At 33.2% G+C, this 43,963-nt stretch carries 39 protein-coding genes (1 of these 39 running past the window's edge); 36 read left to right on the top strand and 3 right to left on the bottom strand.

Features of this window, described 5'->3' with window-relative positions:
• The first annotated feature begins 776 nt into the window (after positions 1–776).
• The 32 genes from ltrA to IC221_RS16525 all read left to right on the top strand — a co-directional run bounded on the left by ltrA (position 777) and on the right by IC221_RS16525 (position 32,747).
• Positions 777–2,153 (top strand): group II intron reverse transcriptase/maturase, encoded by a 1,377-nt coding sequence (gene ltrA, locus IC221_RS16680; RefSeq protein ID WP_188170060.1) that lies wholly within the window; start codon positions 777–779, stop codon positions 2,151–2,153.
• A gap of 146 nt (positions 2,154–2,299) precedes the next feature.
• Positions 2,300–2,875, top strand: coding sequence for a hypothetical protein (locus tag IC221_RS16675; RefSeq protein WP_188170059.1), 576 nt, complete (start codon positions 2,300–2,302; stop codon positions 2,873–2,875).
• Positions 2,876–3,195: 320 nt separating this feature from the next.
• Positions 3,196–3,531 carry a hypothetical protein gene (locus IC221_RS16670; protein ID WP_188170058.1) on the top strand — a complete coding sequence of 112 codons (336 nt, stop codon included), beginning with the start codon at positions 3,196–3,198 and terminating at the stop codon, positions 3,529–3,531.
• A gap of 385 nt (positions 3,532–3,916) precedes the next feature.
• Positions 3,917–4,999, top strand: a complete 1,083-nt coding sequence (locus tag IC221_RS16665) for a hypothetical protein (protein WP_223241411.1) — start codon at positions 3,917–3,919, stop codon at positions 4,997–4,999.
• A gap of 122 nt (positions 5,000–5,121) precedes the next feature.
• Positions 5,122–5,532, top strand: coding sequence for a hypothetical protein (locus tag IC221_RS16660; RefSeq protein WP_188170057.1), 411 nt, complete (start codon positions 5,122–5,124; stop codon positions 5,530–5,532).
• Positions 5,533–5,814: 282 nt separating this feature from the next.
• Positions 5,815–6,561, top strand: coding sequence for a hypothetical protein (locus IC221_RS16655; protein WP_188170056.1), 747 nt, complete (start codon positions 5,815–5,817; stop codon positions 6,559–6,561).
• Positions 6,554–7,561: a helix-turn-helix transcriptional regulator gene (locus IC221_RS16650; RefSeq protein ID WP_188170055.1), complete on the top strand. Its 1,008-nt coding sequence runs from the start codon at positions 6,554–6,556 to the stop codon at positions 7,559–7,561. The genes IC221_RS16655 and IC221_RS16650 overlap by 8 nt, the downstream gene beginning before the upstream one ends.
• A gap of 970 nt (positions 7,562–8,531) precedes the next feature.
• Positions 8,532–8,975, top strand: a complete 444-nt coding sequence (locus IC221_RS16645; RefSeq protein WP_188170054.1) for an AAA family ATPase — start codon at positions 8,532–8,534, stop codon at positions 8,973–8,975.
• Entirely contained in the window at positions 8,965–9,729 is a 765-nt protein-coding gene (locus IC221_RS16640; RefSeq protein WP_188170053.1) for a tRNA(His) guanylyltransferase Thg1 family protein, read from the top strand. The genes IC221_RS16645 and IC221_RS16640 overlap by 11 nt, the downstream gene beginning before the upstream one ends.
• Positions 9,730–9,986: 257 nt before the next feature.
• On the top strand, positions 9,987–10,745 hold the full coding sequence (locus IC221_RS16635) for a response regulator transcription factor (protein WP_223241410.1): 759 nt from the start codon (positions 9,987–9,989) through the stop codon (positions 10,743–10,745).
• Between the two features lie 247 nt (positions 10,746–10,992).
• Positions 10,993–11,667: a hypothetical protein gene (locus IC221_RS16630; protein WP_188170052.1), complete on the top strand. Its 675-nt coding sequence runs from the start codon at positions 10,993–10,995 to the stop codon at positions 11,665–11,667.
• Positions 11,668–11,671: 4 nt separating this feature from the next.
• Positions 11,672–12,946 carry a hypothetical protein gene (locus IC221_RS16625; RefSeq protein ID WP_188170051.1) on the top strand — a complete coding sequence of 425 codons (1,275 nt, stop codon included), beginning with the start codon at positions 11,672–11,674 and terminating at the stop codon, positions 12,944–12,946.
• A 1,206-nt stretch (positions 12,947–14,152) separates the two neighbouring features.
• On the top strand, positions 14,153–14,656 hold the full coding sequence (locus tag IC221_RS16620) for a nuclear transport factor 2 family protein (RefSeq protein WP_188170050.1): 504 nt from the start codon (positions 14,153–14,155) through the stop codon (positions 14,654–14,656).
• Positions 14,657–14,660: 4 nt separating this feature from the next.
• Positions 14,661–15,185, top strand: coding sequence for a nuclear transport factor 2 family protein (locus tag IC221_RS16615; protein WP_223241409.1), 525 nt, complete (start codon positions 14,661–14,663; stop codon positions 15,183–15,185).
• Positions 15,186–15,421: 236 nt separating this feature from the next.
• Positions 15,422–16,030: a hypothetical protein gene (locus IC221_RS16610; protein ID WP_188170049.1), complete on the top strand. Its 609-nt coding sequence runs from the start codon at positions 15,422–15,424 to the stop codon at positions 16,028–16,030.
• A 59-nt stretch (positions 16,031–16,089) separates the two neighbouring features.
• The gene (locus IC221_RS16605) at positions 16,090–18,444 is read left to right on the top strand and encodes a DUF3160 domain-containing protein (protein ID WP_188170048.1); all 2,355 of its coding nucleotides are present in this window, start codon (positions 16,090–16,092) and stop codon (positions 18,442–18,444) included.
• Entirely contained in the window at positions 18,428–20,101 is a 1,674-nt protein-coding gene (locus tag IC221_RS16600) for a CapA family protein (RefSeq protein ID WP_188170047.1), read from the top strand. The genes IC221_RS16605 and IC221_RS16600 overlap by 17 nt, the downstream gene beginning before the upstream one ends.
• 35 nt (positions 20,102–20,136) lie before the next feature.
• Positions 20,137–20,811 (top strand): hypothetical protein, encoded by a 675-nt coding sequence (locus IC221_RS16595; RefSeq protein ID WP_188170046.1) that lies wholly within the window; start codon positions 20,137–20,139, stop codon positions 20,809–20,811.
• Between the two features lie 159 nt (positions 20,812–20,970).
• The gene (locus IC221_RS16590) at positions 20,971–21,711 is read left to right on the top strand and encodes a carbon-nitrogen hydrolase family protein (RefSeq protein ID WP_188170045.1); all 741 of its coding nucleotides are present in this window, start codon (positions 20,971–20,973) and stop codon (positions 21,709–21,711) included.
• Positions 21,712–21,820: 109 nt separating this feature from the next.
• Entirely contained in the window at positions 21,821–23,353 is a 1,533-nt protein-coding gene (locus IC221_RS16585) for a glycosyltransferase family 39 protein (RefSeq protein ID WP_188170044.1), read from the top strand.
• Between the two features lie 92 nt (positions 23,354–23,445).
• Positions 23,446–24,432, top strand: coding sequence for a calcium/sodium antiporter (locus IC221_RS16580; protein WP_188170043.1), 987 nt, complete (start codon positions 23,446–23,448; stop codon positions 24,430–24,432).
• A gap of 98 nt (positions 24,433–24,530) precedes the next feature.
• Positions 24,531–25,931: a pyridoxal-dependent decarboxylase gene (locus IC221_RS16575; protein WP_188170042.1), complete on the top strand. Its 1,401-nt coding sequence runs from the start codon at positions 24,531–24,533 to the stop codon at positions 25,929–25,931.
• Positions 25,932–25,961: 30 nt separating this feature from the next.
• On the top strand, positions 25,962–26,360 hold the full coding sequence (locus IC221_RS16570) for a hypothetical protein (RefSeq protein ID WP_188170041.1): 399 nt from the start codon (positions 25,962–25,964) through the stop codon (positions 26,358–26,360).
• A 21-nt stretch (positions 26,361–26,381) separates the two neighbouring features.
• Positions 26,382–27,311, top strand: a complete 930-nt coding sequence (locus IC221_RS16565) for a GyrI-like domain-containing protein (RefSeq protein WP_188170040.1) — start codon at positions 26,382–26,384, stop codon at positions 27,309–27,311.
• A gap of 181 nt (positions 27,312–27,492) precedes the next feature.
• On the top strand, positions 27,493–27,747 hold the full coding sequence (locus tag IC221_RS16560; RefSeq protein ID WP_188170039.1) for a hypothetical protein: 255 nt from the start codon (positions 27,493–27,495) through the stop codon (positions 27,745–27,747).
• Between the two features lie 31 nt (positions 27,748–27,778).
• Positions 27,779–28,588 carry a serine hydrolase gene (locus tag IC221_RS16555; protein WP_223241408.1) on the top strand — a complete coding sequence of 270 codons (810 nt, stop codon included), beginning with the start codon at positions 27,779–27,781 and terminating at the stop codon, positions 28,586–28,588.
• 107 nt (positions 28,589–28,695) lie between these two features.
• Positions 28,696–29,187: a hypothetical protein gene (locus IC221_RS16550; RefSeq protein WP_188170038.1), complete on the top strand. Its 492-nt coding sequence runs from the start codon at positions 28,696–28,698 to the stop codon at positions 29,185–29,187.
• 203 nt (positions 29,188–29,390) lie between these two features.
• Positions 29,391–30,140: a murein L,D-transpeptidase family protein gene (locus IC221_RS16545; protein ID WP_188170037.1), complete on the top strand. Its 750-nt coding sequence runs from the start codon at positions 29,391–29,393 to the stop codon at positions 30,138–30,140.
• Positions 30,141–30,228: 88 nt separating this feature from the next.
• Positions 30,229–30,591, top strand: coding sequence for a hypothetical protein (locus IC221_RS16540; protein ID WP_188170036.1), 363 nt, complete (start codon positions 30,229–30,231; stop codon positions 30,589–30,591).
• Positions 30,592–31,045: 454 nt separating this feature from the next.
• Complete coding sequence (locus IC221_RS16535; RefSeq protein WP_188170035.1) at positions 31,046–31,540, top strand: hypothetical protein; 495 nt, start codon at positions 31,046–31,048, stop codon at positions 31,538–31,540.
• 211 nt (positions 31,541–31,751) lie between these two features.
• Positions 31,752–32,315 carry a hypothetical protein gene (locus IC221_RS16530; RefSeq protein WP_188170034.1) on the top strand — a complete coding sequence of 188 codons (564 nt, stop codon included), beginning with the start codon at positions 31,752–31,754 and terminating at the stop codon, positions 32,313–32,315.
• 24 nt (positions 32,316–32,339) lie between these two features.
• Entirely contained in the window at positions 32,340–32,747 is a 408-nt protein-coding gene (locus IC221_RS16525; RefSeq protein WP_188170033.1) for a hypothetical protein, read from the top strand.
• Between the two features lie 12 nt (positions 32,748–32,759).
• On the opposite strand, the gene IC221_RS16520 is transcribed toward IC221_RS16525, so the two are convergent.
• On the bottom strand, positions 32,760–33,935 hold the full coding sequence (locus IC221_RS16520) for a helix-turn-helix domain-containing protein (protein ID WP_188170032.1): 1,176 nt from the start codon (positions 33,933–33,935) through the stop codon (positions 32,760–32,762).
• Positions 33,936–34,181: 246 nt separating this feature from the next.
• Between IC221_RS16520 and IC221_RS16515 the strand changes: the two genes are divergently transcribed.
• From IC221_RS16515 to IC221_RS16500, 4 genes are all read left to right on the top strand, one after another.
• Positions 34,182–37,796 (top strand): glycosyl hydrolase 115 family protein, encoded by a 3,615-nt coding sequence (locus IC221_RS16515; RefSeq protein WP_188170031.1) that lies wholly within the window; start codon positions 34,182–34,184, stop codon positions 37,794–37,796.
• A gap of 499 nt (positions 37,797–38,295) precedes the next feature.
• Positions 38,296–39,261 (top strand): TonB-dependent receptor, encoded by a 966-nt coding sequence (locus IC221_RS16510; protein ID WP_188170030.1) that lies wholly within the window; start codon positions 38,296–38,298, stop codon positions 39,259–39,261.
• Entirely contained in the window at positions 39,258–40,388 is a 1,131-nt protein-coding gene (locus tag IC221_RS16505) for a TonB-dependent receptor (protein WP_188170029.1), read from the top strand. Before IC221_RS16510 ends, IC221_RS16505 begins: the two co-directional genes overlap by 4 nt.
• A gap of 299 nt (positions 40,389–40,687) precedes the next feature.
• Positions 40,688–43,111, top strand: a complete 2,424-nt coding sequence (locus IC221_RS16500; protein WP_188170028.1) for a right-handed parallel beta-helix repeat-containing protein — start codon at positions 40,688–40,690, stop codon at positions 43,109–43,111.
• A gap of 71 nt (positions 43,112–43,182) precedes the next feature.
• Here IC221_RS16500 and IC221_RS16495 read toward each other — a convergent pair whose 3' ends face one another.
• Both IC221_RS16495 and IC221_RS16490 read right to left on the bottom strand, forming a co-directional pair.
• Positions 43,183–43,614: a response regulator gene (locus IC221_RS16495; RefSeq protein ID WP_188170027.1), complete on the bottom strand. Its 432-nt coding sequence runs from the start codon at positions 43,612–43,614 to the stop codon at positions 43,183–43,185.
• A protein-coding gene (locus tag IC221_RS16490; RefSeq protein WP_188170026.1) for an ATP-binding protein crosses the window boundary here: on the bottom strand, positions 43,611–43,963 show its end. It continues 799 nt past the right edge of the window; only the last 353 of its 1,152 coding nucleotides appear in the window; the start codon falls outside the window, past its right edge — the gene reads right to left on this strand; it ends in the stop codon at positions 43,611–43,613. The genes IC221_RS16495 and IC221_RS16490 overlap by 4 nt, the downstream gene beginning before the upstream one ends.

Genomic DNA, 43,963 nt, shown 5'->3' with positions numbered 1-43,963 from the left:
TGTGTTTCGAATTACAGCGTGGTTCCCACGTTCGGACTTCGTAATGATGTGCTTACTCATCCTACCGACTATGCCTCATATGTCGTTCCTGTCTGTCAGTACCAACTTTTGCCGTTTGACTTACTTCAGTGCATTCCTCACGGAAAACCACCTTGTCACGTACTAATGCTTCGGGATCGTACTCCGCGCATAAGGGACTTGCACCCTCTAGAAGATTGAACTATATTTAGACAAATATAGATCGTGCCCATTTTGGGCACACACACTATGTAAAATGCATTTAAAACGCATTTTACACTAAACGTTAGTGTGCCACGATGCTGTGGCTTTCCAGTAGGTGCAAATCCTACCTAAGTAATTTACTGTTCACTTAGAAGAGTTACTGACAGTGATCGCCGTGAGGTGGATAGCTGAAGCTCAGTGATCTCAAATAACCAAGCCGTAATACGCAAGTGTGAACCCATAGTAGCTTCGAAAAGGCAGGCGTAGATGGGGAGAGTTTTGACGGTCTCGAACCCTGTTACATTGTATGAATAAACAGTAATGTGAAGTACAATGATCTACCGGAGTCATAGGGATGGCGTGGTTATAGATGGAAAGTGACGGAACGTGGGAGATCTGTTATTTCAAAGGTTGGCCCCCTTAAACAAGCTGATATAAGTATAGCGAAATTCAGCCTGGTAATAACAGAAGTCGGAGGAGCTCATAGTACTGTCTGACTCTAAGGACAACATAACCTTAGATTAGGGAAGGGGCTCTACTTTAGAAACGCTTATATGAAAGACAGAACGACCTATATTGACACCGCTCTATTAGTAAGTCCATCTTCTACAAAGACAGATGAACAAGTTCGTGTCTTTCAAAGGAAGCTATACATTCGAGCCAAGCAAGATCAAGGTTTTAAAGCCTATAGCCTGAGTGATAAAATGAGCTTAGGTTACGTGTTAGTCGAATCTTACCGTCGTGTAAAACAAAACTATTCCCATGGCAGAGGTGTCGATAATATGTCATTTGCCGACATAGAAAAGTATGGAGTATCGAAGTTTCTAAAAGAACTACAACACGAACTCCAAACAAAAACTTATCGATGCCAAGCTGTTCGTCAAGTAGAAATACCAAAAGAGAAGAAGGGAGAATTTCGCCTCTTAGGCATCCCGACGATAAAAGATAGAGTCGCTCAAATGGCAGTAAAGATGCTAATAGAACCTTTATGGGAAGCGGACTTTATTGATACCTCTTATGGATTTCGTCCTAAACGAGGAGCTCAAGACACTGTGAAACAGATCAAACAGAACCTATACGAAGGATACCACTTTGTCTATGATGCGGATTTATCAAAATACTTTGACACGATCCCTCATGATAAGTTATTTGTACTGTTGAAAGAGCGAATTAGCGATAATGGAATACTTAATATTATTAAGCAATGGCTCTGTGCTCCCAAACAGTTAAAGAATGGGAAACGAATACAGTCCAAAATGGGTACACCCCAAGGAGGAGTGATTAGCCCCTTGCTTTCTAATATTTATTTACATGCTTTTGACCGTATTGTCAATAATCCACGAGGCAAGTTTGCCAAAGCCAACATCCGAATAGTTCGCTACGCAGATGATTTTGTATTGATGGGTAACTACTACTATAGTAGAGAAATCCTGAAATATATTGACTCAATTATGCGTAGGATGGGTCTTACGATCAACAAGACCAAGACCTCAATTCTTCATGTACACAAGAAGAGTCTATTCTTTCTGGGCTTTGAATTTCGTTATGTTCGTTCCAAGTTTTCATGGAATACCAAGAAATATACGAACATTCGTCCTAGTATTAAATCAAGAAGTAAACTATTTGCCAATATCCGTGAGCTACTACGCAAACGTCGTCATTGGAAAATAGGACCCTTGATTTACAAACTAAACTCAGTACTGTATGGCTGGTTGAACTACTTTTCTATCAGCAAAGTCACCCATATTTGGGAGACAGCCAAGATTATTGTCAAACAAGTTGATTATAAACTTTTCAAGTGGCTCAAAAGCAAAGGACGTAAAGCGCATAAGGTGCTTCGCCAGCGCCCTTATCATTTCTTTGTTAAAAGCAAAGGTCTGTTAGACTTGGAAAAGTATGCCCGCTTGAAAACCCTTGCGAAAGCTCAATGAAGAATTCTATCGGTAAGCCGTATGAGGGAAAACTTCACGTACGGTTTGATGAAGGGGGTTCTGATAGTTTTCTCAAAATGATTACATTTATAATTATTTAAATTGAGAGAGCTATCAGGCTCTACTATGGCATTGACAAAAAACGAATGAATAAAGTATTAGCATTAATTCTGATTCTGATAATCGCACCAATTCTTGGCGGAGTTTATGGAATTGTTCATGACCAGATAACGTATTCGATTTCTGAAGAATACTACACCAAATTTAAGTTCATTCAATTTGGACTACAAAACTGGGGAATGGGACAGAATGTTGGAACTGAAAAATCACCAGAAATCATATTACCAAACCCTAGATTTGGAGCGGCTATTATTGGGACTTTAGCGACTTGGTGGGTCGGTTTAATAATTGGAATATTCCTAGGACTAATCGGGTTGATTCATCGAAATGGAAAAGAAATGCTTAAAGCCACATTAAAATCAATAGTCTTGACAATGGGAATAGCACTTTTGACAGGTTTAATCGGGCTTCTTTATGGAGAATTATTCCTAGTGGGAAATCCTCCGAATTGGTATTTGCCTGACAACCTTATTGAAAAAGGAACCTTCATTATGGTTGGTTCAATGCACAATTTTAGCTATCTAGGTGGATTGATAGGGTTAATATGTGGTATAATATTTAGCATTAGAGAAAAAAGAAAATATAAAAACATCATACAATAATTAGGTCTTAATTTTTGGGTCTGAAGAGCATAACGTTAGTAGTAAAATTGGAAGGTTATTGCATATAAGCAATCCCGCCACAGATTTAAAAAAATTAAAAGGCTTGTGGCTATTTAGTAGACGGAACGTAAGCTCTTTAAAAAATGCTTTTTAGCCAAGTCGCTGTATTGCATAAGCCCAACCCTTTTTAATAAGGAAACAAAAAGTATATAAAATTGAATTCAATAATAATTTCTATATTATTTTTAGGAATATCATTACATTGTTACGCTCAAAAAAGTGACTTTGAATGTAAGGTGGAATATGACTCTATATTCAAAATGAAAACTATTGTTGGTGGTTACAATAACACCCCAATTAATGGAAAAGTTTATCTAGTCAAAGAGATTAGTAAATTATTAAAGATTGATGAAGAGTTAGTAAGGAAAAAAGTATATGGAGATATTAAAATTTATTTTATCCTTCTTATAAACCATAAAGGTATAGTTGAAAGAACAATAATACTTGAAGAAGCAAGCAAAGGAATTGATCTAATAAAAAATAAAAATGAGCTATTAACTTTTATGAAAAAAGAACAATGGAAAGTTAATTCATGCGGAGAAAATAATTATCATACAACGTTATTATTTCCAATTAATTTTCGCTTAAGTTATTAATCGTTTTTGAAAACTTTCACACGTTATATTAAGGAAGACAATAATCATAGCTCAGTTTGGTCTTCAAACTCAAAAATTAAGTCCTAGTTGAACAATGGCGGTGAATTTTTATGCACTCAGCTATATGAAATTAGGGAGGACTTTTCGATTACTCGGGAAGTCTTTTTTCATTGAGTCCTTGTGAATGAAACCGTGGCATAATATTCATTGGCGTTTGTCCACAGTAGGTGTAAATCAATGGATTATAAATCAATGAAAACTATACTTGTGATCGATAGAAATGGGCACTGAAAGTTTACTGAAATTGATTACTTTTAAATGATTAATCGGAGTGAGCTAACAGGCTTTACTTTATTGCCAGTGCTAAAATACAATCTGAAAGAAAATGAACAATGAAAAGATGAATAGTAAGACTTCATTATTAATAATTAAAATCGTCCTTTTTATGCAAATCAAAGCATTTGCACAGTATAACAATCCTGCAAACAGGTATGATAAAGCATACGAACAGTATTTAGATGCTACTTGCCCTTTACAAAAAGATAGTATCAAGCATTTTGTATATTTTTCCAGAGATAGAGAATTAATTCACAATCATCCATTACTAGATAACAAAAGGTTAGTAGGTGCTCAGATTATGTATTCATGGAGACAGTTAGAACCTAAAAAGGGAACATACAATTTTTCTATTATTTATGAAGATTATGCTTATTTAACTTCACATGGTAAAAAGCTTTTTATCCAATTACAAGATGTGTCATTTAGTGCTACTTACAAAGCTGTTCCTGATTATTTATTGACTGAAGAATATGATGATGGATGTATTGCTTTGAATGAGGAAGATGGCTGGGCAGCCAAAAGGTGGAATCGTAAAGTACAAAATCGTTGGATACAATTACTTCATGCATTAGGGAAGGAATTTAATGGAAAAATAGAAGGAATAAATTTTCAGGAAACAGCTGCGGGTACAAATAATACAAAAGATAGTTCATTTTCACCAGAACGCTACGTTAAATGTATAAAAGAAAATATGAAAGCCCTAAAACAAGCTTTTCCAAACTCAGTCACAATGCAGTATGCTAATTTTATGCCTGGAGAGTGGCTGCCATGGGATGATAAGGGGTATTTACGAGCAATATATCAATATGGGAACGAAATAGGTGTAGGTTTGGGTGGGCCAGATTTAATGGTTCAAAGAAAAGGACAACTTAACCATTTAATTGCAATGATGCATGAGTACGAATATAAAGTTCCATTGGGAATAGCTATTCAAGATGGGAATTATATTGGAAAAACAGGTGCAGACAAAGATTATAACGAACATAAGGATAAAGGATTAAATCAGCAGGAGAATATTGTTCCTTTATTACATGCTTTTGCAAAAGATTTTCTTAATGTAAACTATATGTTTTGGGTTAATCAAGAGCCATATTTTAGAGAGAATGTAATTCCTTGTATGAATAATTAGAGTTGAAAAAAGCACTTGGTATAACAATGTATTTGTCTTTATTGCTTGCAAAAGCTCTCAACACAATATAATACAAGGCGTTGTGAGAAATAATACTAAATCAACACCAAACTAAAAAGCTTATGAGATATATACTTTTATTATGGCTTAGTTTCATAAATCTAAGTTTTAATAATGTGAAATGTATAAAGGATATTTCAGAGAATATTATTGAGAAAGATTCAATTGAAATAACTAATCTGGCATTTTCTTCTAATTCAGAAACTACAAATGATCCTACTGGCATTGCAATTCAATTTATTAATGATTATGTGGAAAACTGTAATAGCAAAGAAAAGGTTGAAATCACGAATTGGGTAAATAACTATCCCGAAGTAAGTCTTAGATTTAAGGAAGAACTTAAACAGCTCATTTTGGAAGCCGAACAAAATGATCCTGAAATAGGACTTGGTTTTGATCCGATATTTGATGCCAAGATTACCCAGAAGAGGGTTTTAAGCTCTTTAGTTTTGACTCAACAACAAATTACTTAACAGTGGAAGGTATTCATTGGGAAGGATTTTACGTTACCATGAAAATCAAGAAGTATAATGATAATTGGAGAGTTGAAGGTTGTGGAATTATAAACATTCCAAAATCAAAACAAGCAAAACGGTAAAAACACTTCAAGAATTGCTAAAACCCTAAAAATCACCCATAAATACACTCTTTCATACTTCCTTCATACCTTTTTCCTACCCTAATAATACCCTAATTTTTGAATGCTCAAGTTAATTTTACGCTCAAATCAATTATTAAACATTAAATTTATCGATATGGGAAAAAGCATAATTTTTTTATTTGTATTACTCCTAAGCAATACCTTTGGATTTTGTCAAGTCGAAAAAGATTCGTTGCTAGAGAGCTATATCTATCCTCCTAATTCTTATAATAATTATGATGGTCTCACACCCAAAGAAAGTTGGGATATTCATAAAGCAGCCTACATCAAGCAATTGAAAGCAAAAGGGGGCACAAGTGAAGAATACGATAAAAGTCTTCTTGATTATGAAAAACAGAAAAAGGAATTTTTAACCTTAGTTGAGGAACGGAATAGAATTGCAGAAGTTCAGAGAGAGAAAGATGCAGAACTTAGAAAGAAACATGCTATACAAAGACACTTAGCCGAAGAACGAAGAAAAAAATCACAAGCATGGAGAGAAAACGCTAAAGAAATTTTAATTAAAAATATTACACTCACTCATCAAACAGATGATAGTGAATCAATGGCTTTTAAAGTTACTTCTAAAATGACTTTGTATATAGGCATCAGAGCACACATCAAATCGGGATCTACGCTTATCGAAATTTACAATCCTAAAGGAGTTAAAGAAGGGGAACTATCCCTAAAATATCAATCCGATGCCAATCAAAAAGTAAAGGAATATACTTCAGGAGCTCTTGATAAGACCATTTCAAATACAGAAGTTGGGGAGTGGCAAATAAAAATTTCATCCCAAAAATCGAATGGCAATATTGCTATGTCTGTTGCTCAATCTATAAAACCTACGGTGGATGAATAAAATTATAAAAAATACAATAGCTATTCTCTTTATCGTCTTGTGTTGTCAAATCAATGCACTTTCTGATAATGTTGGTCAAATATCTGGCAAATTGATATTAGATGATACTTGGGACAGGAAAATATATGTGTCTTATCTCAAAACATTTGAAAAAGAATATGCTGTTTCGAATGACATCATCATTACAAGTGCTGCTATTGATAGTCTAGGTAATTTCAAAATTGATTTGGCCAACATACCCTCTCAATGGTCCTTTTTTCGTTTGCATATTGTTAAGAAAGGGGTTTCGCCAAATTCACTCGTCATTGGTAGTTTAGATGAAAATTTTATACTCTTCGTCGGCAAAAGAGATTCTGAAATAAAATTGTTTAATACCGGTGAAAGACCAGTTTTCTCGGGTACAAGAATTGAAGGAGCTGACTATATGAAGACATTTAACTATATCAAGAAATTAGCGAATTACCCCAATTCAATTGATTATGAAAATTCAATCATTGAAAAGGAATTTATAAAAGAGGTAGTGTCAGAAAAGTTGAAAGCAGTTGCAGATACTTGTAGTAATCCTTTGGTATCTCTTTATGCCATTTATCAGACCGATTTTCAAGTAGACTATTTAATTCACCCTAAATTTTATGATGATTATTTGTCAAAATGGAAAAACGAAAACAGCTCTTATTTTATTTCTTTCCGGCAAAAATTTCCAATCAAAGAGTATGTTCTTATTGATAAAATAAGTGAGAAATACCTCATTTTTTTTGTGAGTGTTATTTGCTTTCTCTCTGTTGGGATTTTAATTTACTTTAAACGTAAGCATCAAAATATCAAACAGCTAAGTGTTCAAGAGCGAAAAATATTTGACTTATTAAGAAATGGCTTAAGCAATAAAGAAATATCAGCCGAATGTAATATTGAGCTAACTACTGTAAAATCGCATGTCGGTAGTATTTACTCTAAACTAAAAATTAAATCCAGAAAAGAAGCGATGAATATTAAATTCTAAATGAATAGAATTGAAAATATAAAATGGACTCCAGTAATTTGTAACAATGAAAATGTTATAACTTAGAATCGTTTTGTACTATTAGTATATAATAGATAAACTTGAAAATCGGAACTCATAAGATGTGGGTAATAAGGTGCGTAGATGATAGTTGTCGTGTAACATAATCCATAGGCGACATCATGCTAACTTAATACGGTGTAAACTAAATTATCGTTAATTATAGTATTCAGAAATCAGGAGATTTCTGATGATCTAAAGGACACGAATGACGCTTACACTTAACATTCTCGCCAGTGAGCTTTCTACCATTTTAGTTTGGTAGTACTTCCCCTGGCATTGAAGGGAAAAGCGTTAAGAATTTCATGAATTGAGCCGTTAAAAATGATTTTGTTGTTTGAGCAAAGCGAGTTTAAAATCATTGAGGCGAAAGGAATGAAATTTAGCTTTTGACTTCTAAGCCTAGATTTTTTGCTTCGTTTTTCATCAATGGAAAAATGAAGAAGAAGGTAGCTTGTAAGTAGAGCCTATAAATGTTTGTAGTAAGGTTAATTAATATTACTCCTTTTATGAAGGAAAAATGGTAGTGTATTGTGGTTCGCGAGGACGTTGCAATGCAACGTCCCTACAGAACTGCATTTTAGAAAATTATTATAAAACCTTTGTCTTTTAACATGTAATCAGACCATCATTTAGTAGTATCTCCCTCGGCCTTGCAGGGAAAAGCGTCAAGAATTTCATGTATTGAGCCGTTAAAAATGATTTTGTTGTTTGAGCGCAGCGAGTTTAAAATCATTTAGGTGAGAGAAATGGAATTTAGCTTTTGACTTCAAAGCCTTGAATTTTTTGCTTCGTTTTTGTTTCAAGACAAAAATGAAGAAGAAGGAAGTTTGAAAGTTGATCCTATAAATGCTGGCAGAAAGGTTGATTGAAAGTTGACGATAATTTAGTTTACAATGTACTTAATAATATGGAATTAATAATTTTTACTGGAATACAGGGTTCAGGAAAATCAACACTTTACAAACAAGAATTTTTCAACTCTCATATTAGAGTTAGTATTGATTTATTGAATACCAGAAATAAAGAAAATAAACTTCTTGATTTCTGTTTTCAAACTCAATCCAAGATTGTAATTGATAATACTAACCCAAGTCAAGAGGAGCGAGCCAAATACATTGAACTAGGAAAGCAATTTAAGTATAAAATTGTAAGCTACTTTTTTGAAAGTAATTATGAAGAATGTCTCGAACGAAATAATCTTAGATCTGGTAAAGAACGAATTCCTGAAGTTGGGCTTAAATCATTCTTGAAGAAACTGTTACTACCAACATTCGCAGAAGGGTTTGATGAAATTTATTACATTACGCAAGAACAAACAAAATTTGTAAAAAAACTTTTAGATGAAATTTGACGACTTAGATAGAAAACTACGTGTTTTTGAAACTGCCTATGATTTTTCAGTTCCTCCTAACAATTACATGGTTGCAAGAATTGATGGGCGGGGTTTTACTAGATTGACCAAAGAAGTACATAGTTTTGAACGACCTTTTGATGTAAAGTTTCGAGACTTAATGGTTGAAACGGTGAAGCATTTAATGACTTGTGGTTTTCATGTAATTTATGCATACACAGAGAGTGATGAGATTTCTCTTCTTTTTGATATTAATGAAAATGCTTTTTCAAGAAAGAGCCGTAAATACACCTCTATTCTTGCAGGGGAAGCAAGTGCAAAGTTCTCATTACTATTAGGTGCACTAGGGACATTTGACTGTAGATTATCAATTCTTCCTAGAGTACAAGATGTTGTTGATTACTTCAGATGGAGACACGAAGATGCACACAGAAATGCTTTAAATGCCCATTGTTATTGGATGCTTAGGAATCAGGGAGAAACTCCGACTCTTGCATCAAAGGCTATTGAAAAGAAGTCTACAAAATTCAAAAATGAACTCTTGTTTCAGAACGGTATCAACTTTAATGATCTACCAAGTTGGCAAAAACGAGGCATAGGTTTTTACTGGACTACTGAAGAAAAAACGGGTTGGAATCCGAAGTTGAATAGGGAAGAAGTGACAAAAAGAAAGGTGATTGAGACAGAATTTGAACTTGAATTAGGACAGGCATATTCTAACTTTGTTGCAGATAAAATAAAAAGAGATGAATAGTCTCTGATACGCTGAGTAATTAAATGAATTTTACATCTAACTTATAATTGTTTTATTTGTAATAGTATCAAAACCTGCTTTTCTCATCATTAGTCCATGACCTAAGTTGTGGGCTAATGATGAAGTCATAAACAGTGATAACATCTATTGAAATTCAACAGAAAAAAATGCTTCAATTTGAATATACTTTACTAATTATTACCTACACTGCATTGACAATTTCTTTGTTTCTACAAGTATTGTGTTACAATAAGAAAATGGAGAATCGGGAGACAATTGGTTTTACAGTTTCGCTAATATTACTATTGATTTCAATAAGTGTTTCACCGTTTTTTTCAGAGAAAGAAACGACAACATTGTCTACCTTATTGTGTATGATTTTAGTGGCTTGCACCACATTTTTAGACACATTGAGTCAACAAAAACATTCAATCCCAAGCCTATTCAAAAAAATACAGATCGGAATTTCAGTCCTTTTGTCTGTTGTTGTGATAGTTTCTAAACTATTGGGTGCAATGATGTTTGCTCAATGGGCAGTTGTAGTGTTTTTAATTCTATCAGTAGTCATATCGATGTGGCTTCAAAGACAAACAAAACCCATCCAACAGTTTCAGCATTTGGAGAAATCAAACAGGATTTTCGCTTTAACTTTTCTAATTTTGATACCTATTTATCTGATTTTCCATTATGCTTTTGAAAAGGAGTACCAGCAGTTCCAAATAGGATTTCTATTGTACATTGCTTTTTCAGCATTGGCTGTTCGTAAAATTTATGACGATTTGCAAAGGCTATCTTTAATTAAAAATGATATAACACCCAACAAACAACATTTCAAGAATTATGCACTTACAGTGAGAGAACAAGAAATAGCTACTCTACTTCAAATGGGGGTAACTTATCAAAACATTGCGGATCAACTTTACATTTCTCTTCCTACAGTAAAAACACACGCCAGTAATATTTATAAAAAATGCGGTGTAAAAACCCGAAATGAGTTGTCAAACTTACTTAGATAGTAGGGTTTACTAACGAATGGTTTTATTTGTTGCGATTATAAATATGCTTTGGACACTTATTAGATCATGGATTAAGTGTGAGCTAATGAGGGAAGAATAAATCACTCTATTTTAATTTAAATCCTTAATAGGTTGAATATCAATACTCATACTTTTGTATGATATACCTTTATTGGGTATAAATCATACTTTTATCCGATTGTGTCTCTCTTATATTACCAATAGTTTTGCTTCAAAAATTTAGGTTATGAAGTACAAATTATTACTCATCGCACTTATTGGAATTTTTTCCATTCATGCAAATGCTCAAGATGCAGCATTGCAATCTACTATGTCTGAGAGCACACTTTTGATCAAAAACGATGCTTCAGCATTTTATCACACTCTGAAGGATTCAGCTCAAAGTAGAACTATTCAGTTCTTTATTGCCTATGACTTTGGAGAGGCGGCCTTTAATCAGTTCAAATCTCTGGGAGGTGAAGTAGGTGTAAGGTTTAAAAATGATCACCTATTAAGACTGGCTTACACTCATCTTTATTTATCAGAAGTCCATCTATCCTCTGATTTTGCAAAAGCAGTAGACGGCGAAAATGTAAAAGGAAAGCAATTGGGGTTCGAGTTATTCTATGACTTTCCTGTTCTTTTCAAAGGTCTTTCCCTAGCACCTTCAATGGGGTACTATGATAATGAATATACGCATACCGTCTCTCATGAAAAGCTTAGGAAATCATCCTTTACCATCGGAGGTGCTATCAGTTTTACAGAAACAGACTTATTCAAGGTGAAAGGCTTTTATTATAGAGTCTCTGTTCCAATCAGGATCAATCTTGATCCTATTATAGAAACAAAGCTTGAAGACACCACCATCAAGAGTAATCAAATCGACAATAATATTTGGTTTTTTGTAGGCTTTCAATTTTAATAAAATGTATAAGAAGATAGTAATCATCGTTATCGTTTTTTTGTGGGCCTTCAATGTACAAGCTCAACAAGCTAATAAGCAAAGGTTGGATTTTGCACGAATGTACCTAGAAACAGGAGGGAACTTTTTTCCATCTTTTACCGGAAAACAATTGATAAATGGGGAGGTAACTCCAATTGATTATGCTGCTACGTTTAACCCCTACATTACTTGGGGAGGGTTCCACTTTTGGGATCACGCCGAATTTTATGTGACCTTTCCATTGGGTCAGATCAATCTGGACGGAAATGAAGCTCAACATAAAATGCAAAACTACGTAGCAACAGGAGCAAGAATATACCCTTGGCGTATGAAGAAAGGGAAATTACGACCTTATTTTGGGTTGAATTGGGGAGCTTTATCGCTTGAACAGATTCCGCAAACGGAGGAAAATCACACTTTGATTGCTAAAGACTTTATGCTGAATTTTGATGCAGGTTTGATGTACAGTTATAAAAAAATTGCATTCAGGTTGGCCGTCAATTATTTCCCGAATAATAAATGGCAATATCCACTTAGTAAAACTGAAATGACAGAAATTAAAACGCCGTCCTATTCTGTTCAGTTTGGTCTTCTTTATGCCTTTGATGCCACAAAAAACACGACTCAGGAAAATGTTGATAAATGGAATAGTTACCCAAGTGTTTCAAAACTTTCATATGAGGATACATCATTTGGGAACTTCTTTATTGGAGCAGGTCTTTCTCAATCATTTTCACTCTCTAATTCAGAATACAATGCTAATGCATTTCCTTATTTGCAGCAAAAGTTGACTTCATCTAGCTATTTAGATTTTGCCTTAGGGTATCACTTTAATAGAATAGACTTCTTCACGGCTTTATCGTACAGAAACCCCACTTATACAACAGAAGGATTTGGTACTAAACAAAGCATCAACAAGAATTCATTAGCAATTGAGTTTAATAAATTTTTGATCGACTTCTCTGGTTTTGCCCCTTATATAGGTTTTAATCTGGCTTATGATAATATTCAATATGAAGAAGATGTCAATGGGGTGAAACGTACATTGAACTTTTCATCTTTTGAACCCGGTTTAACTTTTGGTTGGGACATTGTACCTGGAAAAACGAATGAAGCTTTTATTCTCAGAACAAATTTAAGATGGTATCCTTACTCCAACTTTAAAATAGATGGAGTGGCATTTGATTTTAGTCAGCTAGAATATAACTTAATCCAATTGGTATTTTACCCTGAAAGACTTAAGGTGAGGAAGTTGTAATACACAAATGTAAGCCTTTACAGTGTTATTCATAAAGCACTCCCGAATGTCGAATAAAGGTTTCATTACAAAGAGTTGAAGAAGAATGATAGTTAACTGAAATTGATTACATTTATAGTTGTTAATTTTAGTGGGCTATCATGCTCTTCATAACAGGGAACCTTAATAAGGTTGTTGTGTAAATTTAAAACTGAACTAAGCTACTCAAATTATTAACATGGAAATCACTGATGTAATTGATTTTTGGAAAAAAATTAATGTGAAATTAAACCAGGGTGTTGATCTTTCAGAGAGAACCAAATTGGAAAAACACCTTAACTTTAAATTCCCTGATACAATTCTTCTTAGAAATTAATGGGTTTAAAGATTTTGATTGGAATGAGCACATGTTTTCAATTTATCCATTAGAGCGAATCAAGAAAGAATATGACGAACAAACAGATAAAGACTTTATACCTTTTTGTGATTACCTCGTGAACAGCCATCAAATTGGATTGTATAAGAAAAATAAAAGGATTTTTTAAAAAATGAAAATTCATCTGAATACTTAAATGACAAAGTAGCAGATGATTTTAAAGCATCTGTGATTGAAATTCTGCTTAATTCTGAAAAAATCTACTAACAAGAACTTTTTATGAAACTTAATACATTGTAAACTAAGTTTTCGTTAATTAATACAACTCCTTTTATGAAGGATTAATGGTAGTGTGTTGTGGTTCGCGAGGACGTTGCAATGCAACGTCCCTACAGAACTGCATTTTAGAAAATTATTATAAAACCTTTGTCTTTTAACATGTAATCAGACCATCATTTAGTAGTATCTCCCTCGGCCTTGAAGGGAAAAGCGTTCAGAATTCCATGTATTGAGCCGTTAGAAATGATTTTGTTGTTTGAGCGCAGCGAGTTTAAAATCATTTAGGCGAGAGAAATGGAATTTAGCTTTTGACTTCAAAGCCTTGACTTTTTTGCTTCGTTTTTGTGTTAAGACAAAAATGAAGAAGAAGAAAGTTTGAAAGTTGATCCTATAAATGCTTGTAGAAAGGTCGATTAAAAGTTGACGATAATTTAGTTTACAGTGTACGTAATAGCATTTATGATAAAGGAAAAATACCTAACCTTTGAAATTTATACTTCTTACTTTGATTCTGTAAATCCATTCGCATTAAAAGTTCTGAGATTTGTATTGTAATAATTAAATATGCTAAAATGAAAAAAATTACAGTACTACTACTCATCAGTATTCTTTCAATATCAGCAAATGCACAACGTATTGAAAAGATCAACGAAACAGTTTCGAAATTATTTATTGCAACAGATAACAAAGAATGGGGTCAAGTGGAAAATATTTTCGCTCCTAAAGTTGAACTAGATTATTCGAGTATGAATGGTAATCCTGCAGTGGAATTAAGCTCTGAGCAAATTACTACTAGTTGGAAAACTATTTTGCCAGGTTTTACACACACGCATCATCAAATAGGAAACTTCATTACCTCAGTAAATGGGAAAACAGCCCAAGTTCTCTGTTATGGTACTGCTACTCATTTCCTCGAAGATGAGGCAGGTAATATTTGGACGGTTGTTGGTTCATACGATTTTGAATTAAAACATTTGGACAATCAGTGGAGGATCTCCAAGATGAAATTCAACTATAAATACCAGGATGGAAATACCAACCTTCCTGCAAAAGCTATTGAGAACGTAAAGCAGTAATACAATGAAATATTTAATGATTCGATTAATAGCCGTGTTTTTATTCTTCTCATGCCAAAATGAAAAAGGAGTAAAGAACTGGTCGGACACGTCTTCATTGACAACATTTATAGCAAAGAGAAATAAAGCAAATACCCTTGATTTTTTTAGAGCTTTAGAAGCGGAAAATGCAGAGCAAGTGGCAGCATTATTCAGTAACGATGCCAAACATATCAATCCATATCACTCAGGAATTTTTCCAAAGGGAGCTAACAGTAAAGAAGGAATAAAATCATACTGGGAACCTGTTTTTCCAAACTTCGATGGAATGACTTTCCACATTAAGGAAATCTATTCAATGGGTGATGGAAATAGGGTATTTGTAAAATATAAGGGTTATATAAATTTAAAGGATAATGCTGGAGTGTACAGTAATGATTACTATTCAACCTTTAAGTTCAATGATGAAGGAAAAATAACGGAATATGTAGAAATTTTTAACCCAATTGTAGCAGCCAAAGGTTTTGGCTTACTTGATAAAGTAAAGTAAAAGTGAAAGTAATAATTTTAATAAATAGTGTAGGGTACTTATAAATTGATTAAAGAACTATCTATTTAGAATTTACGAAGTAATTAATCCCGAAGAATAATATTCTTTGGGATTTTATTTTTATTTTGGGGTTTATTACTGCTTGTAGGAGTATTGTATTCCAAAATACATATAGCTTATATACCAAGCCGTTGAGAACTGTAAGCAAACTTTGTCAAATAAAGCAGAACTTCAAAATGAAATATTTAGTTGTTTTTTCTCTTTTCTTTCTTTTTACTTCATGTGATAATAAACAAAAACAATCCAAGCCCCATGAAGAACAAAAAGAGAAAAAGATAAGTAAAACACCGGTTAAAGTATCTGACAGTACACCGAAACAAAATACCTCTGTTGAATCGAATCAACCTGTGAAAATTAAAGAAACGGAGTATAGTAATATCAAGCAATTATCCTATGCAGAAATTTCAAATTCAGATTCCGTAATAGTTTCCAACACTATTATCATTAATGAAAAATGTGCTCTTGATATATTTCCTTCTTCCAAGTGGATAAAAACAGAACAAGAAAGAATGGAGGAAGATGACTGGATGACAGTTGTTGATGATAATATTTATTACATAGATTTAGCGAGACAAGTACTATTGAAAAATAAAATTTCACATGAAAATCTATCAAGAAAAAAACGGTATGTTAAGTTTATGAAAGAAGATGAAATTGTCTCCATTATTGATCTTGAGAAAATGGATAATGCTTGGGGAATAATCCTTTATAATGGGCACGATACTCCTTTTTTATGGAGTGGAACAGAAATAGAAGAGGATATAAAAGTAGTGTATAATCAATAAAGATTGTTGAATTTAGTTAAACTAAATAAGGCATTGAAGCGATTTTAATTTCAAAGAATATGAGAATAACTAAACTAATACTTTTACTACTTACGATATACAATTTATCTCAAGCTCAAATTATTAATCCACCTGAAAAAAAACTAACACAAGCAGAGATAGAAAACAAGTCTGTAAGTGAATTATGGTTGCTGAGAAATTCAATCTTTGCAAAGCATGGTAGAACTTTCAAAACCTATGAGCTACATGCTTTGCTAATGAAACAATCTTGGTATAAGCCCAATGAGAATTTTAAGCAGTCGGATTTATCGGAGGATGATTTATATAATATTGAATTGCTTGTGAACCAAGAAAACAAACTCCGTGAAAATGATTATCAGACCAATGGACAGGCAAAACAAGTTAATTTTGAGAATGTATATAATACTTTTCAATACCCCGAATTAAATAGTTTTGAGATCGATAAATTAAGTAAAAATGGATTTGTCGTTTTTCCTACAAGTCAAGATCAACTTTTCCATATTTACGAAAATAACGATTACTTAGGTATACCTAGTTTTATTTCTGTTGATGCCGTTTTACAGTTATATCATTTGTATTTTGATATGACCCTTCGAAGTATTGAAACAAAATATCTGTCGAAGAAAATAGAGATATTATTGGATCGACTTATCAATGAATTGGAGGTGTTGCGAGAAGAAACATCAAACCAAAATATTAAAGAATCAATTGATTTAAATCTTGCATTTTTAGGCATAAGCCAATACTTCATGAAAGGTGGAGAAGTAGAGATGAAAGGTAATTTGAAGGATATTGCGGCTCAAGAAATAGAGAAATGTAATGATCAAGCAGGTTATCAGTTTTCAGAACTACTTGGAAGAGCGTTTGATTATAGTCAATTTATCCCAAGAGGTCATTATACTAGAAGTGAAGAGTTGAAAAGATATTTTCTAGCAATGATGTGGCTTGGGAATGCAGGGCTAGAAGTATCAAATGAGAAAAATATTTTAAGTAGTGTTTTAATCACAAATTTACTTTATACCAAAACTTATCAAGGAGAACCATTGATTGAACTTTGGAAAGATATATACGAACCAACGGTATTCTATGTTGGATTATCCGATGATACAGGGCCTGTAGAAATCAAAGAAGCTATAGATTTTGTTTTTCCGAACGTAACTTCTGTTGAAGAGCTCGACGACACATATAACCTATTGAAATTAGCTGAAAGATTACCTTCTGAAAGAATATCAGGTCACGGGAGATTTGGAGAGCAAAAGAAACAATTTCGATTAATGGGACAACGTTTTATTCCAGACTCAGAAATTTTCGACCGTTTGACTAGTTCGGAAAGAATGATGCCCAATAGTTTAGATATTATGGCAGGGTTTGGAAATGAGAAAGCCATCAACTTGATGATGAATGATTATAAATCATCTTGGGATAAGTACCCAAAATATAAACAGAAACTAGATCAAATAATAGAAGAAACGAATGTGAGGACAAAAGAAGATTGGACACAAAACCTTTATTATTATTGGATTTACAATCTTATGGCACTTCATGATATTAAATATCAGACCGATTTGCCTTTCTTTATGACAACTGACGGATGGGATGTAAAAACTTTAAATACTTCTTTGGCGAGTTGGGCAGAGTTAAGACATAATACAATTTTATATGCAAAGCAAAGTGGTGCAGCAGAATGTGGTGGCGAAGGAGATGAGGTGAAAGTTTGGGTACCAGAACCTCCCAAAGGATATGTTGAACCTAATATTGAATTTTATAACCGAATGTTATCCTTGATGAATTTTACAAAAGAAGAATTATTAAAGAGAGGTATGTTAGAGGGTAGACTTAGTTATATTGGGAGTGAATTTATAGACCTACTCACATTTTTGAAATCGGTATCAGAGAAAGAAATAAACAAGGAAAAATTAAGCTTAGAAGAATATGATCAAATTCAGAAATTAGGATCTTTACTTGACAATTTGACTTTGAGAGTATTATCAGAAGACGCCTATGAATGGTGGCAAGTAGAAGGTCCTGATAAAAATATGTCTGTCATTGCTGATGTTCATACGGCAGATGATTCTTGTTTAGAAGTGGGGGTTGGGAAAGCACATGCGATGTACGTAATTGTTGAGATAGAAGGGAAGTTAAAGTTAACAAGAGGAGCCATCTTCTCTTTTTATGAATTTCCATGGCCAAGTTCAGATAGGTTAACGGACGAGAAATGGCAGAGAATGTTGGAAAATGGCAATGCTCCTGAACAACCCGAGTGGATAAATTATAAATCAAATCAGGAGTATGAGAAACGTTTATCTCCTTTGTATAAACCCAATATTGAAGAGGTTCCAGACTCATCAACGGATCCAGGATGGAAAATAATTTATTATGATACAGGTTGTTAAGATATATCTTCTGATTGCTTTTTTGGGGATCGGTATTACGAATGTATATGCACAGGTGAGTTTCTGTGCTGTTGGAGATGTATTATTAGATAGAGACGTCAAAAAGGTGATCAAGGCTAACGGTATACAATTTCCATTTAATAATGTAGAGGCATTAATAAATGGAAAAGATTTAGCTTTTTTCAATATGGAATGCCCCTTGGCTAATGCTAGTGATGGTTATCCAATAAATAAAAGGTATTCGTTTCGTGCAGAACCAGAATATATACAAGGGTTAAAATTTGCAGGTTTTAATATCGCTTCAGTGGCAAATAATCATACCATTGATTTAGGGAAAGAAGGTTTTCTAAAAACAATTGAAAATTTAAACGCAGGTTCAATATATACTATTGGTGGCGGTAAAAATCAAGAAGAAGCTTTTCGACCTTTACTCCTTGAAAAAAATGGAGAAACATTCGCATTTTTTGGAATGCTAGAATTTCTATTAGAGGGGACAATTTTCAACGAAAATAAACCATATCCTGCCTACGGTCAAATCGATAGGTTATGTAATGAAATAAAAAAGATAAATTCAGATATTGATCACATTATTATTTCATTTCACTGGGGGCAAGAAAGTGCAGTAATTCCAACTTCTAAGCAAATAGAGTATGCTCACAAAGTGATTGATGCTGGAGCCGATTTAGTTTTAGGACATCATCCACATGTTTTGCAAAGTATTGAAACTTATAAAGGTAAGTTGATACTTTATAGTTTAGGTAATTTTGTATTTGACAATAGTGCGAAGCTACAAAAGGAGAGTGTCATTTTTAATTGTCAATTCCAAAATGGACAAATATTGAATCCAGAACTCATACCAATTTATATCGATAATTGCCAACCAAAAATTGCTTCAAAAGGGATTAAAAAGGATATTTTAAACCATTTAAATAAAGTTTCGAATCAGTTTAATACTACTTTTACCTTAAAAGGTAATTCTATAAAAATTGATTATCAATTTGAAAAACCAATAAAGGAGTTGGATACTTCAAGTCACCGTTTTTCTATATTTAAAGATAAGATTGTGACCTACAATTCATTTAATGAAGCAATTCAATATTCCTTACCTGATTCTGATTTCATATTAGTTGATGCAGATGTGTTTACCACCGAAAAGGGAATATATATTTACTCCATCGTTCAGAATACTATCAATCATAAATCAAGAATTGCCATATTTCCTTTTTCCGTTGAAAAAAATGAATTTTTAAAACCTTCATTGGATAGTCATGAGAGTTTTAACCCATGGAAAATTAAGGTTTTCGATGTTGACAAGGATGGTAATCCCGAAGTTATAGTCGGTGTAAATAAATCGACTAGATATTATTCAGAGAAAGAAAATAGGGTATTTGTATTCAATACTGATAATGACTATTTCTATCCAAAATGGCTAGGCTCAAAAATTGGAAACCCAATAGTAGACTTTAAGGTTTGTAGTAAGACCAACAGGTTAATAGTATTGGAAAGATCGAAAGTGAAGAATACGAATATGGTTGTAAGTTACAAATGGAATGGATTTGGTTTTGACAATGATAAAATTTTAAACGAGTTTGGAAGTGATACTGATTTGAATATCAATTTTAAATTATCAGATTATGACTTTAAAACTATTTTATAAAAGCAAGAGATTTAAATTAAAAAATACGTAAAACAATGAGAAGCCTTCTAATACTATTTATATCACTGATATTGTACACTAATAATGTCATTGGGCAAATAGCCATGATCCAAGATAAAGATGGTTATACAAATGTTAGAAGTAAACCACAATCGGACTCTGACGTCATATATAAATTGTATGAGGATGAAATATTTTGGTTTGGAGAAGAATACTATGATGAATCGAAGACTTGGGTTCCTGTTTATATCACCTTTAATAAGTTTTCTATTGGTTCAATGATGCATAATTACTTCAAAGGATACATTCATAAGTCAAGATTAAACCCTTTAGAAGAAAATCTCACAAAGGACTCAAATGTTAATTTAGAGTATGAAATTGTTCCATTTAATACTGAAAAAAGATTCATAAGAAGCAATGAGAATGGAGTAGTTTATCAAATAGATGGCTTAAATTTCTTTGGAACAGATGGAGAGTTACCTAAAACTGAGGTCAAGAGTGTGAAGGTGGAAATTGACGGGAAAAGAATTGTTATTCCTGAAATTTTATATCAAGATTTGTACAATTGTAATAACAGAATTAATATCTTCAAAAAAGAAGATCTTTGTTTTTTTGAAAATACAAATAGTGATGGAGCAGGGGGATATCAAATTATTTGGGTATTTAAATCGGGAAAGTTAATTCAGCGTCTAGTTGGATCTATTTATTAGGCAAAAAATAAATTGATTTAAAATTAAGCCTCCCATTTTTGAAGCTTTAAATATTGATTTGGACATCATATAATATTAGGTAAGTTTTATATTATGAACTTCGATTTATAATTTAGAGTATTGATTATCATAACAACCATTTCAAAACTAAATCGAATAATGAAAATAGCTTCCGCCCAAATAAATTCAACTGTAGGAGAGATAAGTCACAATTTAGAAGAGCATTATCAAATGATTGATTTAGCATCCCAACATGATGTTGATCTTATCATTTTTCCAGAAATGTCGCTGACAGGCTATTGTAGAGAAGAGGCCGCGGATTTGATAATGACTGAGCACTCAAAAGAACTTGACTTATTAAAACAGAAATCAACTCAAGAAAATATAATTATCGTTGTCGGGGCTCCAGTGAGTCTAGGAAATAAAATCTATATTGGATCTTTTATTTTACAACCAAGCGGCCAAGTTAAAATTTATACAAAACAATTTCTTCATGAGGGTGAAGATCTTTTCTATCAATCTTCTTTCGAACATAATCCTCAACTAGAAGTGCAGAACGAAAAAATTTCTTTTGCAATTTGTGCCGATATTGAAAATGAATTACATCCTCAAAATGCATTCGAATTGAAGAGTTCATTGTATTTACCAAGTATTTTCTATTCTAAAAATGGAATAAGAGGAGGCTTGGAAAAACTAGCAAAATATGCTGAAACCTTTTCATTGAATATTTTAATGTCCAATTTCAGTGGAGAACTTTGGAATGTAGAAGCAGGAGGGGAAAGCTGCTTTATTAACAATAAAGGGGAATTATTGGAAAAGTTGCCTACTGACGAACGGGGTCTTTTAGTTATAGAAAAAGATGGTGATGAATGGAGGAGTGAACCGTTATTTATTCAATAGTTTTCAAACAAATTCATCAATATTATCTTTGAGGTAAATACACCTCCAAAAGAAAACTAACAGGGCAGATCAAGCTGTAATTTACTATTTAAACTTCAATCGAATTAAAATGAAAAAGAACGAAATACTAATATTACTCGGATTCATTCTACTGAAATTCTTTTTTCAATCTTTCTTAATTGACTCAATCTATGATTTACAGCGGGACGAATTCCTGCATCTAGATCAAGCGAATCATTTAGCATTGGGATTTACATCAGTTCCACCTGTTACATCGTGGATTTCCTCCATTATTCAGATTTTCGGAAATGGAGAGTTTTGGGTGAAGTTTTTCCCAACTTTGTTTGGAGCTTTAACAGTGGTTGTGGTTTGGCTGGCTATAGATGAGCTAAAAGGAAGTTTATATGCTAAAGTTTTAGGAGCAACTTGTATACTTTTTTCTTGCTTACTAAGGCTAAATACTTTGTATCAACCCAACTCGTTTGATGTGCTCAGTTGGACGGTCGTGTTTTTCTTATTCATTAAATACATCAATACCGATCAAAGGAAATGGATCTATTGGATGGCTGTTGCTTTCGCATTTGGCTTCTTAAATAAATACAATATACTCTTTTTGGTGCTTGGAGTAATTCCAGCTGTATTGATTACAAAAAGTAGAGATATACTTCTTCGTAAGGAAGTTTATATTGCTATGGGGATTACCCTTATTATCATTTCACCAAATATTTATTGGCAGTTTACAAATGGCTTTCCTGTATTTCATCATATGCAGGAATTAGCGAGCTCACAATTAGTAAATGTCGAGAGAATCTCATTCCTCAAGAGTCAATTATTTTTCTTTACGGGTTCATTTTTTGTCATATTAGGTGCTTTGATCGGACTATTATTTTCAAAGCGTTTGAGTAAGTTCAAATTCTTATTCTGGTCATTAATTTTCACATTAACCCTCTACACCTACCTAAGAGCAAAAGATTATTATGCCATTGGTTTATATCCAATCTATATTGCAATTGGAGCTGTTTATCTGTCTCATTTGTTGGAAAATAAACTTGGAAAAATTATAAAACCGATACTTGTTGTTTTACCAATCCTCATTATTATTTTAAGCTTTGATTTCGCATTTCCAAATCAAAAACCTGAATACATTATTGAACATAAAGAGGAATACGAATCGTTGGGTTTATTACGTTGGGAAGACGGTAAAAACCATCACATTCCTCAAGATTATGCAGATATGTTAGGATGGAGCGAATTAGCCTCTAAGGTGGATAAGGCTTACAAAAAGATCAATAGTCCTGATCAAGTTTTGGTGTTATGTGACAATTATGGTCAAGCAGGAGCTATTAACTATTACACTCAAAATGCAATAAAAGCGGTTTCCTTCGATGCGGATTATGTGAATTGGTTTGATTTGGAAAAGGAGTATACCCATTTAATTCGAGTGAAAAATCGAAGAGAAAAACAAAACGAATTAAAAGAGACTAGTCCTTACTTTGAGACTTCCATGGAATATGATTCTATCACTAATCCTTATGCACGAGAATTTGGAACCACAATATTCATTTTTGAAAGTTCGAAAATAGATATCAATTCAAGGATAAAGGAAGAGTTGAATAATATAAAAAATAACAAGGAAGGTTAGGTTTTATTTTCAATAATCAGCATTCGGGAATAAACAATTTATTTTCTTTTACGATTAAGGATGTAGATAAACACCTTACTCAATAAAATGTTATGATTATTCCTGTTTTTCTAGTGTTTGCTGGGTTTGTAGCTTTGATTTTTGGCGCAAACTGGCTTGTAGATGGATCTTCGGCTTTAGCGAAGAAATACAATGTTTCTGATTTAGTGATAGGACTCACGATAGTGGCGTTTGGTACATCGGCACCAGAATTAGTTGTCAATAGTATCGCCTCTATTCAGGGGCACTCTGATATTGTATTGGGAAACATAATTGGGAGTAATAATTTTAACCTATTTATCATTCTTGGTATTTCTGGTTTAATATATCCCATCAAAGTTCAAACCTCTACCGCTTGGAAAGAGATACCAATTTCATTATTTATTTCCATCTTATTATTACTGCTATTGAATGATTTTGTATTTGAAGGGATTACTTCTTCGAGCAGAATGGATGGAATGATCATGTTGGTTTTGTTTTTCTTTTTCCTGTATTATGTTTTCAAACAAATAAAACAGGAACCGCAAGGAATTGAGAATACGGAACAAAAGTCAGCTTTTAAAATTTTGACCCTAATCATTGTAGGAATTGGTGGTTTAGTCTTAGGAGGACAGTTGGTAGTGGTCAACAGTATAAAGATTGCGAATATTTTAGGGGTGAGTGAAAAAATAATCGGTTTGACAATTGTCGCAGCCGGAACTTCACTTCCTGAATTGGTAACCTCTGTTGTCGCAGCAACGAAGAAGAACAGTGATATTGCAATTGGAAACGTAATTGGATCTAATATTTTCAACATTCTTCTGATATTATCTCTAAGTAGTATTCTACATCCTATCAATTACAACTCTAAATTCAATCTTGACCTTTTTATTTTAATTGGAGGGACGATCTTTTTATTGTCTTCAATGTGGACTGGGGAAAGAAAGAAATTAGATCGATGGGAGGCAGGTGTTTTATTTATGTTATACCATTTATCTTGTTATGCAAGAAGTATAATGTTAGCGATAAAAATTGAATCAAGTTTTCTAATAAGGAATTAACGCATTTTCTTTGACGGTCTGATATAAAATTTATTTCAGACCGTTTGCTTCATACTTTGTTTTTTATCTTACTTTTAAGTGAAAAACAAAGAATAAAAATGAACAAACAGCTAAAAGAAGACCTCCAAAATCTTGAAGTATTACTTGAAGAAGCTAAAAATCAAGGGATTGATTATTTACACAATATAGCAGAAAGACAAACGTCTATTCAGACACTAAAAGAAAGTGTATCTTCTCTTCGTTCGGGAGGTATAGGCGGCCTAGGAGCACTACAGTTATTCAATGAGAAATTTGAACGTCTGATAGTAGGTGCTTCAGGTCCTCGTTATTTAGGGTATGTGGTCGGAGGTACTACACCTGCATCAATAATAGGAGATTGGTTAGCTACAATTTATGATCAGAATCCTCAAACTACCCAAGCTCAAGGCGATGTTTCTATAGTCATCGAGAAACAAACCATACATCTACTTTTGGACTTATTTGGTTTACCTCATAATTATCTAGGAGGATTTGTAACCGGTGCTACGATGTCAAACTTTACATGCCTTGCTGTCGCCCGTCAGTGGTTTGGACGAAACTTTAATAAAGATTATGCTAAAAATGGTATTTCTGAGAAGATAAATATACTGAGTGCCGTGCCTCACTCTTCTGCCATTAAAGCGCTTTCCATGTTGGGTATAGGAAGTAATAATGTAATTATGGTGGATGTGGAAGAGGGAGAAAGGGAAGCCATTCATCTACAAAGTTTAGAACAACAAATTATAAAACTAAATGGGCAAGCATTCATCCTTATTTCAAGTGCAGGTACGGTAAATACAGCTGACTTTGATGATTTTGAAGCAATCTCAAAGCTGAAAGAAAAATATAATTTCTGGTGGCATATTGATGGTGCTTTTGGTGCATTTGCAGCTTGTTCTCCTCAACATAGACACCTATTAAAAGGTTGGGAAGGTGCAGACAGTATTACTATAGATTGTCATAAATGGCTGAATGTTCCCTATGATAGTGCCGTCGTTTTTGTGAAGGAAAAACATAAAGTATTGCAATTAGAAACTTTTCAAAACTCAAATGCTCCCTATCTAGGAGATCCAAATGCAGATATCAATTATTTGAATTTTTTACCTGAAAACTCTAGACGATTAAGAGCATTACCTGCTTGGTTTTCACTTGTGGCATATGGAAAAGAAGGGTACAAGGACATTGTGGAAAACGCCATTCAAATGGCACGGATGTTAGGTGATTTTATTGAAAGAAATGAAAGTTTTGAATTATTGGCACCAGTAAATCTAAATAATGTGTGCTTTACTTTGAAGGATACAGCAAATGTTTCAAACTTTTTGACTACCTTAAATAACGCTGCAAAAGTATTTATGACACCGACAGTATTTAAAGGAAAACAGGCCATAAGAGCTTCTTTTGTGAATTGGCGTACCAATGAGTCTGATCTTGAGATGGTAATGGATGAAATGAGGAAAGTAGTGATAAATCTAGACACATAAAATATCAACCCCCTTAATTTAACTTTTTAAATGAAGAAAAATATAATCTTAAAATTAGGCTTGCTCATAATGGTTGTTGTACAATTATTAATGATCTACTTGGTCTTCTTAGAGTTAGGTTCTGAAAGAATCGTGAAACAATCAGTACGACTTTTTATTCATATTGCCATTTTTGCTTTATTAATTGATAAAGAGAGGAAAGCTTCAATATTTCCTAGAATTATATTATCAATATATTACCTATTTATGTTAGGTTCTGTAATTTCTTCTCTTGAAGTGGGTTGGAGTCAATCTCTGCTTATAACCTATTATTGCATTTTGATTACAATAATCAATTTTGATGAATGGATTGAACGTAAACTACATTTACTTGTAATGAGAGTGAGTAATAATAAAACATTCCAAAATCAACCTGTTGATACAGACTAAACTTAATAAAACAAACCCATCATGCTTAATACAGATAATCAAATACAGGTTGAATATAAAAACCGTATTGATCGTGTTTTTGAATTTATCAGTGAAAATCTTGATACAGACTTATCTCTAAATAAGGTGGCTGAAGTTGCTTGTTTTTCTCCTTTTCATTTTCATCGGATCTTTAAATTTATCACTGGAGAGACTTTGAATGAATACGTAACAAGACAAAGGATTGAAAAGTCGGCTTTGGATTTACTGCATCAAAATGAAGCCATTACAACGATTGCTTATAAGTATGGTTTTAATGATAACTCCTCTTATTCCAGGACTTTTAAGAAGTATTTTGGTGTTAGCCCAGCTGGTTTTAAAAAAGAGAACCCTTATCGACATAGCAAGATTCGTCAACTGAAAAGCAAGATTGGACAAGAGTATCCGGATTACTCCAAATACATTTGCATCATTGATCATCTAAAAAAATGGATAATTATGAATGCAAAAATCGAAATTAAAGAAACGCAACCGTTCAATGCGGCAGGGGTTACGCATATAGGTGTGGAAGGAATTGAAAATGCCTTTGAAAAATTGATAAAGTGGGCTATTCCAAAGGGGATATTCAATAACCCTAAAGCAAAAATGGGTAGAATGTTTTTTGATAGTTTCAAAGTAACTGCCCCAGATAAGGTACGTATGAGTGCTTTTGTGATTACAGAGAAACCGTTTGAGAAAGAAGGAGAGGTTAGCCCTTTACAGTTGAACAAAACGAAATGTATTGTTGCTCGTTTTGAAATTACGCAAGATGAGTTTGAGAAATCTTGGACCAGCCTCTTTTTGTGGATGAATGAAAATGGTTATAAAAAGAGTGCCGAAAACCCCTATGAAATATATCACAATGACTTTAGGGAACATCCAGAACAAAAGTTCATTGTAGATTTTCATATTCCTATTCAATGGAAAAAGTAATAATGCGTTTTACTGATAGAAAAAGACTAGGTTTATAGTGTAGCTATTATCGTAAGGTTATTGTATTACAACGACCTTGCGAGTACCTTAAAAAATCTCATCTATTTTATTTTTGAAAGCAATTCAGTAGGTTCGTATTTTAACATCGAAATAACACCTATTCAACAACAAACTTACACAAATGATAAAGTGTCTTTCAATTCTATTATTCACCATTGTTCTCTTAGGAAAATCTTATGCACAAGAAATCGACAAAAGTATTTTTATAAAAACAGATCAATACTTAGCAAAAACCATAGATAGTTTAAAAATTGTCGGTTTGAATTATTTGGTTCTCATAGATAATGAAGCGGTATATAAAAAGGCATTCGGTGCTGCTCATGCTCAGCTTAGTGTACCTATGACAATAGATAAATCCTTTCCCGTCTATTTCTAAATTATTTAGTTCAGTAGTATTACATCAATTATTGGATATTCATCATAGAAATGTCAATGAAACTGTAGAGGCTTTTCTACCTAACAGGGACGACCTTCCCAAATCATGGAAACAATTGACACTTGCCCAATTACTCTCACATACCTCTGGTATTCCTGATCAAATTGATTATCAAATTTACTTAGCACCAGAAAGTGAACAATCAGTGATTGAGGCTTTAAAGGATAAACCTTTCAGTGCTCAGCCAGGTGAGGAATCAAAATATAATGCGACAGGTTATTTACTGATTCGAGCAATTATTGAAAAATTAGCGGATCAAGACTTTGAGTCTTATATGAAGGAGATGTTTTTTGATAAATATAACCTTGCTTCGGCCCAATATGGTGGATTTAAAAAAGTGATTTCAAATAGAGTAACTTGTTATCAAAATAGAGGTGGAAGACTAGAAATGTTTCCATTGAATTACTCTTCGCCAATGTATGCAGGTGCAGGTTTGAATATTACGATTGATGATTTGTCAAAATGGTTTCAAATTCTTCAAAATGGATCTATTTTGAGTCAAAAGAAACTGCAAGAAATTTGGACACCTGTTCAATTAAACAATGGTGAAGAAAGCGGTTTTGGATTAGGATGGGAATCCTACAGGTTACAAGAAGGCTATCGAATGGTCGGACATGGAGGAGCTGGAATATCATCTTTTCGTCACTATTGGAATGAAAATCGAAATCAAAATGTAACCGTTATTGTATTGACAAACGGAGCCTATGATTGGAAAATCAGACCGAATCAAATTAATTCTGAAATTGCTAGCATAATTCTTGAAAATGTAAAGAGTAAATAATTTTCAACTTGGAGCACTGAAATACAATGAATATTTAAATCTTATTGATATACTCAGGTTACTAACGTATAAATGTTAAATAAAAAGCAAATTAAAAAATTACAATAATGACAAGAACAAAAAACGCTATCATATCAGGAATAGCTTTCACAGTACTATATGGAGGCTTTATGTTTTATCAATATGGAACCCAACACGCTCTGATTTCAGGACCAATAGCAGGTGTCATTTTTGGGCTATTGATGTATTTTTTCGTGAAGTCAAAAACAGTGAATGAGCAGACTAAACTTGAAGGTATTGATGAGAAGGCTATCATTCATTCAGGAGATGCAAATCATTTCAAAGGCGTTGAAGCTGTGGGTGGTCGACTTTACCTTTTAAAAGAAAAGCTTCTATTCAAGTCACATCATTTTAATGTCCAAAACCATCAAACAACAGTAGATTTTAATCAAATTCAAGAAGTAAATTATTTTAATACATTGGGGTTTATTCCTAATGGTTTGTCTATTAAACTACATACTGGGCATATTGAAAAGTTTGTGGTGAATAACAGAAAGACATGGAAAAAGGAACTAGATAATTTATTGGTTGTTAAGTAAAGAGATTGTAAACTAAGTTTTCAACCATTTTTAGTTTTTAGAAATCAGGAGATTTCTGATGATATCTAGGACACGAATGCCGCTATCACTTAACATTCGCACCAGTGGAATGACTACACTTTTAGAATACCATTTCCAACAATTGATCCCTTCCATTTTGGAATTAAATAAAAAATGTATTTAACATCTATAAGCAAACAACAATGATTAGTAAAACCTCACTTTTAATCGTCATTCTTTCTCTCACTCATTTTCTGTCAGATTCTTTTAAGGAGAGTCAGTTAAAATACACGAGAGTTCGACAGGCCTACAAGGATAAAGAAAACAGTATGCTTACACTTCTTAAAAGTAAAACATTGGATAAGAATTCATTGAAAATTTATATTCGAGCTTTTAAAAAAGAAGGTATCATTGAATTGTGGGGGAAGGATAAGAATCACTCAAAATACAGTTTGATAAAGTCTTATGACGTATGTAGTTCTTCGGGAGAAATAGGCCCTAAACGTCAGCAAGGTGATTTACAAGTGCCTGAAGGATATTATCATATTGATCGTTTTAATCCCTACAGCAATTTTTATTTATCATTAGGCATTAATTATCCCAATAGATCAGATGAGATCCTAGGTGTGAAAAATAAACTTGGAGGTGATATTTTTATTCACGGAAATTGTGTGACAATCGGATGCTTACCCATAACGGACGATCAAATTAAAGAATTATATATCTTTTGTATTGAAGCTAAAAATAGTGGTCAATCAACCATTCCTGTTACAATCTTTCCTGCTAAGCTTACTGATGAAAATTATAAACAATTGATTGATCAATACAAAGGGAGTAGTGATAAAGTTGGATTGTGGGAAGACCTCAAAAAAGGGTATGATATTTTTAATAAATCGAAATCTCTACCTTCGATTGCATTTTTAAGTTCTGGAAGGCATAAAGTATATGAATAAACTACCCTTGATATCGTTTTTCATTTTTATAATCTTTTCATGCTCTAATAAGCAAAAAATACAAAGTCATTTCTTAGAGATCAAACAGTTGAATTCTCTTTTACTAACCCATCAAAGTCAATGGTTAGACACGCTAAGTCTTGAACTTCTTTCGGAACGTGTAGAGAATAGTAAGAATCTTATTCAAAATTTGAGCTCAAATGTAAATCTTACTGATATTGAATATTACCAAAATATTCAGACTCAGAAAGAGATTCAAGGGAGAGGCTTAGTATATTATTTTGGAGATAAAAATTCTCAAAGAGAAAGCTACTCTATTTTGATTTTTGGTGAGGATAAAGAGACATTAAGTGTTCTTCAATATTATGAACAATTTCGTAATTGTGGTAAAAAAGAGCATATAAATGATAATTGGCTATTTGTTTTGATAGAGCCTGATTGTATGAACTAAAATCGAATAGAATTTTCTAGAAATGAGATAAATTCTGCCTTTGAGAATAAGGATTTAATCTTTAATTTGCTCTTCGAAAAGCATTCTGACTCTCTTTTTACAAAAGCAAATAACAATTTGTAGTACTGATTGTGTAATTAGAGAAAAAACTGAAAGTTTTTCAGGGAAGTGCTAATTCAAAAATAGAACTAGCATTAAATTAATTTGTCTTAGTACTCAAGTATTAATACTCTTTTAAATCAAACAAGCTATTTTAAATAACGGGCATGACCAACTTCGCTCTATCTACAATCTTCGCTTTATTCATCTAAATCTATGTTATAAATCAAGTGTAAGTTATAATCTTTAAAGTGAGATTGTAAGATACTAAAACATGAAAACTCATGATGGAGTAGTGTGCACTCTTAATTGGTTCAAGTTTAAAGGCGTAATACAGCCCCCTTAATCTTCAAAAATGAAAAGTTTACTTTTAACAATTACTCTTATTCTAACAGCATTGACGTTTAGTCATGCGCAACGCATTGAAGCCGAAAAAAAGTTTGGCGGTTACAAATTCACTCAAAATGGGGAATATGTAACAATGAAGGTACTTGTGCAAACAATGGAGTCCAATAAAGAAGCCTATTTACTTATGAAACAAGCAAGGTCAAATAATATTCTGGCAGGAATTCTTGGCGGAGCTGGTGGATTTATGGTAGGTTGGACTTTAGGTGGTGCAGTAGGTGGGGGAGAACCTACTTGGGCATTAGCTGGAGTGGGTGCAGGTCTTATTGTGACCTCTATTCCTATCGCAACAAGTGCCAATAAAAAAGCAAAAAAAGCTGTAGACTTGTATAACGCCGATTTTGACTCCACACCAAGGCTTGAAAAAACATCTCAATACAAGTTTAAACCTGAGTTTGAAATTAAGTCAAAAGGAACTGGTATTGCATTGTCAATGGCATTCTAATTGATATTTAAAGGTCAAGGCTTAGTTTCAATCAGTACAAATTAAGCCTTGATTTTATAATATATGTTGAGAAATTAGACAGAAGAACCTAAATTTTATAACTTTTCAAAAAGTTTCTATTTAAAGCAAAACAAGCAAATTATTGTGTTATAAAGCTTCATTCCTTTCGGGAATTATGTAAGCTTTGACAGATTTTTAAAAACTCATTAAAGTGAAATTAAATATTGTAACATATAGAAGAAGTAGATGGATCAATTTCTTATTCATCTCCTCTATAGCATTATATTTTGTAGGTATTTTGATTGCATTATTTGTTTTCAAAATCGATTTAATGGACGAGTTCTTTTCAGAAGATAAAGTGTTTTTTTCCTTTACATTTATCTATTTCATTTTTTTAAATATTCTGCGTATTCTAAATACAAAAAAGGTTTTCTTCTTGGGAAAAGTGATGATAACCAAAGACCACCTTTCCATTCAATATTTAGATAAAGAGTATCACTTTAATTTATACGAACTGGAAAGTTTCAAAATAATCATCTTGGGTCATTTCGGTCAGACAGAATTTGGTGGAGATAAGCCAGTAGCAGGTGAATTGGGAAGTTCTGCAAGCCATCAATTTAGAGGTTGTGAAAACACCATACGAATTAAAACACTTGAGGGAGATAGATTGAAATATAATTTTTATTTATCGAATGCGAAGGAGTCTGAAGTATTAAAAGAACAGATACAAGAGATGGAAGGAATTCCCCAATTTAAAAGTCGTGTGATTAGATAACCGTTTAGATGAATGAAAGAAAATATGACGAAACAAGAGGCTAAAAGGTTACTGATGCTTCATAGTTTTATGAGTGAAAATATAAATCACCCTAAAATGGAAAATGGATTTATTGGTTCATTACGTCCTTTTTCAGGGAAGCTGAATGAAAATAACTTTCATGAAGTTGTCAAAGCAATAAAAACACTATCTGAAGAAATTAGGAGTGAAAAGATAGATAGAGAAATTATGGCTGCCATTTGGAACATATGCCATCTTACAAAAAGTTGGGGTACTGATGATGAAGGATTACTTCAGCGAAATAATTTAATTAGTAAAGAACAAATATTGATTTTAGAAAATTGGGTAGAAAAGATTTCATATATCACAATGATGTTATTAAATGGTTGTGATATTTCAACTGCATTCGAATTTTATGATAATGAAGTCTAGTAGGCTATAAATCTATTTTTTATCCAATAAAATAAACTCCATATCATAAGATTTTCTTTTCCAACCTGTCACTTTGAATAACGCTAAAAAGTTTTGCTCTTTGGAAAGTTGATAACGTTCGTAAAATGCTGCCACTGAATCGGAGTTTGTGAAATAATTCAGTGTACTGATAATTCCACAATCTTGATCAGATAGGAAAAATCGTAATTCATTTCCCGCTGGCATTTCTATTTTTGCCACTACTGTATAGTCGATTATTTTACCCTCTTTGGTGACATAATCATTGTATAAAACATCTTCATTTGTAATACGATCTCTTCTGTTCAATCGTTGACTTTTAAAAGAATATTGAGGGAAGTTTTCCTTCAGAATCTTTTTTAAGACACCCATTGATTTTGATTGTCCAAAATAGACAAGGTTTTCATTTTCAATTTGACTGATACTCCACTCTGAAACTTGAATAATATCAAAAGGGTATTCATATTGACTCCAAAATTGTGTAATTGTTTTGCTGCAATAGGGAGCACCCCAGTTGAAATAGTGATGACGACTAGCTTGAAAGTCAGCCATTGCTTCTTTGTCAGGATTTTGATCAATAAAGGTTTGAAGATCTTCTTCGGAATTAATTTCATAGTCACGTACGATTCCTTTTCTTCCTGTTTGAATTGGTCCTTCAATAGTAAAATAATCCCCAAAAATGACGGTTGTAGGTAACTCATTTTGCATTAGTGTAATCCAGAAATCACCAGCTTTTTCTTGAATACCAATTAGAAGAAGAATTCCGAATAGGAAAACACCGCCTGCACTAAGTAGCACCTTATTTTTTGATGATTTTTCCGCTTTAGGTTTTTGATAGCGCTCAAATTTCACGCGGTACTGTCCTTTGGTGATATTAAAGATAATTTCATCAGGTGAAGCGGCACTGCTGTAATATTCTTCCAGCTTTTTACGCAAATGATAAATGTAGACTCTCACCTTATTGTCAGATTTTATGGGATCATAGTTTACCCCAAAAAATTCAGTACCTATAGTTACCTCCTTGATGTCATCTCCATTTAAAGTTGACTCCACTAAAAACTTTAAAAGTCTTAGATTAATCTTTGATCTAGAAAAGGCTTTGTTTGCTTCCAGTTTATCAAGTTGAGTAAGGATTTCATCCCTCGTAAATTCCTCTCTTTTCAATTTCATTTGCTTGTATTTGATCTCGAAAATAAACAACTATTTCTAATTCACCAAATTAAGCCTTTGCTCTTAATGTTAGATTGATGTATTGTTAATGTATTGATATATAGTGTTTTGAGGTAAATTTTTAACGGTTAAAAAACGTAATTCTTGCTTTAAATATTGTTTGTGTCTAAGGTCTTAACATAATTTTGCTCATAAGCTTTCATGATTGACGAGACAATTTTTTTTGATGTAAAAAAGGTAATGAATATGGCGAAAATACTCAATGCATTTATTGGTGTAATGTTACTGATGGTGTTAAGTATCGATTCTGTAGGGCAAACAACTTTCCAATTATTTGAAGGTGGAAAAGTGGCAGAGATTTATGTTTCAGAAAATGCAGCACCTCAAATACTCCGTGCTGTAAAGGATTTGCAAAATGATATTGAAATGGTGACGGGGCTTCATCCCAAAGTGATTCATTCCTTAAAGAATGCAGGAGAGCAGGTGATTATTATTGGCACAACAGAGGATAAAAATATTCAACAATTACAAAAGAAAAAACAACTTCAAGAAGCTTCCAAAATGAAGCAAATGAGAGAGTCGTTTCTTTTGAAGCCCCTCATTTATTCAAAAGTTAAAAAGAATGCTTTGGTAGTGGTGGGTAGTGATGCTTTGGGTGCTGTATATGGTATTTATGAGCTATCAGAGCGTATTGGCGTTTCTCCACTTTATTGGTGGTGTGATGTGATTCCAAAAAAGAAAGATAAAGTCATTTTAAAAGATGTATTGGTATTGCCACACGAGCCTTCTGTAAAGTTTAGAGGTATTTTTATTAATGATGAGGAAGCACTTACGCAATGGAGTGAAAATACATCAAAGGATAAGCTTCATGGCAATCCAAGTCCAGAGGTGTACCAAAGAGTTTTTGAACTTTTATTACGTTTAAAAGCCAATACGATATGGCCAGGAATGATGAAAAGGAGTAGTTACTTTTTTGAAGCCAAAGATAAAAATGGTCAACCTATTAATCCCATGAATGCGAAAGAATATGGTATTTACGTTGGAACATCGCATTGTGAAAACATGGCAAGGAATAATTATGATGAGTGGGAGGATTGGGCAGAAGCTCATGCAAATATGTATGATGCCAAGGGAGTTCCAGTTTGGGATTATACTGTCAATCCAAAAACAATTGAAGCTTATTGGCAAGAACGTTTGGAGGAGTCTAAGGAGTATAATATGATCTACACTTTGGGTATTAGAGGTGTGCATGACTCTCCTTTTTTATATGAAAATCTTGAAAATCCCACTTTAGAAAATAAAGTAAAGCTATTGCAAACGGTCATCAACCGCCAACGTCAAATGATCAAGGAGACTTTCGGGTCAGAGGATGCGGTGCCACAAGTTTTTGTGCCTTATGAAGAAACAGGGGAGTTGTATAATGGGGAAAGTCGTGATGGGAAAGAGAAATGTGAAGGAGTGAAAATTCCTGAGGACGTGATGATGGTTTGGACAGAAGACAACTTTGGTTATGCTCGACAATTACCAAGACCACATGAACAACAAAGAAAGGGTGGAAACGGGATCTATTATCATATCGCTTACCAAGGTTATCCAACTACCTATGATTGGTTATATACTACTTCACTTCCATTGATGCAAGAAGAACTCCGAAAAGTGTATGATGCGAATGCAAGGGCATTTTGGATTGTAAATGTAGGAGATATTAAACCTGCTGAAATAGGAGCACAATTTTTTATGGAATTAGCTTATGATATTGAATCTTATCCTAGGAACACCACAAAATCATTTCTCCAAAAAAGTGCACAACAACAATTTGGAATGGACAAAATGCAAGTGGAAGAAGTGGCAGAACTGATTACTAATTTTCATAACCTTTGTCGCTCAAAAAGACCAGAAGCAATGACACCTTTTTGGGATTGGACGTATAGTAATAATTGGATGTATCAGTATTATAGTGCTTTTGATTTTGGAGACGAGGCTCAGCGACAAATTCATTGGGCAGGGGAATTGGAAGAGAAAGCAAAAGCAATTTATGAGTCTTTAGATGAAAATTATAAAGCTCCATTTTGGCACTTAGCATATTATCCCATACGTTCTACCCATTTGATGCTACAGAAAATAGAATATTATCGAAAAAATATTGCTTATGCCAAACAAGGTCGATTTGGGAGTGTCAATGTTTATAAATTCCTTTCAGAACAAGCAGAAGCTGATATCCAAGCCGATTTAAAATATTATAACGAACAATTGAAAGATGGAAAGTGGAATGGAATAATGGATCCTTATGCACTTTACAACTTTAAGGAAAGAGTATTTGATGTGGCTAATATTCCAAATAATTTGGTTTACGATGAACGTTTTCTTGAGGAAGCCAAAACAGAAATTGGAGCAGTTTGTGAAGGTCAAGTGACCGGGAAAGAAGATGTTACATTAAGGTTCTCCTCTTTCGAAGATAACCAACGCTTCATTGATATTTTTAATAAAGGATTTTTACCATTGGATTGGGAAATTCAGAGTGATGTGGACTGGATTAAACTAACGAAGAGTTCAGGAACATTAGAAGTAGAAGAACGTATTTTTGTCACTATTGATTGGAATTATTTACCCTCAGGAGATCATCAGGCTAAGCTTAGTGTAAAGGGTAAAGACGGAGAGGTCACTTCATTTCCTATCAAAGCCACTAAATATGATTTTAAGTTAAGAGAAGATACCTATGTTGAAGGTAATGGTATTGTAGCTATTGAAGCCGAAAATTATACTGCTCTTAAAAATGGAAATGGAACATGGGAAAAGTATCAAGGCTTTGGTTTTTCAGGTTCTTCTATGTTTGTAAAAGGTGGAGAAAAAGTTACTGATGACTTAAAGGATAAAGCAGCCCGATTGGAATATTCTGTCTATTTTTCAAGTACTGGAACTTTCTATGGACAATTATACCGTATTCCAACGCTTAATGAAGGGAAAGGCAAAACATGTGAAATAGCCATTGGTTTGGATGATAATGAACCTCAGGTCTTAAATGGAATAAGACACAAAGGACAAAAAATTACTACTACAATGGCTGATGGTACAAAAGAGACGCTGACATGGCATAGAAATGTACTCTTACAAATGGAGAAAATGCCTTTTAAAATAAAAGTGGATCAGCCGGGGTATCATACACTAAAAATTTATCAAGTAGATAATGGAATAGGGATTGACCGAGTAGTAATTTGTACAGATCAACAAGCTGAAGTTATTCAGAAAAGATCACTTTTGGGTAGTCCAGAAAGTTATAATAGCAGTTCAGATTTCAGTTCTTCCAATTTAGTTTCCGCTCCAAAAATATCGTATAAAAATGCACAAGTATTAGCCTATCCAAAACCTGAACCTTTGACTGAAGTTAGTTTGAATTTTGCAATGTATGCAATGATTGAAGCACATGGTTTTGCTCCAGTCAATCAGCGACACATTTTCAATGAAAATACGAATCAGTGGGGTTGGGACAAAGAGGACGTTCAACATGTCGGATTTTCGCATAATGAATCTTCAGAACGAGTTCCTTTTTGGCAAAGAGATGGTTTAAAAGGTAAGAAAGAAGCTAAATTTTACATCAAACTAAAGAAGGGCACTTATGATGTGACATTTTATATGGGAGATGCTCGAATTAAAGAAGAAATGATCTACAATAAAGGGGTTGACTACAAGATGTCCTTTAGTATAAATGATCAATTGCTGATGGACAATGAAGAGGTTTATACCGGAAAACAAAAAATAAAAACAGTAGAAGTAGAGGTGAATGAAGAGGAATTACTCACACTGACCCTCTCAGGGAAATGGATGATTAATGCTTTAATTGTTAAACCTAAAAAGGCACATTAATGAGTATTTAATGTTTCGGTAATGTCAATGTTTGGTGCTCTTTCTTCGGAAGGTAGCACCGAACTTTTTTATATGAAACATTTATACTTCTGAATTAAAAACTAAACCTAATAATTCTGTATAAGAATCGGGTAGGGCGTATTGGATGAAATTGAGTTATAACTTAAAATGTGATTTATGAATTGTATTCAAAATAGACTTCTTGTGAGATCGAGTAGTCTATATTTTTGATACAAAAACAATATTATTTACTTTCGTCTCGAAAAAATATAATGTCATACCTTATAAATTGCGAAAAGGGAAATTTACTGCTGGTTTTTTACGAAAAAAGAAATTTTCTGTAAAAACTAGTTCAATGTGAAATTTCTAACGACTAATTTTATGTGCTTCAAACTATTGTAAAACTTCAATAAGCCATAAAGCTGAATTATCGAATTAAGAACAATAACAATTCGAGATAATTGGAACATTACAACTAAATTTTTTATCAAAATTAAAGATGAAACAAATACTTTTCCTTCAATTATTATTGATCATTTTTACTGTTGATCTATTTTCTCAAAATCATCAAAATCAAGAACTACCTACTCAATCCAATGTAGTATATGATACCGTAGATGTTACAAAATGGCATTCTTATAGTATGTCTTTAAATAGGATCTTAAACCAAACTTCAGGAGTACATGTTCGTGAAGATGGTAGTATTGGAGGTGATTTTTCTTACATGCTCAACGGTGTATCAGACAATTCCATAGCCTTTTGTATTGATGGTATTCCTACCAATAATATGGGTAGAAGTTTAGCAATAAGTACGCTTAATCCAGCTTTTGTGGAGAAAATTGAAATTTACAAAGGTATTAATCCAGTGGGGTTGGGTACTGATGCTTTAGGTGGAACCATCAATATCATTACAAAAAAATCTAAGACGTCTTTTATTGATGCATCTTATTCTATGGGTTCTTTTAATACACATCAGGCACATATTCAAGGGCAATGGGTGAATCAAAGAAATGGTCTCACTGCTAAATTGGCTTCTTATTATACTGCTTCAGAAAATAACTATTATATATGGGGTATGGACGATATTGATAGGAATACAGGACAAATAATAGAAATTACCAAAGGTAGTGCTGCTCAAAGGTTTAACAATGATGTGAATATAGCACATGCAAAAGTTGAGGTTGGAGTAACCAATAAAAAGTGGACAGATGCATTATTTGTAGGGTTAACTACTTCTATGTCTGATAAAGGAGTACCAAATGATAATGATATGAGAATGCCATTTGGAAAAGTGAGGAGTGAGAACAAATTTGTAATGCCTACTCTGAAGTATAAAAAGGAAAATCTTTTCTTAGACGGTTTGTCTCTAGATATTTATGCGGCCTATTCGATGAATACGGATGCTTTAATTGATACATCTATGTACCGTACGATTGGTATGGAAACGCTTATGAAACAGACATGATAATACCTGGTGAGTTACCACTTGGATGGTATGAGTTTGAAAACAATTCTTTAATTACCCGATTTAATACTCAATATGAGATAAGTGATCATCATTTACTTGAATTAAACTTTATAAGACAAGGAACGAAATCAACACCAAGGTTAATCAAAACAAATGAGACTATTTCAGGAGAACCTACTAATACTGCCGAAACAATTATAGGTTTAGCATGGACTGGTAATTGGTTTGATCAACGTCTACAAACTACCACTTTTGGTAAATACTATGGATACGCTGCAAATACAAAAACTAGCTCTCCTTATGTTGGAAATCCAGATGAACAAGAAGAAGTAGCTTATGATAATACTTCTTGGGGTGGAGGGTTTTCAGCTTCATTTAGAGCATTAAAATGGTTGCAAGTTCTTACCTCAATAGAAAAGACAGTGAGGTTGCCGTTAGCTAGTGAAGTATTAGGGAGTGACTTTGATATAATGAGAAACCCTGAATTGAAACCAGAAAATAGTACAAATTTTAATCTTGGTTTAAGCTTTGATAATTTAAGTATCAATGAAGATCATGAATTTGCATTACAATTAAAGGGTTTTCACCGAAATATAAAAGATCTTATATCTTATAAATCTTATTTTCAAGGTGTTATACCTTATAATAATCCTGCGCTGATTGGAAAGGGTTGGGAGCTTGATTTTAATTATAATTTCAAGAAAATGATATCTTTTAATATTAATACCTCTTCACTAAGTTTGGTTAATAATGAGGATGATCAGTCATCAAACAAACAAGTATTTGATGAACAACAAATACCAGATATGCCAACTATGATGACAAGTGCAACATTATCTTTTCATCAGGAAAATGTATTTTTAAAAGGAGCTAGTTTACAATCCTATGTGCAGTACAAATATGTTAATAGTTATCCTATTACCTACTTTACAGCTATTGGAAGTGACAATGATTTTTGGGTACCAACAAATAATAACTTTAATGTGGGGGTAAGCTATACATTCCCATTTAAGGTAGGTATTGCATTTGATGTAACAAATTTATTAGATGCAGAACATTATGATTATCATAAAATGATGAAGCCGGGTAGAGCGTATTGGATGAAGTTGAGTTATAATTTATAAACTCCAAAATCTAGAATGAAATAACTGCTGAATCCGACCAGTATAGAAGAGTAGTAATACCTTGGGTGTTACTACTTTTTTTATGGAAAAAAGGGGGAGAATCGTCTTCTTTTTTACGGTATATTTTGAACAACCCCCTGTATACTTTAAATATCTTCCTTTGTTGCGGTATTCTAAAACCTATTTTTAACCCAAAGTATACGCAATAAAAACTGATAAATAAGCATCAGGAATTATCATTGACCTGAATGATGAAATGAATGGCAATAAAAGCCGATTTAAATTACTTATAAAGAACTATGAATAAACAAATTTTTACGCTCTTCTTGTGGATGTGTTTTAATACACTCTCTTTCGCTACTGAAATACATGTGGCAAAAGATGGAAATGACACCAATGATGGAACCTCTTCCAATCCCTATTTAACCATACAGAAAGCAGCGAGTGTTGCTGTTGCTGGTGATGTAATTATCATTCATGAAGGTACATACCGTGAAACAGTGGTCCCATCAAGAAGCGGAAATGCGGGAAACCCTATTACTTTTAAAGCGGCTGATAATGAGAAAGTAATCGTATCAGCAGTAGAAGAAATTAAAACCTGGACGTTGACAAAGGACAATATCTATAAGGCAAGTGTTACAATGCCGTTAGGTATGGAGCACAATGCTTTATTCTATGATGGTAATATGATGGATATTGCTCGTTGGCCTAATAATGTAGATAATGACCCTTACACGCCTGATGCCAAATATATCAAAGGAGGTTCGGGATCTCATATTGAATATGATGGAGTTCCAAATTTCGATTGGAGCCAGGGCTATATGTGGTATTTAGGAGGACATTCAGGTGCAAGTTGGACTCGGAAAATACAATCCTATTCTAATTCAAAAGTAGAATTTAATGCCGTAGATATTTCTAGGTGGCCTTTTGGAGTTCACAACCCAACCGTTGAAAGAAACGGACATAGAGGTATTTTCTATTTATTCAATAGTTTAGATGCATTGGATTTTGAAAGAGAGTACTATTATGATGCATCAAACCAAGAAGTATACTTTAAAGCACCCAATGGTGAAAATCCTGCCAATGGTCAATGTGAATACAGAGCTCGTGAATATACGTTTCGTCTAACGAAAAATTATATTGTAGTGGATGGAATTGAGACATTTGGAGGGATCTTATTGACAAGTGGTAATTATAATGTGATTAGAAATTCGACGATTCGTCATGGTATTCCAATTTTAGATGAATTAGACAATACAGATGCTCAAATTGGTTCAGGTGCAATTACGGTGGAAGGGCAGAATACTTTGATTGAACGAAATCTGATTGAATATGGTACCGCCAATGGTATTTCTATGTTGGCATCATGGAAAGGATCAAGAAATACAACAATTAAAAATAATATTGTAAGAAATTTTAATACAATAGGTATTCACTCTGAACCTATTCGTTCAAATTGTCCAGGGACTATTATTGAAAATAATACAGTATCAGGAAGTGGAAGAAGTGGAATTTATGTAAGTGGCGGAGATGCAGTTATTGCTTACAATAATGTTTTTGATGTAATGAAAATGAATGCTGATGGTGGCGTTTTCTATACTGTTGGAAATTCAGATTATAAGAACACTGAAATACACCATAACTGGTTTCATAATTCTACAGCAGCACCTCATGCAGGTTACAAAGTGGCAGGTATTTATTTAGATAATCACAGTAAAGGATATAAGGTTTACAACAATGTAGTATACAATGTTTCATGGACGGGTATACAAATCAACTGGGATAACTGGGATTTAGATATCTATAATAATTCCATTTTAAAAGCATCTGAAGGAATGGGACGTTGGGAAAATGGTTTTACGCTTGATGATGTTGTAATTATAAACAATTATGCTGACAAGGCTCCATGGTATGGAACGGATGTTCAGCCTGAAAATATTATTGATGCAAATGATCCTTTTGAGGATGCCGCAAATCTTAATTTTGTACCAAAAGAAGGTTCGGCCCTGATCGATGCAGGAAAAGAAATTTCAGGTTTTACTGATGGCTTTCTTGGAGACGCACCAGATATCGGAGCCTATGAGAGAGGTGGAGAAATGTGGGTGCCAGGAGCAGATTGGGTACCTGTTGCAGATATCCCTTCTGAAAATAATATAGAGATTCTAAACCCAAAACCAACACTTGATGTAGGTGATGCAATTGAAATTAAAATCAACTACGCCTCAACTTCTGATCATGAGTTAGTGGCTAAGGTAATTTCACCATCAGGTACAAAACTTTCTGAAGGAAGAAAAAATGTGACAGCAGGAGAAGGTATAACAACTATTACTCTACTGCAGGTAACGGATTGGGAAGTGGGTCAAAATTATAAAGTAGAAGTGGAGCTTAGAATTCTTGATGCAAGCGATGATAACTATTTAGCCTTTGATACTTATTCATTTGAAGTAACAGATATTGTTTCGTCTACAGAAGAAATACAAGCAACTCAAGTAGTGGTATATCCTAACCCTTCTAAAGGTGTTTTTAATATCAAATGGAATAAAATGTCCCTTCAACCAAGAGTGATAGTTTACAATATGATGGGACAAGTAATTTTAGATCAGGAATTTTCGTCTACTTCATCAATCTCAAGTATTGATTTAAGAAGTCAAAGCAATGGGGTCTACCTATTAAAATTGATTGCTGAAGGTAAATCAATGACAAAGCAAGTGATTAAAAACTAAAACGTTGGACTTGTAATAAAAAGAGCAGTATTTTAATTGGTGGCTTTTGAGATACTGCTCTTTTTTTGAAATCAGTTGTTGGCACTTTCAAATTGAAAACCAAATTGATTTTTTAAAATCCCTTGAATTTTACTAGCATCTAAAATTTTATTGACAAGTTCAGACACACATTCATAAGAATCGGCTTTTATCTTATCTAAAGGATTAATAGATGTTGTTAAAATAACAATTTTGGTTTGATTAAATTTCTGAGCGAAACCCTTCGTTACGTATTTATCTAAGAAATCCCAACCATTTGTTTTGGGCATATTAAGGTCCAATAAAATTAAATCAGGAACCTTGAGATTTTCTATCGGTTTTGATAAATAATCTAATGCAATATCCGCATCTTCATAGAACAAGGGATTTTTGACGATATTCATCCCCTTAATTACTGTTTCATTAAAATAATTTGTAGCCTCATCATCGTCAATGCATATTATGCAATCTAACATCTTATTCATACCAACTTCTTACTAAGTGTAAAACAAAATTTACTTCCATATGGGGTGTTTTTTTCTACCCATATTTGACCATCGTGCAAGTCAATTACTTTCTTACAAATTGAAAGGCCGATTCCTGAACCTTCATATTGGTTTTGTTTATGTAGCCGTTGAAAAACATGGAAGATTTTTTCAAAATATACTTCATCAATTCCGATCCCGTTATCAATGATTTCAATCTTTACTTTCTCTTTCTCGTTCGAAACTTTTATATCAATTTGTACACCTCTATCAGGGTGTCTATATTTTATAGCATTGCTAATTAAATTTTGAAATAAAATTTTGAGCTCAGATTCATAGATTTTGATGG

It is taken from the genome of Flammeovirga sp. EKP202 (assembly GCF_014534745.1).
In the GTDB taxonomy this organism is placed as follows: domain Bacteria; phylum Bacteroidota; class Bacteroidia; order Cytophagales; family Flammeovirgaceae; genus Flammeovirga.
The sequence above is the reverse complement of the archived record's forward strand: the minus strand, read 5'-3'. Positions and strand labels throughout refer to the sequence as shown.

Coding starts and splice junctions, on each gene's coding strand:
- IC221_RS16570 (WP_188170041.1), top strand. CDS start 25,962: ATGAAGAAAAATATAATCTTAAAATTAGGCTTGCTCATAATGGTTGTT.
- IC221_RS16670 (WP_188170058.1), top strand. CDS start 3,196: ATGAAAACTATTGTTGGTGGTTACAATAACACCCCAATTAATGGAAAA.
- IC221_RS16590 (WP_188170045.1), top strand. CDS start 20,971: ATGAAAATAGCTTCCGCCCAAATAAATTCAACTGTAGGAGAGATAAGT.
- IC221_RS16565 (WP_188170040.1), top strand. CDS start 26,382: ATGCTTAATACAGATAATCAAATACAGGTTGAATATAAAAACCGTATT.
- IC221_RS16550 (WP_188170038.1), top strand. CDS start 28,696: ATGACAAGAACAAAAAACGCTATCATATCAGGAATAGCTTTCACAGTA.
- IC221_RS16640 (WP_188170053.1), top strand. CDS start 8,965: ATGAAATTTGACGACTTAGATAGAAAACTACGTGTTTTTGAAACTGCC.
- IC221_RS16655 (WP_188170056.1), top strand. CDS start 5,815: ATGGGAAAAAGCATAATTTTTTTATTTGTATTACTCCTAAGCAATACC.
- IC221_RS16585 (WP_188170044.1), top strand. CDS start 21,821: ATGAAAAAGAACGAAATACTAATATTACTCGGATTCATTCTACTGAAA.
- IC221_RS16675 (WP_188170059.1), top strand. CDS start 2,300: ATGAATAAAGTATTAGCATTAATTCTGATTCTGATAATCGCACCAATT.
- IC221_RS16520 (WP_188170032.1), bottom strand. CDS start 33,935: ATGAAATTGAAAAGAGAGGAATTTACGAGGGATGAAATCCTTACTCAA.
- IC221_RS16610 (WP_188170049.1), top strand. CDS start 15,422: ATGAAATATTTAGTTGTTTTTTCTCTTTTCTTTCTTTTTACTTCATGT.
- IC221_RS16500 (WP_188170028.1), top strand. CDS start 40,688: ATGAATAAACAAATTTTTACGCTCTTCTTGTGGATGTGTTTTAATACA.
- IC221_RS16645 (WP_188170054.1), top strand. CDS start 8,532: ATGGAATTAATAATTTTTACTGGAATACAGGGTTCAGGAAAATCAACA.
- IC221_RS16525 (WP_188170033.1), top strand. CDS start 32,340: ATGACGAAACAAGAGGCTAAAAGGTTACTGATGCTTCATAGTTTTATG.
- IC221_RS16505 (WP_188170029.1), top strand. CDS start 39,258: ATGATAATACCTGGTGAGTTACCACTTGGATGGTATGAGTTTGAAAAC.
- IC221_RS16615 (WP_223241409.1), top strand. CDS start 14,661: ATGAAATATTTAATGATTCGATTAATAGCCGTGTTTTTATTCTTCTCA.
- IC221_RS16600 (WP_188170047.1), top strand. CDS start 18,428: ATGATACAGGTTGTTAAGATATATCTTCTGATTGCTTTTTTGGGGATC.
- IC221_RS16595 (WP_188170046.1), top strand. CDS start 20,137: ATGAGAAGCCTTCTAATACTATTTATATCACTGATATTGTACACTAAT.
- IC221_RS16545 (WP_188170037.1), top strand. CDS start 29,391: ATGATTAGTAAAACCTCACTTTTAATCGTCATTCTTTCTCTCACTCAT.
- IC221_RS16580 (WP_188170043.1), top strand. CDS start 23,446: ATGATTATTCCTGTTTTTCTAGTGTTTGCTGGGTTTGTAGCTTTGATT.
- IC221_RS16560 (WP_188170039.1), top strand. CDS start 27,493: ATGATAAAGTGTCTTTCAATTCTATTATTCACCATTGTTCTCTTAGGA.
- ltrA (WP_188170060.1), top strand. CDS start 777: ATGAAAGACAGAACGACCTATATTGACACCGCTCTATTAGTAAGTCCA.
- IC221_RS16660 (WP_188170057.1), top strand. CDS start 5,122: ATGAGATATATACTTTTATTATGGCTTAGTTTCATAAATCTAAGTTTT.
- IC221_RS16515 (WP_188170031.1), top strand. CDS start 34,182: ATGGCGAAAATACTCAATGCATTTATTGGTGTAATGTTACTGATGGTG.
- IC221_RS16665 (WP_223241411.1), top strand. CDS start 3,917: ATGAACAATGAAAAGATGAATAGTAAGACTTCATTATTAATAATTAAA.
- IC221_RS16495 (WP_188170027.1), bottom strand. CDS start 43,614: ATGAATAAGATGTTAGATTGCATAATATGCATTGACGATGATGAGGCT.
- IC221_RS16605 (WP_188170048.1), top strand. CDS start 16,090: ATGAGAATAACTAAACTAATACTTTTACTACTTACGATATACAATTTA.
- IC221_RS16635 (WP_223241410.1), top strand. CDS start 9,987: ATGGAGAATCGGGAGACAATTGGTTTTACAGTTTCGCTAATATTACTA.
- IC221_RS16620 (WP_188170050.1), top strand. CDS start 14,153: ATGAAAAAAATTACAGTACTACTACTCATCAGTATTCTTTCAATATCA.
- IC221_RS16630 (WP_188170052.1), top strand. CDS start 10,993: ATGAAGTACAAATTATTACTCATCGCACTTATTGGAATTTTTTCCATT.
- IC221_RS16575 (WP_188170042.1), top strand. CDS start 24,531: ATGAACAAACAGCTAAAAGAAGACCTCCAAAATCTTGAAGTATTACTT.
- IC221_RS16510 (WP_188170030.1), top strand. CDS start 38,296: ATGAAACAAATACTTTTCCTTCAATTATTATTGATCATTTTTACTGTT.
- IC221_RS16535 (WP_188170035.1), top strand. CDS start 31,046: ATGAAAAGTTTACTTTTAACAATTACTCTTATTCTAACAGCATTGACG.
- IC221_RS16650 (WP_188170055.1), top strand. CDS start 6,554: ATGAATAAAATTATAAAAAATACAATAGCTATTCTCTTTATCGTCTTG.
- IC221_RS16625 (WP_188170051.1), top strand. CDS start 11,672: ATGTATAAGAAGATAGTAATCATCGTTATCGTTTTTTTGTGGGCCTTC.